Annotated in this window: 45 protein-coding genes and 2 tRNA genes (1 of these 47 cut by a window edge); 26 read left to right on the top strand and 21 right to left on the bottom strand. The window is 41.5% G+C overall.

What is annotated here, in order from left to right; all coding sequences use genetic code 11:
* Positions 1-87 precede the first annotated feature (87 nt).
* The 3 genes from NH153_RS16970 (at position 88) to NH153_RS16960 (ending at position 1,300) form a co-directional block, all read left to right on the top strand.
* Positions 88-164, top strand: a tRNA-Asp gene (locus NH153_RS16970).
* Between the two features lie 50 nt (positions 165-214).
* Positions 215-291, top strand: a tRNA-Asp gene (locus NH153_RS16965).
* Between the two features lie 286 nt (positions 292-577).
* Positions 578-1,300 (top strand): helix-turn-helix domain-containing protein, encoded by a 723-nt coding sequence (locus NH153_RS16960; RefSeq protein WP_063706036.1) that lies wholly within the window; start codon positions 578-580, stop codon positions 1,298-1,300.
* 23 nt (positions 1,301-1,323) lie between these two features.
* On the opposite strand, the gene NH153_RS16955 is transcribed toward NH153_RS16960, so the two are convergent.
* Positions 1,324-1,788, bottom strand: a complete 465-nt coding sequence (locus tag NH153_RS16955; protein WP_063706033.1) for an SEL1-like repeat protein — start codon at positions 1,786-1,788, stop codon at positions 1,324-1,326.
* Between the two features lie 121 nt (positions 1,789-1,909).
* On the opposite strand from NH153_RS16955, the gene NH153_RS16950 reads away from it, so the two are divergent.
* Positions 1,910-3,202, top strand: coding sequence for an NCS2 family permease (locus NH153_RS16950; RefSeq protein WP_063706031.1), 1,293 nt, complete (start codon positions 1,910-1,912; stop codon positions 3,200-3,202).
* 26 nt (positions 3,203-3,228) lie between these two features.
* Here the strand turns inward: NH153_RS16950 and NH153_RS16945 are convergent, their stop codons facing one another.
* On the bottom strand, positions 3,229-3,987 hold the full coding sequence (locus tag NH153_RS16945; RefSeq protein WP_063706029.1) for a hypothetical protein: 759 nt from the start codon (positions 3,985-3,987) through the stop codon (positions 3,229-3,231).
* Between the two features lie 298 nt (positions 3,988-4,285).
* Here NH153_RS16945 and cysB point away from each other — a divergent pair, with 298 nt between their 5' ends.
* Positions 4,286-5,263: an HTH-type transcriptional regulator CysB gene (gene cysB, locus NH153_RS16940; RefSeq protein ID WP_063706027.1), complete on the top strand. Its 978-nt coding sequence runs from the start codon at positions 4,286-4,288 to the stop codon at positions 5,261-5,263.
* Positions 5,264-5,310: 47 nt separating this feature from the next.
* Here the strand turns inward: cysB and NH153_RS16935 are convergent, their stop codons facing one another.
* From NH153_RS16935 to pabB, 3 genes are all read right to left on the bottom strand, one after another.
* Positions 5,311-6,687, bottom strand: coding sequence for an L-serine ammonia-lyase (locus NH153_RS16935; RefSeq protein WP_063706025.1), 1,377 nt, complete (start codon positions 6,685-6,687; stop codon positions 5,311-5,313).
* A gap of 100 nt (positions 6,688-6,787) precedes the next feature.
* On the bottom strand, positions 6,788-7,366 hold the full coding sequence (locus NH153_RS16930) for an NUDIX hydrolase (RefSeq protein ID WP_063706023.1): 579 nt from the start codon (positions 7,364-7,366) through the stop codon (positions 6,788-6,790).
* Positions 7,367-7,384: 18 nt separating this feature from the next.
* Entirely contained in the window at positions 7,385-8,728 is a 1,344-nt protein-coding gene (gene pabB, locus NH153_RS16925) for an aminodeoxychorismate synthase component I (RefSeq protein WP_063706021.1), read from the bottom strand.
* Between the two features lie 181 nt (positions 8,729-8,909).
* Here pabB and NH153_RS16920 point away from each other — a divergent pair, with 181 nt between their 5' ends.
* The 6 genes from NH153_RS16920 to NH153_RS16895 all read left to right on the top strand — a co-directional run bounded on the left by NH153_RS16920 (position 8,910) and on the right by NH153_RS16895 (position 19,913).
* Positions 8,910-10,436 carry a fumarate hydratase gene (locus NH153_RS16920; RefSeq protein WP_063706019.1) on the top strand — a complete coding sequence of 509 codons (1,527 nt, stop codon included), beginning with the start codon at positions 8,910-8,912 and terminating at the stop codon, positions 10,434-10,436.
* Positions 10,437-10,839: 403 nt separating this feature from the next.
* Positions 10,840-11,880: a Leu/Phe/Val dehydrogenase gene (locus NH153_RS16915; RefSeq protein WP_063706017.1), complete on the top strand. Its 1,041-nt coding sequence runs from the start codon at positions 10,840-10,842 to the stop codon at positions 11,878-11,880.
* Positions 11,881-12,015: 135 nt separating this feature from the next.
* Entirely contained in the window at positions 12,016-12,672 is a 657-nt protein-coding gene (locus NH153_RS16910; RefSeq protein WP_063706015.1) for a CatA-like O-acetyltransferase, read from the top strand.
* Positions 12,673-12,803: 131 nt separating this feature from the next.
* A complete protein-coding gene (locus NH153_RS16905) occupies positions 12,804-15,710 on the top strand; it encodes a ligand-binding sensor domain-containing diguanylate cyclase (RefSeq protein WP_063706013.1) in 2,907 nt (968 codons plus the stop codon).
* Positions 15,711-15,799: 89 nt separating this feature from the next.
* Entirely contained in the window at positions 15,800-16,624 is an 825-nt protein-coding gene (locus NH153_RS16900; protein ID WP_063706011.1) for a M90 family metallopeptidase, read from the top strand.
* Between the two features lie 106 nt (positions 16,625-16,730).
* The gene (locus NH153_RS16895) at positions 16,731-19,913 is read left to right on the top strand and encodes an amidohydrolase family protein (protein WP_063706008.1); all 3,183 of its coding nucleotides are present in this window, start codon (positions 16,731-16,733) and stop codon (positions 19,911-19,913) included.
* Positions 19,914-19,968: 55 nt separating this feature from the next.
* Here NH153_RS16895 and NH153_RS16890 read toward each other — a convergent pair whose 3' ends face one another.
* Complete coding sequence (locus tag NH153_RS16890; protein WP_063706006.1) at positions 19,969-20,511, bottom strand: TetR/AcrR family transcriptional regulator; 543 nt, start codon at positions 20,509-20,511, stop codon at positions 19,969-19,971.
* Between the two features lie 99 nt (positions 20,512-20,610).
* On the opposite strand from NH153_RS16890, the gene NH153_RS16885 reads away from it, so the two are divergent.
* Positions 20,611-21,087, top strand: a complete 477-nt coding sequence (locus NH153_RS16885; RefSeq protein ID WP_063706003.1) for an HPP family protein — start codon at positions 20,611-20,613, stop codon at positions 21,085-21,087.
* A gap of 31 nt (positions 21,088-21,118) precedes the next feature.
* Here NH153_RS16885 and NH153_RS16880 read toward each other — a convergent pair whose 3' ends face one another.
* Positions 21,119-21,496 carry a hypothetical protein gene (locus NH153_RS16880; RefSeq protein ID WP_063706001.1) on the bottom strand — a complete coding sequence of 126 codons (378 nt, stop codon included), beginning with the start codon at positions 21,494-21,496 and terminating at the stop codon, positions 21,119-21,121.
* A 150-nt stretch (positions 21,497-21,646) separates the two neighbouring features.
* Between NH153_RS16880 and NH153_RS16875 the strand changes: the two genes are divergently transcribed.
* On the top strand, positions 21,647-22,399 hold the full coding sequence (locus tag NH153_RS16875) for a Nif3-like dinuclear metal center hexameric protein (protein WP_063705999.1): 753 nt from the start codon (positions 21,647-21,649) through the stop codon (positions 22,397-22,399).
* 6 nt (positions 22,400-22,405) lie between these two features.
* Here NH153_RS16875 and NH153_RS16870 read toward each other — a convergent pair whose 3' ends face one another.
* Both NH153_RS16870 and NH153_RS16865 read right to left on the bottom strand, forming a co-directional pair.
* Complete coding sequence (locus tag NH153_RS16870; RefSeq protein ID WP_063705997.1) at positions 22,406-23,170, bottom strand: YdcF family protein; 765 nt, start codon at positions 23,168-23,170, stop codon at positions 22,406-22,408.
* Positions 23,171-23,225: 55 nt separating this feature from the next.
* Positions 23,226-24,113 carry a LysR substrate-binding domain-containing protein gene (locus NH153_RS16865; RefSeq protein ID WP_054551603.1) on the bottom strand — a complete coding sequence of 296 codons (888 nt, stop codon included), beginning with the start codon at positions 24,111-24,113 and terminating at the stop codon, positions 23,226-23,228.
* A 362-nt stretch (positions 24,114-24,475) separates the two neighbouring features.
* Here NH153_RS16865 and NH153_RS16860 point away from each other — a divergent pair, with 362 nt between their 5' ends.
* Positions 24,476-25,120, top strand: a complete 645-nt coding sequence (locus tag NH153_RS16860; RefSeq protein WP_234003520.1) for a dienelactone hydrolase family protein — start codon at positions 24,476-24,478, stop codon at positions 25,118-25,120.
* 2 nt (positions 25,121-25,122) lie between these two features.
* Positions 25,123-25,953, top strand: a complete 831-nt coding sequence (locus NH153_RS16855; protein WP_063705992.1) for an alpha/beta hydrolase — start codon at positions 25,123-25,125, stop codon at positions 25,951-25,953.
* 153 nt (positions 25,954-26,106) lie between these two features.
* Here NH153_RS16855 and NH153_RS16850 read toward each other — a convergent pair whose 3' ends face one another.
* The 4 genes from NH153_RS16850 to fadE all read right to left on the bottom strand — a co-directional run bounded on the left by NH153_RS16850 (position 26,107) and on the right by fadE (position 31,949).
* Complete coding sequence (locus NH153_RS16850) at positions 26,107-26,586, bottom strand: YchJ family protein (RefSeq protein WP_062564233.1); 480 nt, start codon at positions 26,584-26,586, stop codon at positions 26,107-26,109.
* A gap of 40 nt (positions 26,587-26,626) precedes the next feature.
* The gene (locus NH153_RS16845; protein WP_063706205.1) at positions 26,627-27,064 is read right to left on the bottom strand and encodes a SulA-like leucine-rich domain-containing protein; all 438 of its coding nucleotides are present in this window, start codon (positions 27,062-27,064) and stop codon (positions 26,627-26,629) included.
* 303 nt (positions 27,065-27,367) lie between these two features.
* Entirely contained in the window at positions 27,368-29,293 is a 1,926-nt protein-coding gene (locus NH153_RS16840; protein ID WP_063705990.1) for a S9 family peptidase, read from the bottom strand.
* A 199-nt stretch (positions 29,294-29,492) separates the two neighbouring features.
* Positions 29,493-31,949 carry an acyl-CoA dehydrogenase FadE gene (gene fadE / locus NH153_RS16835; protein WP_063705988.1) on the bottom strand — a complete coding sequence of 819 codons (2,457 nt, stop codon included), beginning with the start codon at positions 31,947-31,949 and terminating at the stop codon, positions 29,493-29,495.
* Between the two features lie 336 nt (positions 31,950-32,285).
* Here fadE and NH153_RS16830 point away from each other — a divergent pair, with 336 nt between their 5' ends.
* Positions 32,286-33,050 (top strand): class II glutamine amidotransferase, encoded by a 765-nt coding sequence (locus tag NH153_RS16830; protein ID WP_054551596.1) that lies wholly within the window; start codon positions 32,286-32,288, stop codon positions 33,048-33,050.
* Between the two features lie 18 nt (positions 33,051-33,068).
* On the opposite strand, the gene NH153_RS16825 is transcribed toward NH153_RS16830, so the two are convergent.
* The 5 genes from NH153_RS16825 to cmoA form a co-directional block, all read right to left on the bottom strand.
* The gene (locus NH153_RS16825) at positions 33,069-33,869 is read right to left on the bottom strand and encodes a DUF3108 domain-containing protein (protein WP_082874091.1); all 801 of its coding nucleotides are present in this window, start codon (positions 33,867-33,869) and stop codon (positions 33,069-33,071) included.
* A complete protein-coding gene (gene purN, locus NH153_RS16820; RefSeq protein WP_063705983.1) occupies positions 33,814-34,461 on the bottom strand; it encodes a phosphoribosylglycinamide formyltransferase in 648 nt (215 codons plus the stop codon). The genes NH153_RS16825 and purN overlap by 56 nt, the downstream gene beginning before the upstream one ends.
* Positions 34,461-35,513: a phosphoribosylformylglycinamidine cyclo-ligase gene (gene purM / locus NH153_RS16815; protein ID WP_063705981.1), complete on the bottom strand. Its 1,053-nt coding sequence runs from the start codon at positions 35,511-35,513 to the stop codon at positions 34,461-34,463. The genes purN and purM overlap by 1 nt, the downstream gene beginning before the upstream one ends.
* Positions 35,514-35,714: 201 nt before the next feature.
* The gene (cmoB, locus tag NH153_RS16810) at positions 35,715-36,683 is read right to left on the bottom strand and encodes a tRNA 5-methoxyuridine(34)/uridine 5-oxyacetic acid(34) synthase CmoB (protein WP_063705979.1); all 969 of its coding nucleotides are present in this window, start codon (positions 36,681-36,683) and stop codon (positions 35,715-35,717) included.
* Between the two features lie 27 nt (positions 36,684-36,710).
* Positions 36,711-37,436, bottom strand: coding sequence for a carboxy-S-adenosyl-L-methionine synthase CmoA (gene cmoA / locus NH153_RS16805; protein ID WP_063706202.1), 726 nt, complete (start codon positions 37,434-37,436; stop codon positions 36,711-36,713).
* Positions 37,437-37,554: 118 nt separating this feature from the next.
* Here cmoA and NH153_RS16800 point away from each other — a divergent pair, with 118 nt between their 5' ends.
* The 3 genes from NH153_RS16800 to NH153_RS16790 all read left to right on the top strand — a co-directional run bounded on the left by NH153_RS16800 (position 37,555) and on the right by NH153_RS16790 (position 41,464).
* A complete protein-coding gene (locus NH153_RS16800; protein ID WP_063705977.1) occupies positions 37,555-38,235 on the top strand; it encodes a DUF3334 family protein in 681 nt (226 codons plus the stop codon).
* A gap of 219 nt (positions 38,236-38,454) precedes the next feature.
* Positions 38,455-40,341, top strand: coding sequence for a GGDEF domain-containing protein (locus NH153_RS16795; RefSeq protein WP_063705975.1), 1,887 nt, complete (start codon positions 38,455-38,457; stop codon positions 40,339-40,341).
* A gap of 106 nt (positions 40,342-40,447) precedes the next feature.
* The gene (locus tag NH153_RS16790) at positions 40,448-41,464 is read left to right on the top strand and encodes a DUF5924 family protein (protein WP_063705973.1); all 1,017 of its coding nucleotides are present in this window, start codon (positions 40,448-40,450) and stop codon (positions 41,462-41,464) included.
* Between the two features lie 79 nt (positions 41,465-41,543).
* Here NH153_RS16790 and NH153_RS16785 read toward each other — a convergent pair whose 3' ends face one another.
* Together NH153_RS16785 and NH153_RS16780 are read right to left on the bottom strand one after the other, a co-directional pair.
* Complete coding sequence (locus NH153_RS16785; protein ID WP_062564226.1) at positions 41,544-42,038, bottom strand: M48 metallopeptidase family protein; 495 nt, start codon at positions 42,036-42,038, stop codon at positions 41,544-41,546.
* 22 nt (positions 42,039-42,060) lie between these two features.
* Positions 42,061-42,909, bottom strand: a complete 849-nt coding sequence (locus tag NH153_RS16780; protein ID WP_063705971.1) for a DUF72 domain-containing protein — start codon at positions 42,907-42,909, stop codon at positions 42,061-42,063.
* Between the two features lie 227 nt (positions 42,910-43,136).
* On the opposite strand from NH153_RS16780, the gene aspS reads away from it, so the two are divergent.
* The 5 genes from aspS (at position 43,137) to NH153_RS16755 (ending at position 47,161) form a co-directional block, all read left to right on the top strand.
* Positions 43,137-44,906 (top strand): aspartate--tRNA ligase, encoded by a 1,770-nt coding sequence (aspS, locus tag NH153_RS16775; protein ID WP_063705968.1) that lies wholly within the window; start codon positions 43,137-43,139, stop codon positions 44,904-44,906.
* Positions 44,907-45,015: 109 nt separating this feature from the next.
* Entirely contained in the window at positions 45,016-45,222 is a 207-nt protein-coding gene (locus NH153_RS16770) for a hypothetical protein (RefSeq protein ID WP_063705966.1), read from the top strand.
* Positions 45,219-45,809 carry a pentapeptide repeat-containing protein gene (locus NH153_RS16765; protein ID WP_240494383.1) on the top strand — a complete coding sequence of 197 codons (591 nt, stop codon included), beginning with the start codon at positions 45,219-45,221 and terminating at the stop codon, positions 45,807-45,809. The genes NH153_RS16770 and NH153_RS16765 overlap by 4 nt, the downstream gene beginning before the upstream one ends.
* A 31-nt stretch (positions 45,810-45,840) precedes the next feature.
* Positions 45,841-46,428 carry a GNAT family N-acetyltransferase gene (locus tag NH153_RS16760; protein WP_063705963.1) on the top strand — a complete coding sequence of 196 codons (588 nt, stop codon included), beginning with the start codon at positions 45,841-45,843 and terminating at the stop codon, positions 46,426-46,428.
* Between the two features lies 1 nt (position 46,429).
* Positions 46,430-47,161 carry an alpha/beta fold hydrolase gene (locus NH153_RS16755; RefSeq protein ID WP_063705961.1) on the top strand — a complete coding sequence of 244 codons (732 nt, stop codon included), beginning with the start codon at positions 46,430-46,432 and terminating at the stop codon, positions 47,159-47,161.
* Positions 47,162-47,168: 7 nt separating this feature from the next.
* Here the strand turns inward: NH153_RS16755 and NH153_RS16750 are convergent, their stop codons facing one another.
* Positions 47,169-48,056 carry an MBL fold metallo-hydrolase gene (locus tag NH153_RS16750; RefSeq protein ID WP_138624848.1) on the bottom strand — a complete coding sequence of 296 codons (888 nt, stop codon included), beginning with the start codon at positions 48,054-48,056 and terminating at the stop codon, positions 47,169-47,171.
* Positions 48,057-48,294: 238 nt separating this feature from the next.
* Between NH153_RS16750 and NH153_RS16745 the strand changes: the two genes are divergently transcribed.
* Entirely contained in the window at positions 48,295-49,137 is an 843-nt protein-coding gene (locus tag NH153_RS16745) for an isopenicillin N synthase family dioxygenase (RefSeq protein WP_054551580.1), read from the top strand.
* Between the two features lie 172 nt (positions 49,138-49,309).
* Positions 49,310-50,720, top strand: partial view of a DEAD/DEAH box helicase gene (locus tag NH153_RS16740; RefSeq protein ID WP_063705959.1) — the 5' portion only. It continues 38 nt past the right edge of the window; only the first 1,411 of its 1,449 coding nucleotides appear in the window; it begins with the start codon at positions 49,310-49,312; its stop codon lies off the right edge, out of view.

Here is a 50,720-nt window from a genome sequence, read left to right as displayed (position 1 = left end):
AGAATACCGGCCTGTCACGCCGGGGGTCGCGGGTTCGAGTCCCGTCCACTCCGCCAACAAATTAAGTAATAACAATGATATCTCTGCGGAGTGGTAGTTCAGTTGGTTAGAATACCGGCCTGTCACGCCGGGGGTCGCGGGTTCGAGTCCCGTCCACTCCGCCATTTGATATCATAAACAAATTAAGTGCATTACCCCATGCACATACCACTGCGGAGTGGTAGTTCAGTTGGTTAGAATACCGGCCTGTCACGCCGGGGGTCGCGGGTTCGAGTCCCGTCCACTCCGCCATTTGTTTTCCTCAAGCAAATGATTAGATAATTCTTTACTTTACACCTTACTATTTCCTTATACTGACAACGTATCTCGTATCTCGTATCTCGTATCTCGTATCTCGTATCTCGTATCTCGTATCTCGTATCTCGTATCTCGTATCTCGTATCTCGTATCTCGTATCTCGTATCTCGTATCTTTCATCCTATCTTGCTAATATTCTTCATTATTCCTATTTATTCAGCTTTTTATATCTGCATGAATAGCAAAGAATGGCGGCTCCACAACAAAAAGGAAATGCGTTATGAGTACATTCGGAACACAACTAAGACACTATCGCAGTGAGCTGAAATTAAGCCAACCAGAATTTGCAGAGCAAGTTGGAATAGAGCAAAGTTACCTTTCAAAACTTGAGAACGATAAATCAGTGCCTTCTAATGACACATTTCGTTCAATATTAACGGCGCTCAATCTAACAATTTGCGACTTTATGGAGCCATTAAAACATTCTGTAGATAAAGCTCGGTTGATTAATGTGCCTGATATTGAAGCTTGGTATAAGCAACAAAGTAATAAGCAATTCATTAAACAGCGCTCATTGATCTATATTGCCATACTATTAAGTGCGCTAGGCTGTGCCATGTTTTATTTAGGGCATCAAGAAAAGCTATTCAACACAAAGTTCTATGAGTACAAATCATATGGTGTAGTGAAAGATAATGAACCAGATGGCATTTTTCATGATTGGCGAACGCTACTCGTAGAACAAAGCAGCGAGAAAATAGATGCAAAACGTCGAGAAATGATTAGCAGGCATGATTTTAAATTTATTATCTCAGCGGATTATAAAGGTTTTTCGTTTGTAGAATCTGGCGAGCAAGGTAGGCGTTTGTATAGCCTGACTTCAAAAACACCCGTTATCAAGCCTCATAAAGGCCATGTATGGCTTGAGTTTATTGGTATCTTATTGCTTGTAGTTGGTGCAGGTCTCATCACATTTGAGAGTAAACTGACAAGACAGCAATAATGAGTTGTAGAACCTGACGCGTGTTAGCTGGCGTCAGGATCGCGAGGAATTAAATGCGCAAACTGTTGCTGGTGGATTTGTTCGTATAAGGTCGCTGCATAGCTTTGCGCATCATGTAATCTGCGCGTACTGATGTGTTTTCTCAGGTCATCAAGTGCAGCGGTTGCAGGTTCATAACCTTGGCTACTTGCCAGACTTAGCCACACCGCGCCATGAAAAACACTGTGTGGAACACCTTGCCCTTTGATGAAAAACAGTCCCATATAAAATTGTGCTCTATGGTTACCTGCCATAGCAGCTAGGCGCATCCATTTCGCAGCAAGGGGAGGCTGTTCATTTTTTAAATAATATAAAGCTTTGTTTAGTACGTTTTCAACAGATTGAGTACTTTTATCTGGCGCCGACCCTTTATCGGGTTGGGTAATAAAGGCAAGTATATTATCAAGCTGTTGCTCTAAATCTAAGCCTACTGGCGAATTATCAGACATAGTTTAGTTATTTTCTTGAAATAAAAGACCTTATTAGTTTAGAACATTGCAAGGTAAAATGTCCTCTTATTGAGATAAAATATGATAAAATTAGCCAATTAATCTCAACTTAAAGTTCAACATGTTCGAAAGACTTTTCAAAATCACTGAAAACAACACCTCTGTGCGCCGCGAGACTATTGCTGGTATAACAACATTCATTACCATGGTTTACATTGTATTTGTTAACCCAGCCATGTTAGCCGAAGCAGGAATGGACCAAGGTGCGGCATTTGTTGCAACCTGTATTGCAGCTGCAATCGGCTGTTTTATCATGGGTTTATGGGCTAACTACCCATTAGCATTGGCGCCAGGTATGGGCTTAAACGCTTTCTTTACCTATGGTGTAGTGCTTGGCATGGGCCACACTTGGCAAGCTGCCCTTGGCGCAGTATTTATGTCTGGCTGTATCTTTTTGTGTTTAAGCCTATTTAAGGTGCGAGAGTGGATCATTGATGCCATTCCACTGGTATTAAAGCGTGCCATTGCCACAGGTATCGGTGCTTTCTTAGCGCTTATTGCATTGAAGAACGCCGGTATTATCGTAGCAAGCCCTGCAACGCTAGTGCAGTTAGGCGACATCACAGCGCCGGGTCCTTTACTCGCCATTTTTAGCTTTTTTGTGATTGCGGCTCTTTTATATCGCGACATGAAAAGTGGCGTGCTAATTAGTATTTTATTAGTAACGGCTATCGCCCTTGGTTTAGATCTTGTGCAATACCAAGGTATTGTGTCAATGCCACCTTCAATTGCGCCAACCTTTATGCAATTAGATTTTGCATCAGCATTAGAAATCTCAATGCTAACAGTGATTTTTGCTTTCTTATTTGTTGATTTGTTTGATACCTCAGGCACTTTAGTTGCTGTTACGCAAAAAGCAGGGCTTGCTGATGAGCAAGGTAAAATGCCTCGTTTAGGTCGTGCATTAAGTGCAGACAGCACAGCAACCATTGCCGGTTCAATGCTTGGTACGTCAACAACGACGTCGTACATTGAATCAGTAGCAGGCGTATCTGTGGGCGGCCGTACTGGTCTTACCGCGGTGGTTGTAGGCATTTGTTTCTTGTTAATGATGTTCTTTGCACCACTAGCCGGTATGATCCCAGCTTATGCAACGGCAGGTGCGATTTTGTATGTTGCTGTTTTAATGATGCAAAACTTAAAGCTGGTCAATTGGGATGATATGACAGATGCCATTCCAGTGAGCGTGGTATTATTGATGACACCGTTAACGTTCTCGATTGCGCACGGTATTGCACTGGGTTTTATTTCGTATACTGCGGTGAAGTTGGTATGTGGTAAAAAAGATGAAATCAGTATCAGTGTGTGGGTATTAACAGCATTATTTATCGTTAAGTTTGCGTTTTTATCTTAATCAGCTCAAAGCAAAGAAAAAGTGGTTTACCACTTTTTCTTTGGTGCGAATAACACGTCTAAATCGTCTTGCTCTTGTTCTGCTTTTTTCTTTCTTGATGTTGCATTTGATGCTTTCAATTCAGAGCTAATCGCTTCTAAGTAATTTTCAACTTCTTGTCGTTTTGCACTCACATATTCATCGCTGTAGCTCACTCCCGATAGGGTAGCAAGTGCCTTTTCAAAATATTGTCTGGCTGATCCCACCATGTTTGCTGAGCGAGCAGATAAACCACGTTTGATTTGGCTTTCTACATTGATCCTTAACTGCAATTTTTCAAGGCGTTTATCTTCTGCAACAAATACTTGGCTATCAACTTTACCTTTACCATGCTCTGAGCGCAGTACCGCACGTAATTTTTTAATACCTTGGATTAATGCGATTAGTTGTTTGTCGTTATCAGGTAACACCAGTGCGTCACTGTTATTTGCTTCTATTGGCGAGCTTAAACGCTCTTTAGATTCTTTTAAGCGATTTTTTAACTCTTTTGAGCTTGGAGACAGTTCGACCATACCTGCTAGAGCATCATAAATACGACGCTGGAGAATACGCAGGATGTTTTCAGACATGGGAATATTAGCACTGTTAAGCAAAACATCTTCTGCTTCTTCAATGATTTTCTTTAACTTTGTTAACTCTTTACGGCGCTCTGCTTCTTGCTTTTCTTTATGTTGTTGCACCGCACTTACCCACAGTGCAATGACGATTAATGCAACAATGAGCATGATGATGATAGAAACAATCATTACTAAATCTCAGTTTTAACTATCTAATTTTTTTATATTACATTAAAAAGATCAGATCTGAACAGCTTTGCGGTTAGTTATCTAGAATAAACTTCCGATGATTACTACTTTATAATGAGTATAGCGCTAAACTAGCACCTTTATTGAATATTTTGCGTGTAAACACGGCTACCGAGCTGTAATTTAATGTGTTAGCCTTAGAAACAATCGATATAAATGTATAGCGCGATGAAATATCACTTGGCATTGTGCTTTGCAGCCTTTATAAATAAACAATAACAACGTTTACAATGCAGCCATGAAACTACAACAACTCAGATATATAGTCGAAGTCCAAAATCATAAACTGAATGTCTCTGCAACAGCAGAAAGTTTATTTACCTCGCAACCGGGGATCTCGAAACAAGTTCGTATGCTTGAAGATGAACTTGGTGTGCAGATCTTTGGTCGTAGTGGCAAACACTTAACGCATGTAACTAGTGCCGGTAACGAAATCATTAATATTTCACGTGAGATACTATCAAAGGTTGAGGGTATCAAAGCGGTTGCCAATGAACATACCTTACCGGATCAAGGTAAACTAAATATCGCGACCACGCACACACAAGCACGCTATGCATTACCTAATGTTATTCAAGGCTTTATGAAAAAGTACCCGGCAGTGTCTTTGCATATGCACCAAGGTACGCCACAGCAGATTTCTGATGCAGCAGCACGAGGCGACGCTGATTTTGCCATTGCGACTGAGGCACTGCATTTATACTCTGATTTAGTTATGTTGCCGTGCTATCACTGGAATCGCAGTATCGTCGTGGCAAAAACACACCCACTTGCGCAAAAGGCTGATAACTTAACGGTTGCCGATGTGGCTAAATACCCGCTGATAACATATGTGTTTGGTTTTACTGGTCGCTCTGAATTAGATAAAGCTTTCAATGCTCATGGACTTGAGCCACATATCGTATTTACTGCAACGGATGCTGATGTAATCAAAACCTATGTGCGTTTAGGGCTAGGTGTGGGCGTTGTCGCATCGATGGCAATAGACCAAGTAACAGACACTGATTTAGTGTGTATTGATGCAAGCCATTTATTTGAAGCGAGTACTACTAAGATTGGCTTTAGAAAAGGCAGCTTTTTACGCAGCTATATGTATGATTTTATTGAACGATTTGCACCACACTTAACCAAAGAATTGGTTGAGCGAGCAAGCTTATTACGTAACCAAGAAGATGTTGATAAGCTCTTCGAAAATATAGAGTTACCAGTAAAATAGAAATAAAAAAAGCCGCTTTAAAGCGGCTTTTTTTATTGTGCTGAAAATTAACACTCGATGATATTAACTGCTAAGCCACCGCGAGCGGTTTCTTTGTATTTTGTTTTCATATCATTACCTGTGTCGAGCATGGTTTTAATTACCTTATCAAGGGTCACTTTTTGCTCGCCAGAACCACGCATTGCAAGGCGTGATGCATTGATTGCTTTGATAGCGCCCATCGCATTACGTTCAATACATGGTACTTGCACAAGGCCTCCTACTGGGTCACAGGTTAGACCTAGATTGTGCTCCATACCAATCTCAGCGGCGTTTTCAACCTGCACAACATTACCACCCATGATTTCGGTTAGGGCGCCCGCTGCCATTGAGCAAGCAACGCCCACTTCACCTTGGCAACCTACTTCAGCACCAGAAATTGACGCATTCTTTTTATATAAAATACCAATGGCTGCTGCTGTTAATAAGTAACGGGTCGCAATATCACGGTCTACTTCTTTAATGAAAGTGTGATAATACATTAATACCGCAGGTAAAATGCCCGCAGCACCATTGGTTGGTGCGGTAACTACACGGCCACCGGCCGCGTTCTCTTCGTTTACTGCAAGTGCAAACAAATCAACCCAGTCCATCGCACGCAGTGGGTCATTGTTTACCTCAATATTTAATTTAAGGTGGAGGCTAGGTGCACGGCGTTTTACTTTTAAACCACCAGGTAAAATCCCTTCTGTGCGCATGCCACGTTCAATACAGGCTTTCATAACTTGCCAAATATTAAACAACTCATCTTTGATATCTTTTTCGCTGCGTAAGGTTTTTTCGTTATGCATCATAAGTGTTGATACACTAAACCCTGATTCACGGCATAGCTCTAACAACTCTTTAGCCGTGTTAAACGGATAAGGTGCAGGGTTTTCCTCGCGGATTTCGAGTGCTTTTTGTTTTTCGTTCTCGAATTCTTCGTCAGTTACGATAAATCCGCCGCCGATTGAGTAATACACTTTACTGAATAGCTTTTCGCCATTTTGACTCGCAATGATTTCCATCGCATTTGAGTGCTTTGGTAGTGTTTTACGACGATGGAATACAATCGCACCTTGCTTAGGGAAATTGGCTTTATGGCTTTGGTTTAAGTAAATAACCTGTTCTTTTTCGATTTTTGCCAGAATATCGTCAACTAAATCAGCATCAATGGTTTCGGGATCATAGCCAGCAAGGCCTAAGATCACGGCTTTACCTGAGCCGTGGCCAATACCTGTTTGACCTAGTGAGCCAAACAGCTCAACTTTAATATCGGTGACGTTTGCAAGTAAGTTTTTTTCTTCTAATTCGTTTACAAATAAACGCGAAGCGCGCATTGGGCCAACAGTGTGAGATGACGATGGGCCAATACCAATACTAAACATATCGAATGCACTGATCATAATTTGCTACTCATTTTCCTTTAACGGCATACTACCTGCCTTTGAACGGTGCCACATAATAACGTTTAAAAGTGTCTGTGTAACCCTAAAAGCAGGATAATTAAACTGGTAGGGCGAGCTGTTTGATAAAGTTATTAATAATGCTCGCTGTTGCTCCCCAAAGCAGGCCATGGGGGGTCATCAAACCTTGCAAAGTAATGGTTTTACCATTTCGCTCAAAGGGGAGGGGCTGCCAATTTTGTTGGTTACTCAAATAAGATAAAGGCAGTAAAAAGCTGGCAGCAACTTCGTTGGGATCTGCTTGCCATGTTGTCCCTTCGCTGAGGGTACACACAAAAGGCTCAATAGTGAAACCAGTCAGGGTCGCGTACTGGTGTAATTTACCGTGGACAGTCACTTGATGTGTGCCAATATTAAGCTCTTCATTGAGCTCTCGAAGGGCTGTGTGCATTAACGTGTCATCTTGCTCTTCATACTTTCCACCTGGTAAGCAAATCTCCCCCGGGTGATGAAGTAAATAACTTGGTCGTTTGCACAGCAACAAATGCGCTTCGTCATTAATATCTAGCAAAGGTAACATCACGGCACTGGCACGCTTTTCGGCATTAAAGCGAATGGTAGCTGGACGCTCTGTGGTTTGACTTAAACTAAAACGGGCAATTATTTGCTGACTATTCAAGGTTTGTTACTTCAACGTTTACTTTAATAAAGGCAGTATTTTATTTACTTTATCGTAAGTTTCTTGGTACTCCAAGTCGACCTTTGAATCAGCCACAATGCCACCGCCAGCCCAGCAATAAATTGCACCTTGATGACACACTAAAGTGCGAATTGTGATACTGGTATCCATGTTGCCACAGGCACTCAAATAGCCAATTGAGCCACAGTACACACTACGGCGATGTGGTTCGAGCTCTTCAATAATTTCCATAGCACGAATTTTCGGTGCTCCGGTAATTGAACCACCCGGGAAAGCGGCATGAATTTGGTCAACGGCATCTTTGCCATCCGCTAATTCTGCGCGCACAGTACTTACTAAATGATGTACAGCTGGAAAGCTTTCAATGGCAAATAGCGAGGGTACGGTGACACTACCTGGACGAGCCACTTTGCCTAAATCGTTGCGCAGCAGATCAACAATCATGACATTTTCTGCGCGGTCTTTTTCAGATTGTTGTAAACGGGTTGCTTGTGCTTGGTCTTGTTCAGGGTCAGCCAAACGAGGGAGCGTTCCTTTAATGGGCTTGGTTTCTATTTGACCTTGATTTATGGAGATGAAGCGCTCAGGGGAGATAGATAAAATAGCGCCATCTGGGTGATTTATATAGCTTGAAAATGGGGCTTTATTCGCTTCTCGAAGTTGTTTATAGGCTTGCCATGTTGAACCTGAAAATTCAGCTTTAAAACGCTGCGCAAGGTTGATCTGGTAACAGTCACCACTTTTTAAATAAGCTTGAATTTTCTCGAATTTTTCGCTGTAGCTGGCTTTGCTCATATTTGACTGCCAGTCGCTTTGTAGCGCGAACTCTGCACTTGCTGGCGTTTCGTTTAGGTGCTGCTGGTATAGCGCTAAGCGATTTTGATTTGGCTGACAAACGTAAAACCAGCTTTGCTGTTGCTTATCAAAAATAAGAGCATCAGGATAAAGTCCAACAGCTATTTGCGGCATGTTAATGTCGTTTTCGGCATGATTTGGCATAGTTTCAATCACACGACCTAAGTCATAACCAAAATAGCCAAGCCAACCACCTGTAAAAGGCAGATTGTTAGGGTTTGCTGTGTGATTAAATTCCTGAAGACCTGCTTTCATCAAGCTAAAACAATCACTTGATTGCGCCTTGCCGTCGACAAAGCATGTATTTTCACGCACTTCTAATCGCTTTAATGGCGCAATGGCAATGATATCGAAGCGGCTATTTACATGCTCGCTATTGGCTGAATCGAGCAACACAGCATGGGGCAAATGAGCAAAATGACTAAATAGCGCGATACAATCACCGCTTAAATCTAATTTAATGCACAAATTTTCATCGTTTATCATCTACATTGCCCTGAATAACTAGCCCGAAACGGGCGAGGAGGGTATCATAAGTTAAATTTGATTGGCAGCGTTATGATTTCCTTTATAGTGATGCCATGACTAACCCGTAGAGTAAATCTTCGTCACCGGTTTACTCAGGATCACGTACAGCGCTACGCGATAAAAACTTAAGGAACCCGTAATGAGTACAATTCGTCAGCAAGACTTCATTGATAGCATTGAAGATGCATTGCAATACATTTCTTTTTATCACCCTCTCGATTTCGTACAAGCCTTAGAAAAAGCTTACAACAAAGAGCAAAGCAAAGCGGCAAAAGATGCCATTGCGCAAATTTTAATTAACTCTCGTATGTCTGCTGAAGGTAAACGTCCGCTATGTCAAGATACAGGTATCATTACCTGTTTCGTAAAAGTAGGTATGGATGTTAAGTGGGATAAAACAGACATGACTGTACAGCAAATGGTTGATGAAGGTACACGTCGCGCATACTTAAACCCAGATAACCCGTTACGCGCATCAATTGTTGCAGACCCAGCTGGTACGCGTAAAAACACTAAAGACAATACACCTTCAGTTGTTCATATCGACTTAGTGCCAGGTGGCGAAGTTGAGGTAATGGTTGCAGCGAAGGGCGGCGGCTCAGAAAATAAAACGAAAATGGTTATGCTTAACCCATCTGATGATGTGGCTGCATGGGTTGAGAAAACATTACCAACGATGGGTGCGGGCTGGTGTCCACCTGGCATGCTAGGTATAGGTATTGGTGGTACTGCAGAAAAAGCCGCGGTACTAGCGAAAGAATCATTAATGGATCCGGTTGATATTCACGAGCTGATTGAGCGCGGCGCTGAAACAACTGAAGAAAAAATGCGTATCGATATCTTCGAACGTGCTAATAAGTTAGGTATTGGTGCTCAAGGTCTTGGTGGTTTAACAACCGTAGTTGATGTGAAAATCAAAACGGCACCAACTCACGCAGCATCAAAACCAGTGGTAATGATCCCGAACTGTGCAGCAACTCGTCACGTACACTTCACGTTAGATGGTTCAGGCCCAGCTGATCTTAAAGCGCCTAAACTAGAAGATTGGCCAGAAGTTACATTTGAAGTAGGCGAAGGTACACGTCGCGTTGATTTAAACACTCTGACAAAAGAAGACACACAAGAGTGGAAGATGGGTGAAACGGTTCTTCTGTCTGGTACTATTTTAACGGGTCGTGATGCAGCGCATAAACGTTTACAAGATATGATCCAATCAGGTGAAGGTTTACCTGAAGGCGTAGATTTTGATAACAAGTTTATCTACTACGTTGGCCCTGTAGATGCAGTGGGTGATGAAGCGGTAGGTCCTGCAGGACCTACAACTGCAACGCGTATGGATAAATTCACTGATATGATGTTAGAAAAAACAGGCATCATCGGTATGATTGGTAAGGCTGAGCGTGGGCCTGCTACAGTAGAATCAATCAAGAACAATAAGTCTATTTACTTAATGGCGGTAGGTGGTGCAGCTTACCTTGTATCTAAAGCAATCAAGAAAGCACGCGTTGTTGCATTCGAAGATTTAGGTATGGAAGCAATCTACGAGTTTGAAGTAGAAGATATGCCAGTAACGGTTGCTGTTGATAGTGAAGGTGCAAATGCACATACGCAAGGCCCAGCTATTTGGAAAGCAAAAATTGAAGAACTTGATGGCAAATTAAAATAACCATCTTGTAAGTCTTTTATTAAAAAACGGCGCAACTGCGCCGTTTTTTTCTGATCTGACCAGTCTCAATTATTTTCTTAGCATACCTTCATAAAGCAGATACTACTTGGCTTTATTGGCATATTTTTCTTGTCACTTTTTCTTTACGCTATACTTTACCTTTACGTTCACGTAATAAAGTTTGTTATGTTAATATTTTGTTTTGAATTAACAATGCTTAATGCGTACTTTGGTTGGTATAATTTTTCTATAAAGTGTTAGTTTTTGAGTTGATATTTCGGCTTGGGAACTTTGCTTAGTTTTATCATCTCATTTAGTAGCAAGCGAGCATGCGAAGTGATAAAGTCTCGGCACTTTCAGCGCTCACACCCCTTAGGGTAAGAAAATTTCGGAGTATTTAACTGTGGCTGTATTTAATAAAGTCGACTTTGATAACCACGAGCAAGTGGTGTTTTGTTCAGATAAAGAATCAGGCCTAAAAGCTATTATCGCGGTTCACAATACCAAGTTAGGTCCAGCGGTTGGTGGTTGCAGAATGTGGGACTACACAACTGATGAAGACGCGGTTACTGACGCACTTCGTTTATCAAAAGGTATGACCTACAAAAATGCTGTGGCACGTTTACCATTTGGTGGTGGTAAGTCAGTGATCATCGGTAATGCAAAAGAAATTAAATCAGAGCAACTTTTCCGTGCATTTGGTCGTCAATTAGAGCGTTTAAGCGGTAGCTACTATTCAGCTGAAGACGTAAACATCACCTGTGATGATGTTGCTATTATGAATAAAGAAACGAACTATGTGCTAGGTCTTGAAGGTAAAAGTGGTAACCCTTCACCATTTACAGCGTATGGTACATTTTTAGGTATTAAAGCAGCTTTACAACATCAACGTGGTCATCAAGACCTTGCTGGTATCAAAGTAGCTGTGCAAGGTTTAGGTGCAGTGGCATACGGCCTTTGTAAACACCTACATGAAGCGGGCGCAACATTATTTGTAACAGATATCAACGAGCAAGCTGTTGAGCGCGTTGTAAATGATTTCAATGCAACGGCTGTGGGTATTGATGAAATTTACGACTTAGACGTTGATGTGTATGCACCTTGTGCACTTGGCGCAACGGTAAACGACACGACTATCCCGCGTTTAAAAGCAACAATTATCGCTGGTTGTGCGAATAACCAATTAGCAGAGTCTCGTCACGGTGAGATCATCCGCGAAAAAGGTATCTTATACGCACCAGATTACGTAATTAACGCAGGTGGTATCATCAATGTTTACTACGAAACAGCACCAGAAGGTTATAGTGCAGAAGCATCAACTAAGCACGTTGAAGGTATCTACGATACGTTAACTGAAATCTTCGCACGTTCTGAAAAAGAACAAAAATCGACGCATTTAATTGCCGATGAACTCGCGTTAGAAATCATCGAAAACGGCTTATAATTTAGTAAACCCACTAAATTTACAGTTAAAAAAGGTGCGCAGGTCGCACCTTTTTTGTCGCTGTTATTTATCGCAACAAAATGACGAAGCCTCACTATCTCGGTACACTCGGTTTTTAAATCTCGAGGACGCCTAATGAAAACTCAGCCTTGTGAAATAACCCCAATCAATCTTGATACTTGGCCTCGTAAACAGCATTTCGCTTTTTTCAACGAATTTTCTCTGCCATATTTTAATGTGTGTGTTTCCCTCGACATGGCAGCTCTTTACAACAAGTGCAAAGCAGAACCTTATTCGTTCTTTCACAGTTATGTTTATCTAACGCTTGAAGCATGTCATGAATATGCACCAATGCGCCAACGAATTATTGATTCTTTACCCGTACAACTGTCATCTGTGCGTGGCAGTGTGGTTGAGCTGGCAGAAGATGAAACATTCCGCTTTAGTTATTTTGAAAAACAAGCGTCGATGGCAGACTTTTCAAAATATGCCACTGAAGTGGGAAATGCGAGTAAAGCAAAACCATTTTTTTCTGATGCATTTGCTGCAACAGAAGGGCAGCCTGATCTTATTCATATCTCAGTGCTTCCATGGTTAAACTTTACTGGGTTTGCCCATGCGGTGAGTGAGGGGCATGGCCTTGGTATTCCTAAGTTTGTGTTTGGTCAGTATGACTCACAAACTGGCAAAATGCCGCTTTCAATTGATGTGCATCATGCCTTAATGGATGGTTTGCATGTAGCGAGATTTGTGAAAATATTGCAAGAAAAAATTGCGAATTTTTGTAATTGATTGTTGCTAAATGTCATTAAAATGAGTAAAAATTGCAACTAATGTAGTATTATCTGAAGTTAGGGATGACTTTGGCTTCACAGAGCTACATCACTGAATAGAACGATAATAAATATCAGGGTTTTAGTTTTATGGTGCGGGTAGTTAGTTGTATTTTTCTTTTCTTTTGTTTCAGCGCTTTTGCAGAATCTGCACGCCTCTCTCTGAGTGATTATTTTACCGAGACTTGGAGTACACGCGCTGGCCTTCCTCACAATAGTATTAATGGTGTCACGCAAACCAAAGATGGATATATCTGGATAGCGACTTGGGAAGGACTTGCTCGTTTTAATGGTCGCGAGTTTAAACTCTTTACTCGAACCGAAATTCCTGGCTTACCTGATTCTGGCCTACGCAGCCTTATTGCAATGGAAAATGGCGATTTATATATCGTGGGTGCTCGTGGTGGCATTGCGCTTCGCTCACAAGGGGGGTGGCGAGCATTACCAAGTTCATCAGCCATGGTTAATCATGCACTTGTTACTGAACAAGGTGAGCTTTGGCTGGCACTTGAAGGGCAAGGTATTGTTTACCGCGCTTCTGAAACTGCCACTGAGCAAAAACTGCTTGATAAGCTAAGCGCGTACCGTCTTTTACAAGACAAAACAGGCGTGATTTGGGCTGCCACTAGTGATGGTCTTTATCAAATAAATGATATGCAAGTCAGTAAGGTCAGTGAAGACTCTGGGCTCCCTAATGCCTCTGTGTTTACCTTATTACTTACTCAGTCGGGCACTTTAATTGTCGGCACTGAAAAAGGAGCATGGCAAAAACAAAACGAAAAGTTTGTTGCTATTAACCCTGTGCTTAATAATGAATCAATTGCTAGCTTACTGGAAGATGCGCAGGGCGATTTGTGGTTTGGCACCATTAATAAAGGGGTCTTCAGACTCAGCAGTTTAGGCCTTGAAAACTTAGCCGCAGATGATGGCTTACCCAACAACCGTATTTTATCGTTATTGCAAGACCGCGAAAAAAGCATTTGGGTTGGTACAAATGCGGGATTATTTCGCTTGCGTGAAGCGCCATTTACAAACTGGAGTCAAAGCCGTGGGCTTGCATCTGACTATGTGCGTACCGTGTTATCACATTCTGATGGCAGCTTATGGGTGGGCAGTAGTAACGGCTTAAATCGTATTGAAAATGGCAAGCTCACCACCCTTATTCAAGCCTATGAAAAAGATCCACTATCCGTATTAAGTTTAACTGAAGATAAGCAGGGCGGAGTATGGGTAGGTACTTACACTGCGGGTTTAATGAAAGTGGTTAATGGACAAATTTACCCAGTAAAAAACCGCAGTAATGGCCTGATCAGCAACGAAGTTCGCGCTGTGTTTTTTGATAAAGCGGATAACTTATGGATTGGCACCGCCGGTGGTTTAACCAAAATTGACCCTGCTGGGCACACTGAATTATTCACCACAGAAGATGGCCTAATTGGTGATTTTATTATGGCCCTTGTCGAGGATGATCATAGGAGGTTATGGGTCGGCACGGGAGTGGGTGTGTCCATTTATGACCCAGCTACTAAGCAATTTAAAACTCTTGAGTTTCCAAAGCAGTTCAGCACTGAGTATGCATTCGGCTTTTACTTAGATGGCGATAAAATGTGGCTTGCAACCGATAGAGGCCTTGTTCGTTACAATCTCAGTACAGATAAAATGAGCTTGTTTGGTCGAGACCAAGGTTTACCGGTTGATAAGCTGTTCCAAGTCATTGAGCAAGGTGATTCACTGTGGCTAACCAGTAACCGTGGTGTAATTCAAGTGAACAAAGCTCAGCTTGTTGCACTATTAGATAACCCTGAAAAAATTAAGCCGATGAGCGTTTCGATGCAGCTTTATGATGAAGGCGATGGCATGCTAAGCGCGCAAGCGAATGGCGGTTCAAACCCTGCTGCTGTGCTCCATTCAGATGGACAAGTATGGGTTGCTTCTGCCAAAGGCGTTGCTATTGCAACACCAGAGCGCTTAAAAGAAGCCAGTAAACGCCGTTTATCGACCGTTATTGAAAGCTTTGAAGTCGATGGCAAACCCATTACTTTACCAGTTGGCAATGAGGTACTGAGCTTACCTGCTGGGGTTTCTCGTGTTTCATTTAATTACGCAGGGCTTAGTTTTATCATGCCGGGGCGGTTAAACTACCAAACTCAATTAAGTGGATACAATCAACAATGGGTAGACAGGGGACGTTTGGCCATTACCGAATACACCAATTTACCGCCAGGTGACTATACCTTTAAAGTGCGCGCTGGGTATCCAAATAGTGATTGGCAAAATAATGAGCAAGTACTGCGATTTAAAATTGCCCCTTATTTTTGGCAAAAAACCAGCTTTAAGTTATTTATCTTAGTTGCCGTGCTCTTTACTGCTTATGTGATTTATAAGTATCGTCTATATCATTACAAGCGCATTGAAATTGAGTTAACTGAAAAAGTTGAACAGCAAATGCATGATTTGCAAACGCAAGCCGATGCCTTTGCTCATTTAGCGAATCATGACCAATTAACGCAATTACCGAACAGACGTGCCTTTGATATGTGGTTGTCTGAAAACTTTAATCAGTTTCAACGTGATAATAAAACACTCAGTATTGCGATTATGGATATTGATCACTTCAAACTGATTAATGACAATTTCTCGCACTTGATTGGTGATAAAGTAATTTGTGAAATTGCTCGTTTGCTGCGTATGAATTTCCCTGATGAAGGCTATGCGGCGCGTTGGGGCGGTGAAGAATTTACCCTGTTGTTCCCTTACAAAAACGCTGAAGAAGCCGCCAGACTGTGCGAAATTATCCGTTTAGAGATAGCGGGTTACGATTTCTCAGAATTAGCGCAAGGACTCTCTGTGACGGTGAGTTTTGGTGTGGCGGATAATACGCAAGTTGCTGATTATGACCGCTTGCTATCACATGCTGACAACGCTTTATACAATGCAAAGAATAACGGTCGAAACCAAATTTTTATTTATAATCAAGGCTGTATTGCGCTTGATTAATCAGCGTTAAAATAAAAATGTGTGTAAACAATTGATCTTTTTTTGTTTGCACACATTAAAGTATCAAGATTGTTTTTTAGGCGATAGTAATGCTTAACCTAGTTTTGATACTTTTTTTAATAATTTTTGTTGTGTGTTACTGGCGCTGGGACGACATTCGTAATCACTTTTGGCAGAAAAAATACCTCAATAATACCCTCAATGCTCAGCAAAAAAATTTGCTGTTAAACTATATGCCCATCTATCGAAAGATGACGGATGCCGACCGCGAAAAACTAGAGCGTCATATCGTTTGGTTTTTAAATGAAAAACGTTTTATAGGCTGTGATGGCCTTGAGCTTAATGATGCAATGAAGTTGATTGTAGCAGCCGATGCCTGTGTTTTGGTGCTCAATAAACCCTGGCCATTGTATCGTAATGTAAAAGAGATCCTTTTATACCCAAGTGCGTATTATGCTCCGCAAACCTCCCGCGATAATGCCGGGCTGGTCAGTTATCACAATACCGTTCGCCAAGGTGAATCATGGCCGGGTGGAACCTTGGTATTGAGCTGGCATGATGTACTTGAGGGGAACCGCTTGCCAAGCGATGGTCATAATTTAGTGTTTCATGAATTCGCCCATCAGCTCGACCAAGAAACAGGCAAAACCACAGGCACGCCAATGCTTGCGAGTAATGAAGATTATCAAAAGTGGGCAAAAGTATTTAGCCGCGCCTTTAATCAACTCAAAACCCATTTAGCTTATGGCATGCCGCATGTTATTCATAGTTATGGCGCGACCAACGAGGCAGAATTTTTTGCCGTTATTACAGAAACCTTTTTAGAAAAACCCGCCGAACTCAGGCAGTTTGACCCTGAAATTTATCATTTACTGGTTGGCTTTTATCAGTTTGATCCGATTGCGTGGCATTAGTCGACTATTTACGTTTGTTTAACACGAATTGCTGGAATCTTGCTATGCTATTTGGTGCAATCCTAAAAGTGTGCATATAAGCAAAACAATAATAAGTGAGATTTCAATGAAGAAAATGCTTCATACAGTGCTGGCTGTATCGATTTCACTTGCTCTTACAGGGCAAGTAGCAGCAGAGCAAGCAAATGATGACAAATGGCAGGTGGACGCACCTAAAGGGCAATTCCTAGACGCTAAAATTAGTGTTGAGCAGGGCACGTGGATGAACGTAGATATTAGCCCTGATGGTAAAACAGTGGTGTTTGACCTACTCGGCGATATTTATACAATGCCAATGTCAGGTGGCACTGCAACGCAATTAACCAGTGATATTGCATGGCAAATGCAACCACGCTTTAGCCCCGATGGTAAGCACATTGCATTCACTTCAGACCAAGGTGGCGGCGACAACATTTGGGTTATGGATTTAAATGGCGAAAACCAAAAAGCAGTCACGAACGAAACATTTCGTTTGTTAAATAGTCCTGCTTGGAGTCCTGATGGCGACTACTTAGTAGCACGTAAGCACTTTACGGCAAGCCGCTCTTTAGGCGCTGGTGAAGTATGGCTTTACCACAAAGCGGGTGGTAAAGGTGTACAGCTAACTGCACGTGAAAACGACCAAAAAGACTTAGGCGAGCCGATGTTCTCACCTGATGGTCGTTATGTTTATTTTTCGCATGATGCAACGCCGGGTAAAACATTCCATTACTCCAAAGATTCTGTAGCGGGCATTTATAAAATTAAACGCTACGACCGTGAAACCGGCGAGATTGAAACTATCATTGATGGCATGGGTGGGGCTATTCGACCGACACCTTCACCAGATGGTAAAAAACTTGCGTATATCAAGCGCGATGATTTCCAAACAAGCTTGTACTTATATGATCTTCATACTGGTGAGCATACCAAGCTGTATGGCGAGCTTGAGCGCGACATGCAAGAGACATGGGCTATCCATGGTGTATACCCAACAATTGCTTGGACACCAGATAACGAACAACTGGTCTTTTGGGCGGGTGGGTCAATTCATAAGCTAGACGTGGATGATAAGTCTGTCTCGACTATTCCATTTAAAGTTGAAACTAATAAGCAAATTCAAAAAGCCGTGCGTTTTACACAAAACATTGATAGCGATAATTTTGATGTGAAAATGCTGCGTAATGTACAAATTTCACCAGATGGTGAAACGGCTATTTTTGAAGCGCTTGGTCATATCTATAAGCGTGATTTAGAGTCTGGCAAAGTAAAGCGTCTGACTAAGCAAGACGACCACTTTGAATTATTCCCGCAATTCTCTCGTGATGGTAAGAAGATTGTTTACACCACATGGGATGATAACGAGCAGGGCTCGGTACGTGTTGTGTCTGCACGCGGTGGCCGTGGCGATACCCTTACCAAAGAGCCAGGTAAATACGTAGAGCCAACATTTAGCCCAGATGGTAAAACAGTTGTTTACCGTAAAGCATCCGGCGGCAGTATTCTTAACCCAACATGGTCACTAGAGCCGGGTATTTACTCTGTAAGTGCCAAAGGCGGTGATTCAACACTTATCACTAAATCAGGTTATCAGCCGCAGTTTGGTGCAGCAAACGACCGTATTTATGTGATGAGCCCTTGGCCAAAACCAACATTGAGCGTTGTTGAGCTTGAATCAAAACAAGTTCGCAAACTTTATGAATCAGAACATGCAACAGAGTTTAGAGTATCACCAGATGGTGAGTACTTAGCGTTTGCAGAGCGTTTTAAGGTATTTGTTACGCCATTTGTTGAGCGTGGCAAAACCATTAATATTGGCCCGAAAGATAGCCAATTCCCAATTGAGCAGCTTTCTGTTCGCGCAGGTGAAAACATCAGCTGGAGTGGCACAAGCGATAAACTTTATTGGAGCTTAGGTCCTGAGTTATATCATGCAAGCCTAGCGGGTTTATTTGATATTAACCAAAATGCAGAGACTGATTTTAAAGTTAAAAGTGGCGATAACATTGGTTTTACAAAAACCATGGCGGAGCCTAAATCAGTATTTGCATTAACTGGCGCACGCATTATCACCATGAACGGTGAGCAGGTCATTGAAAACGGCGTTATTGTTACTGATGGTAAGCATATTAAAGCGGTTGGTAGTAAAGACAGTGTTGCTATTCCTAAAGGCGCAGAAGTAATTGATGTAACTGGTAAGACGATTATGCCGGGTATTGTTGATGCGCATGCTCACGGCTCGCAAGGTAGCGATGAGATCATTCCACAGCAAAATTGGAAGAACTTAGCGGGCTTAGCGTTAGGCGTGACAACGATTCACGATCCATCAAACGACACCACTGAGATTTTTGCTGCAAGCGAAATGCAAAAAGCGGGCATGATTGTCGCTCCTCGTATTTTCTCAACGGGTACCATTTTATATGGTGCGAATATGCCAGGTTATACATCACATATTGATTCGTTAGAAGATGCTAAGTTCCATCTTGAGCGCTTAAAGAAAGTGGGCGCGTTTAGCGTTAAATCCTATAACCAACCACGCCGTGAACAGCGCCAGCAAGTTATTGAAGCAGGTCGTGAACTTGAAATGATGGTTGTGCCAGAAGGCGGTTCATTACTGCAGCACAACTTAACTATGGTCGTTGATGGTCATACGGGTATTGAACACTCAATTCCTGTTGCCAATATTTACGATGATATTCGCCAGCTTTGGTCTCAAAGTGACGTAGGTTACACGCCAACTCTGGGTGTTGCATACGGTGGTATTTGGGGTGAAAATTATTGGTACGACAAGACGGATGTGTGGAATCACCCACGCTTAAGTAAGTTTGTACCAAAGAATCAGCTTTTACCTCGTTCAATGCGTCGTGTTAAGGCTCCCGATCATCACTATAACCACTTTAACAATGCGCGTGTTGCCAAAGAGCTGCAAGACTTAGGTGTTTTAGTAAACCTAGGTGCTCATGGTCAACGTGAGGGTTTAGCGGCACATTGGGAAATTTGGATGTTTGCGCAAGGTGGTATGACACCACTTCAAGCAATTCGTGCAGCAACGTTAGATCCTGCTAAATACATTGGTCTTGATAACAACATAGGTTCTCTTGAGCCGGGTAAACTTGCCGATTTAATCGTTATTGACGGTAACCCGCTAACTAACATTCGTGATACAGATAAAATAGATTACACCATGATCAATGGTCGTTTATTTGATGCTGCCACCATGAACGAAGTGGGTGAGAAAAAACGCGAAAAGTTATTTTTTGAAGAAATTTAACAAAGCGGAAATCTAAACTGAAAGCGGCCATAGTGCCGCTTTTTTTATAATTTATTTATTGCTTTAAATGAGGAAACTGTTTAATTCCTACTAGTTTTGCTTGGCAGATCATGCCTTCTACAAGCGTCATCAAATAGTGGCTCTGTGAGTCGAGCTGCGAGCTTTCCATGTTTTCACACGCTGATAAGCGCCGTATTATTAACTGCTGGACTGCCAATTTATGCTCTTTGCAGGCTTGATTAATCGAGCTGGCAGGATCAGCAAACTCAGCGGCAGTATTGATAAATAAACAGCCATTGAAATCACCTAATTCAGTTACTTCAGAGTTAAACCAAGCTTCATGGCAGCTGATCAACGCTACTTTTAACTCTTCAAGCCTTGTTACCTTGCTGGTGGCATGCGTTAACCAATTTAAAAATCGGGTATGACGCTCACTAAGGCACGCGAGTATCAATTCATCCTTACTTGCGAAATGGTGGTACATGGTTTTTTTGGCGACACCGGCCACACTAATAATTTCGTTTATTCCCACACTATGAATGCCTTTATGATAAAAAAGTGACAGGGCGGTCAAAATAATATGTGTTCGTTTATCCATAACAAGATCTCAATTGGCGATTAATGATAGCTTGACAGAAGTAGACCGAGTTGTCTACCATTTGCGAGGTAGACAATTCGGTCTACTTTGGGAGGTGTAATGGATAATAAAGTAACTAAAGCGGCAATCGCGGGTGTGTTTGCTTGTATGGCAATTTTTGTGTTGGCCTATTTACAGCAACTAGGACATTACGGTGTGTGGTTGATGGCACCGTTTGGTGCAACTGCCGTGTTGGTATTTGGTGTGCCACACAGTCCGCTTGCGCAAGCGAAAAATGTTATTGGTGGGCATCTTTTGACTGCATTAATCGGTGTTGTATTTGTAAATTATGTCGGTGTAGGGCCTGTTGAAATTTCTATAGCAACAGGACTGGCAATTAGCTTAATGATGTTGACAGATACCGTACATCCAGCGGCAGGCGCAAACCCAATTTTGATAATGCAATCTATGCAAAGCTGGGATTTTTTAGTGATGCCCGTATTAATCGGTACGGTATTTATTGTGTTGTTTGGCTGCTTTAGTCAATGGATTATAACGAGCCAAGTGAATACCCATAAAAAAACCGCTAACGAGTAGCGGTTTTTTAAAATGAATGAGTGCAATTAAATTACACAACACCACGCGGTAAACGACAATCGTGGTCTTTTTCAGCTAGGTTAACAATCCAAAGCTCTTCAGCTTTGTAACCATCATCGTTTGCTGTAACAACAGTAAACGGTGCTTTCTTAGCTGTTTTAGCTGGTGCAGCGGTTTTAGTTTTGGTTTTTTTCGCTGGTGCTTTTGGTGCTTCTTCTGCTTTAGGCTCAGCTGTTTTACCAGAAGTGAGCTCTTCAGTCAGCGCTGCAACATCAGCAAGGCGCAAGTTTTTGCCACCATCGATGCTATACCAACCAGGTTTTGTAGTGATTTCAGGTTTCTTACCATTCGCTGCTTCGTATGCTGCTTCGAAGGCATTTAACACTTCTGTTTTGTCTAGTTTGCTCATCAGAGACCCTATACGTTGTAAACACAGATTAAGAATATATATTTATACCTATTTTCAGCTTACTTTTCAATTTTTTGCGATTTTCCTTCCATTTTTCACCCATAAACGCCAAAATTTGCACAAAATAAAGGGTTGAAGGACGATTTCCATATGCAACGCAAACAATTTACTCAATTATTAAACGACATTCTTAAACCTGATTCAATCGCTGATTTTTGTCCAAATGGCTTACAAGTTGAAGGGGCGAGTGAAGTAAAAAAAATAGTGACAGGTGTCACAGCAAGCCAAGCATTGATTGATGCTGCGATTGCAGAAAATGCAGATACGATTCTGGTGCATCATGGCTATTTCTGGAAAGGCGAGTCGCAGCCAATCACGGGGATGAAAAAGCGCCGTATTGCTGCGCTTTTAAATAATGATATTAACTTATATGGCTATCATTTACCGTTAGATATACACCCTGAAATTGGTAATAACGCGCAACTGGCAAAGTTACTTGATATTGAATTCACTGCTGGGCTTGAATCTGGTCCAAATAGTGTGCCGGTAAAAGGGCGCTTAAAAACCCCATTAAGTGGTGAAGAGTTTGCCGACAAAATTACCCAAGTACTTAATCGTGCACCATTAACAAGCTTGGTAAGAAAAGAGAAAATCGACACCATCGCTTGGTGCACCGGTGGCGGACAAGGGTATATTGATTTAGCGGCAGCCCAAGGGATTGATGCTTATCTCACTGGTGAGGCTTCTGAACAAACAATTCATAGTTCACGCGAGCAAGGTATCGATTTTTTTGCAGCAGGGCACCATGCGACTGAGCGGTATGGCATTAAAGCCTTAGGCGAGCTTTTAGCTGAGCAGCATGGTTTTGATGTAACGTTTATCGATATCGACAATCCAGTCTGATTAAGTCTACAGCGCCTCTGGATCAATCCAGCGGCGCACACTCACCCAAGCACTGCCAATTTTCTCATGCGCTACTCTGGTCACTGCAACAAGTACATCGTCATCAGGTATAAACTGCTTATATGTTGGATACTGACTAAAATCTTGAAAGTCGGTTGCCGCTGGGATCACGTCAACACCTTGTGCATTAAATAAGTCTTTCGCTCGCGGCATGTGGCTCGCTGAGGTGACAAGCGCTGTTTTTCTATCGACTAAATAAATGGCAAGTCGCTGCGCCTCTTCTGCGGTGTCCATGGCGAGAGGATTTTGTTTAATTCTCGATGCTGAGATACCAAGCGCTTTTGCTGTCTCAAACATGAGCTGGCTATTGGTAGCATTAGCAAAGCCGCCTCCTGATACATAGAGGGTGGCATTTGGGTAGTGGTGGGCAAGTTTAACACCTTCAAGTAATCGAGCAAGCGCACAATCGCCTAACTGGTGGTTTGCTTGAAGGCGCGAGTTGGGCATTATAGAGCAGCCAAGTACCACTATATTATCAAGTTTAGGGTGTTTTGCTTGGTTAAATTGCCATGCAGGGTTATTGCTTGCAGCTATCAGTGACTGGCCAATATATGGTGTGCTTATCAGCATTAAAGTTAAAATGCTAACAAAGCCAAAATAGAGTGCTTTGCGTTTATGGGCAATGGCTAAAAATACCATCACTAAAGTAAGCAGCCCGAGCAACGGCAGGGGCATTAATAAAGAGCCAATGATCTTTTTAATTTCAAACATGTATCAACATTATTGTCTGTAACAGATGCAGCTATGTTAGTTATTTTGCCTTGTTTTAGCGACCGTTATTTTGCTTACACGTATTTAAAAAGTGGCGATAAACTGGGTTATCTTTCATATTCTTTTTCATCGCTAAATACATAGGGCGAGTAAGGCCTAGTGCACCTAACGGAATAGACTTAATGAGCCCCTGGCTTTCATAAGGGGTGACTAGCCAGTCTGGTAATGCTGCAACACCCATACCTGCACTCACTAATTGAAATATCAATAAGCCTTGGTCAACCGTTTTAAGCGTGCCATCAAAGCGTGCATTTTGAATAAAATGTTTAAAGATATCTTGGCGCTCACGCGGAATAGGGTACGAAATAATTGTTTCGTTTTTTAAATCAAGGGCGGTGACATAGGCTTTTTTTGCCAACTCATGATCCGGTGCGACTATCAGCTTTAATTTAAAATCAAATAGGTGAGCATACTCAAGCTGATCGGGTTCACGAATATCAGAAGTCAGCACTAGATCTAATTCATCATTAATTAAATCTGGAATGGCGTCGTAACTAAAGCCGCGCTCGTAATCAATTTTAATATCTGGCCAAAAGTTATTAAATTCTTTGATGGTTGGGAGCAACCAATGAAAGCAGGCATGACACTCAACACTTAAACGTAAATTTGAAATTGGCTGATTAAGGCTTTCTTTTAAACGACACTTTGTCGCTTCAACTCGTGGCAACACCTCATTGGCGAGCTCAAGAAGTAGCATACCTTGCGGAGTAAAACGCACAGGCTGTGTCTTACGCTCGAATAGTTGGCAATCTAACTTATTCTCAAGATCTTTAATTTGATGCGATAAAGCCGATTGAGTTAAAAATAACTCACGGGCGGTATTGACCAAAGAGCCTGTTTCTTTGAGGGTCGCTATGGTTTTTAGGTGCTTTATATCAATCATCTTTAAAAAATCTCATGAAAAATGTGAGTCCAACTCAGATTACGAACATACTACGCCTTAGAATTTGTTTTTTCAACGTCTAGACGTCTAAAAGTGATGGTTATTTTATCTTCTTTTTTACAATACGCCCTTTTATAATTAATTGACAGCGTTGTCATAAAATTATTTGCAGGTTGATTCTGAAATTCCATGAATTTACCTCAAGTTGAAACTTGCTGTTTTAAATGTTTTTAAGCATCTGGTCATTAATTTAATCCTGGATTCTAATGACTAAAAATAGGGCTGACTTTTCACTAAGGTATTATTTTTTAACATGTTAGTATCTTCTAATGAGTGTATTGTGATTTTTTAAAGGGATGCTTGTGTTACGAACTGTACTTTTACTCTGGGCTTGTTGGGTTTTGCCTGCTTTTGCGGGCACTATTTACAGTCAGTTTCCGACAGAAATTGACCCACATGGTCACTATGTTTTTTATTCACATGGTTTTATTGTCGAAGGGACAAACCCTAAGCCTGTTCACAAAACCTTTGGGGTGTATGATTTTATTGCTGTAAAAGAAGCATTGGCAGATGAGAGCTATCATTTAATTGCCTATCACAGGCCAAAAGACACTGAACCTTTTGTGTTTGCGAAAAAGCTCGCTGCAGATGTAGAAGCATTGATCAGTGCCGGTGTTGCTGAGTCGAACATTAGTTTAGTTGGTTTTTCACGGGGCGGGGCATTATCGATACTGGCAGCCAATGAACTTAAACGCACACATATCAACTTAATTATATTGGCAGGGTGTGCAGGCCTTATAAAAAATCACACATCAGTTAAGGCCTACGGCAAGGTGTATTCTATCTTTGAGCGCTCAGATCAGGTTGGCTCTTGCCAATTTTTAGTTGATAGAAGTGACGTAACTAAGTTCGAAGAAATAAGCATCAACACAGGCCTCTCCCATGGTGCATTTTATAGGCCAAAAGATGAGTGGCTGCTACCAATTAAGAAGTGGTTAAAGGATTAACTATGCCTTATATATTGCTCGTTTTTGTGACCAGTGTTTTGGGCGTGAGCTCTGTAAGCCATGCTGAGCCATTTACTCTGCCGCGCACTAATACTGTGTTGCTTAAAGATAAACAAACCGAAAACGAATACCCCATTACTATTAAATTGCCACGTAGCTACCAAAAACAAAACCAGAAGCGCTACCCAGTTGTTTATCTGCTAGATGCAAACTACAGTTTACCGATTGCCTCTGGTGCTAGTCGCTTTATGATGAATTCGGGGGCTATAGAAGAGGTAATTATCGTTGCAGTAGGATACCAAAATGGTGTGTCAGGGCTTAATAGTCGTATTTATGACTACACGCCGTTTGAAGATAGCAGTTGGCAGCGTAAAACGGGCGGAGCAAGCCAGTATCTAAACTATCTAAAACATACCGTAGTGCCATACATTAAGGCTCACTACAGAACAAATCAAAAAAGTACACTAGTTGGTAACTCGCTTGGTGGTTTATTTGCAGCCTTCACCTTATTTACTGAGCCTTCGCTTTTTTCAAGTTACATTATCGGCAGTCCTTCAGTGTGGTTTAAAGAAAACTCAATATTAGCTATGGCTGTAAAACCAGCTGTCAACACAACAAAAGTTTACATCGCAGTGGGTGAACTTGAAGAAAGTGAAGGTGAAAAAATGGTGTCGGGTGCGAGGCAATTAGCAGATAAAGTTAATAAACAAAGCGGCGCGCTGGTCACAACAAATTTATTTGTTATCCCTCAGGCACGCCATGCAACTGCATTCCCAACAACGATTACCCAAGCCTTAGACTGGATTTACCAGGTTAATACCAACCCGCAATAATACTTAATCATTTTGAGGGATCAAACCTGTCGCTAACTGCGTTAAAAATTTCTCATTTAGAACAACTAAATAACGAAATTTTTGCCTTGCTATCAACGAGGTTTTATTGCCTCAAAATAGACTACTTAATTAAGCGGATTGGTATAAGAGCAATTAAAGAGCGTGACACTTTTTATATTTTTTGCCGCTACCACAAGGGCATTCATCATTACGGCCAATTTTAATATCTGCAACTGGCGTTATATCACCATCAAGGTAACGCCATAAGCCATCTTCTTTAATAAAACGCGACTTTTCGTGTAACTCACAATACAAGTTTTGGTAAAAGTAATTTGCTTTAAATTCTACAAAGCCTTCTTGCTCGTTATGTTCAGTCTCTAAAACACTGAGTTTGGTAAAACGGCAGCTATTAGCAAAATCTTTAATTTCGCGAACCGGGTTCGCGGCTTGCTGGCTTTGTGCATAAGTACTAAATACATATTTTGCATCTTTTAGCGCGTATGCACTAAAACGAGAACGCATAAGTTGCTCTGGGGTATCAGCTTGGCTTGCACCGGTATGAAAAGGCTGGCAGCAAAGCTCGTAAGTCGATTCGCTGCCACAAGGACAAAGGGAGTGTGTGAGTGATGTCATAACAACTTACCTAAAAATGTAAATTGTTATTTTAACAAGCCTATTGTGGCTGCGGTACTAAATTGTTTAATTGAGCGCTTTTTGTAAAGCAATAAAACTTAGCTGATGCCTGATCTAGGTTTAAGTTCATCGAATCAAGTTGATGATTGTTTACAATATCTGTCCATGTGATCACAGCAGCAAAGTTACCGTTATGTAATGCTGAGCTAAGTACGTATTCAAGGTTTACTAAATGCTTTTGTCTGATCACAAGTAGTTTGCTGGTATCAATTGAACACGAATCTAATAATGCTTTGCTAGGAACATGATCAGGTGCAATTAATAGTGTCCATGCATTTTGGCTATTGTAATGATGTAATACTTTTAATAGCTCAAAGGTTGCTGATATTTCGTCTTCAATTTGAATTAAATTAACAGACGCTTTGTCGTTATCTTGTTGGTAGCTTTTAACTGTTCTTAAGGTAATTGGCTGTAACATAACTTTCACTCACTGGTTGTTTATACAGTATGTGTATACAGTAGTTTATACAGTGTTTTTGCGCAAGTACTTTTTTGCTATTTTTTAACCAATGATTCAGTTTTATGTTAATTAAAATGATTTAGTTCTTATTAAACATGTAGTTATAATTTTGGTTTGCAGAGTTAAAAAGCTAAAAAATTTAGCATTTAACTCATACAGTGTTTTGTACAGTACTGTGTAAGACGTAACATTTTTCTTTTATACAGGTGTTTTGCATAAAAAAGCCGGTATAAATACCGGCTCTTTATCTTTGCAATCTTGCTACTTATCTAAATAAGTATTCAAAAACTCAAGATATGCGTTTGAGGCTTTTATGCGGTTTTCCTTTTTAGTAAAACCATGGCCTTCATCATCAAATAATACATATTCGACAGGCACACCATTTGCCTTAACAGCGGCAACGAGTTCATCGCTTTCAACTTGTAAAACGCGAGGGTCGTTAGCACCTTGGATCACCATTAATGGCTTGGTGATGTTTTTAGCATGAAATAGTGGCGAAATTGCACGGTGACGTTCACCGTCTGTAGCTGGGTCGCCCATTTCGTCATACAGCGCCTTTTTAAAGCTTTCCCACCATGGTGGAATCGAGTTTAAGGTTCTAACCCAGTTTGTTACACCAAAGATGTTGATACCTACTTTGAACTCTTCAGGTTCAAAGGCAAGTGCGGCGGCGGTCATAAAGCCACCGTAACTTCCTCCTATGATGCCAATTTTGTCAGCATCGACCCAATCGAGGCTTTGTAGATGCTTTTTGCCGTATACGATATCTTGTAAATCATCAGTGCCATGCTTTTTGTCATCTAAATGGAAGAAGGTTTTACCATAGCCTGAGCTGCCACGGTTATTGACCGCAAAAATGGCATAACCGTGATTGACTAGATGCTGCTGCATTGCACTATAGCCTGTGCGGCTTTGGCCGCCAGGGCCGCCGTGCACCCACACTAAAGCTGGTACTTTGTTGTTGCTGTTAGCTTGCTTAGGCTTATATAAAACCCCAGGGATTTCTAAACCATCAAAACTTTTAAAGCGCACAATTGTGCTTTCAACCAAGTCATTTTGATTAATTGCATCACTTAATGTGTTGGTTAACTGTTTTGCTTTCGATTCACCGAGTTGCCACACAAATAGGTTACTTGGTGAGGTATCTGAATTTAAATAAAACGCCATGGTCTTTTCATCAGCTGAAAAATTAACACCACGTAAGTTACCAGCAGGCAGCGATGGCATGGCTATGCTTTTACCTGTGGTGGTATCGGTTATCGACACCTTAGTGCTTGCGTCGGCATTAACACCGCTTACTTGATAACGACCAGATTCAGAGAAGTAAATAAAGCTCACATCCCACTCATCTTTGAGGGCAGGGCTGTGCTTGCCGGTCGTTAAGTCATAGCGCCAAATTTCTGCAAACTCACCTTTAGCATCGGTTGAGTAATACAGTGATTTATTGTCTGTTGAGAAGGTTTCAGGGCCGTATTTGGCGTCGTCGTCATGGCGGGTAATGAGCTCTGGCTTCAGTGTTTTTTTACGCGTATCGAGAATGAACACATCGCTGTCTTTGTTCGAATTATTTTTAGATAAAGCAATAAAACGGCCATCAGGGCTGATCGCACCGACATCCAGTCCCATGGTGTTTTGATAAACAAGGGTTACTTCATAACTGCTAGCATCGACGCGATAAAGGTCCATAAACTTAGCATCACGTTGATTGCTGGTTATAAAAAATTGTTTCGCATCTTCAGTGAAGCCTGCAAAACCCGCGCGGGTTTCTTCACCTGGCGTAAGATCTTTAACTGTGCCGTCTGTTTCGCGAACATAGATGTGATAACGCTCGTTACCGCCAGAGTCTTTGGTAAATAATACGCGCTCATCATTAGGGAAATAAGCTACTGCATAAGTACTGTCTTCAAAGTCTGTTAAGCGGGTTTTTTTGGCTGTTTTTATATCTACTTCGTACAGGCTATAAATGCCGCTTTCGTCACTGCTAACGAGTATTTTGTCGCCTTTTGGTGAAAAGCTGCTGCCCATAATTGACGTTGTGTCAAAAAAGGTTTCAGCGTCATACTGTTTTACAGTTTGGTTTTGTTGCACGGTTTCGGTGCTGCTTGTTGATTGGGTTGATTGTGAACATCCTGCAAGTGCAAGGCTAAGTGCGCATGCAACAGCTGCTAGTTGAAAACTCGGTTTCATTGTAATTATTCCTTATCTATTTTTCGCTATAGAGTCTTGCCTGTTCATTATATAAACGCAAGTTTTACCAGTCCGATATTTGTTACAAATCATGTAACTAATTAGGGACAAGGAATGCGCTAGAGGGTTTATAAACAAAAAAACCAGCGCAATTTGCGCTGGTTTGGTTTTTCATAACAATTGGAATTGTTTTGCTAGCTTAAGCAGCGTCAGCTTTTTTATCGCTCTCGCCGCGGGCTACTTTACCTGCAACTAAGTCTGCTGGGTCAAAGTCGTCAACGTTAATAACGTCAAGACGGGCTTTTTCAACAGCAGCTAATTTGTCGGCTTCAGCTTGGCTTAAAATACCTGCTTCTAGGCCCATTTGCGCTACTTTATCAAGTTGGAAGAAAGGCAGTTTCACGCCTTTTTCACGGCATACCTTATCAAACAGAGGCTCAACTTCTAGTACGTCTTTAAGCGTTTGCTCTTGACGACCAACAAGGTTAAGTGGCTCGTTTTTAAGGTAAATGTAGTTAGCTAAACGGTTACGAGTTTCGCTTGGTACTTGTAATAAGTGTGCAAGTTTGTGCTCAAGCTTATCAGTAGGTTTACGAACTGGACGACCGAATGGGAATAACATGATTTTTAGCATTGCACGTAGTGGTGCAGATGGCATGTTATTGATTAAGTCAGCAAGTGCACGTTGGCAGTGGTAAAGGTGATCTTGGCAGCTCCATTGAACAAGCGCAAAATCTTCTTTTTTACGGCCTTCGTCGTTGTAACGTTTAAGTGTTGCAGATACAAGGTATAAGTAGCTTAGTAAGTCACCTAAACGTGCAGAGATACGCTCTTTACGTTTTAATGACCCACCAAATACCGCCATGCTAATATCTGACATTAATGCTAATGATGCACTGAAACGCGACGCAACACGATAAAACTCAGCGGTTTCGTCTTTGTACGGCGTACTTGTAAAACGTGCATTTGTGAATGCTAACCACTTAGTGCGAACAAGGTTCGAAATAGTAAAGCCAATGTGGCCCATTAACGCTTTATCGAATACTGCAAGCGCTTCTTCACGGTCTTCAATTGCACAAGCGCCTAGTTCAGTTAACACGAATGGATGACAACGAATTGCACCTTGACCATAGATGATCATGTTACGTGTTAAGATATTTGCACCTTCAACGGTAATCGCAATTGGTGCACCTTGGTAACCGCGACCTAGGTAGTTGTTTGGACCAAGCATAATGCCTTTACCACCATGAACATCCATGCCGTGAATTGTTGCTTCACGCATTTGCTCAGTTAAGTGGTATTTAATTATTGCAGATACAACCGATGGTTTTTCGCCAAGATCAACAGCACCTGTAGACATGCTAACTGCAGCATCAGAGCTATATGCGTAACCTGCAAGTTTAGCGAGTGATTCTTCAACACCTTCCATTTGACCAATTGGCAAACGGAATTGACGACGAATACGGCTGTATGAACCTGTTGCAAGCGCAATTGTTTTAATGCCACCTGTAGAGTTAGACGGCAAGGTGATTGCACGACCAACAGATAAACATTCAACAAGCATACGCCAACCTTGACCAGCCATTTTCGGGCCACCAATGATGTAATCAAGTGGTACGAAGATGTCTTTACCGCGAGTAGGACCATTTTGGAATGGTACATTTAGCGGGAAGTGACGACGGCCAATTTCGACCCCTGGGGTATCTGTTGGGATCAGCGCACAGGTAATACCAGGTTCTTTATCATCACCTAATAAACCGTCAGGATCTTGTAGTTTGAATGCAAGACCAAGTACAGTCGCAACTGGAGCTAGAGTAATGTAACGCTTGTTCCATGTTAGGCTAATACCGACAACTTCTTCACCATTCCACTGACCTTTACAAACAACACCGTAATCAGGAATTGCGCTTGCGTCAGAACCGGCTTCTGGTGATGTTAAAGCAAAACATGGAATTTCTTGACCACTTGCTAAGCGCGGTAAGTAATGATCTTTTTGCTCTTTAGTACCATAGTGCTGAAGTAATTCGCCCGGACCTAATGAGTTAGGTACACCTACGATAGATGAAAGTAACGTTGATTTACTTGTTAGTTTTTGTAGTACACACGATTGTGCATAAGCAGAAAACTCTAAACCGCCGTATTCTTTTTTGATGATCATGGCAAAGAATTTATTATCTTTTAGATATTGCCAAACATCTTGCGGTAAATCAGTTAGTTCGTGAGTTGCGTGCCAGTCATCTAGCATGCTACACACTTCTTCAACTGGACCATCAATAAACGCTTGCTCTTCGATAGTCAGTTTAGGTGCTGGGTATTGGTGTAATTTGTTCCAGTCAGGACGACCGCAAAATAGATCCGCTTCCCACCACGTAGTACCGGCATCGATTGCTGATTTTTCAGTTTCCGACATCGTCGGGGTTACTTTTTTGAAAGCAGCGAAGATAGGTTTGATGATGTATTGTTGACGAACGCCAGTCACAGAAAGTGGCACAGCGATAAGTAAGAATAGTAGCCAACTAATTGCGCCAAACGCGCCAGCAAATGTGCCAACAAGTAAAGTCGCAACGGCAATACCTAAGCAGGTATTCCAGCTTGCTCTGTGGTAACTCGCAATACTAAGCAGCACGAGTAAACCAAGTAAAAATATGAGAGTCATTGATTATTCCTTAATAGAGGTCAGACCACCTCTTTTAGAGTAGCGCTTGAAAAGCGAATTATCAAGAGGGGAACAGGGATTAAAACAGTCTGTGCAACGAGTTTTATTCATTTAAAAATGGCTATCAGTGCAAAAACATTTACAGCCAGTGAGGGATTGTTGAGTAATTACTTATAATCAGCGCCGTTATACTGGCAATTAGTTGTGAATTGCTCAGATAGTTCTGAAAATCTGAGCATAGCAGTTGCCATCTTTAACGCTATGTTTAACAATGAGCGCAGGCAGGGATCAGCCCATCATGCCTTCCTTCGATTAGTTTTATAGGTTAAGAGTTCTATGTGTGAGTTGCTTGGCATGTCGGCCAATGTACCAACGGATATTTGTTTCAGTTTTTCAGGATTATTAGAACGCGGTGGTAATACTGGCCCGCATAAAGATGGCTGGGGCATCACTTTTTACGAAGGTAAAGGCTGTCGTACATTTAAAGATCCAGAGCCAAGTTGCCAATCAGAAATTGCCAAGTTGGTTAAAGCGTATCCAATAAAAAGTATTTCAGTGATAAGCCATATTCGCCAAGGAAACCGTGGTCGAGTGTGCCTTGAAAATACCCACCCATTTACTCGCGAGTTATGGGGCCGTGAAATTACGTATGCTCACAACGGGCAACTATCGAATTATCATGATTTAAAACCAGATTACTATCGACCTGTCGGTAATACCGACAGTGAGCTGGCGTTTTGTTGGCTGCTCGATAAAATTCGCGAAAAATACCCTAAACGCCCATCAAATATGGCGTCTGTATTTCGTTATGCTGCCAAGCTTGCCCACACACTGCGTGAAAAAGGCGTATTTAATATGCTGCTTACTGATGGAGTTTATGTTTTAGCTTATTGCACCAATAACTTACATTGGATCACACGCCGTGCACCGTTTGGCAAAGCGACATTAATTGATGCAGATATGGTGATTGATTTTCAAAAAGAAACCACACCAAACGATGTGGTTACTGTGATTGCAACACGGCCACTCACCAATGATGAACGCTGGCAGAAAATGGAACCCGGTGAGTTTGCCCTGTTTAAAATGGGCGAAAAAATCTAAATAAAAGATGAAGCGCTATTAAGGCGCTTCATTACTCACTTCATTTGTTACGGCCACTGGCGTGGTCACGGTGAATGAATTAAGCTGCACTTCAAATTGCTCTACGCCTTTTTCACCTTTCCACATACGAACTAGCATGTAGTCCATTTCTGGGGCAAACCAAGCAAGCGCTTGACGTTTATCATTATCGTACAAACGTTTTACTTTTATCGCTTCTACATTACCAACAGGTAGCGAAATCATTTCTGTGCCGATAACTTCAAAGTCGTAATTGCGAAGGTTGCCTTTTTTATCAATCAATGGATACGATAATTGTGTTTTACCTTGCTTTAACTCTTCGCGTACTTGTACTTGGTAAGACAGAGAGTCTTGAAAATCGTCTGACCAATCCAGCTTCAATGGGTATTTACTTTCGCTGCTTTGAACTTGCTTTTGCGCCGCATCAAATTTTAAGCTGTATTCTTTATCAGGCCCGGTGCCCGAACGTTCCATGGTGTAACTTAGCGGAGAAATTTTTTGATCATGGTACGTAAATTTAGATGTTTCTTTTCGTGAGTCTGAAAAAATCATCCATTCGATTTCACTGTGATAAGTGATCACGTAGTTACCGTCTGCGGCTTTTTTCAGCTCGCGTACTGCTTTACCATGGGTTTCGCCTTTACGAAGTACATCGTATTTGGCTTCATATTGAGTGAGGTCGCCAGCTAAAACACTGGTAGGAAGTAATAAAGTGCCCACACAAGCGAGTAGGGCACTTAGATTTTTATTCTGGGTAGTGCGCGCCGTGTGCAGGAAGTTTCTTTTCGTCAAAAACTGCATAATCTGCTTCCATCTTGAGTCGTTGTTCACTGAACCACTTGACCACCAATGGATAGATTATATGTTCTTGCTGATGAACACGTTGTGCGAGTGTCTCTGCGGTATCGTTTTCGAGTACCGGCACTTTGGCTTGAAGAACAACGGGACCGCCGTCTAGTTCTTCTGTGACAAAGTGAACACTAACACCATGAACGTCATCTTTTGCATCTATCGCTCGCTGGTGGGTATTCAGCCCTTGGTACTTAGGCAACAAAGAAGGGTGAATGTTCAACATTTTTCCCTTAAATTTTTGCACTAAGCTAGGTGTAAGAATACGCATAAAACCAGCTAATACAACTAGATTTGGTTCAAAATTGTCAATAATGTCCATTAACTCAGCATCATAGGCCTCGCGCGAGTCAAAATCTTTATGGCTAAGTACATGTGTTTGTATACCTGCATTTTTTGCTCGCTCAAGGCCATAGGCGTCGGCTTTATTACTAATTACAGCGGCGATTTCGGCCTTTATTTCACCACGCGCACACGCGTCGATGATGGCTTGAAGGTTAGAACCGCTACCAGAAATTAATACAACAAGACGACAAGGGGTCATTAGTCACGACCACCTAAAATTTCTACTTGCTCTTCGCCTGCTTTCGCATCTTGGATCTCACCGATATGCCATGCATTTTCGCCAAGATCTTTAAGAATTGTTAAGCTTTGCTCAAGTTTGTCTGCTGGAACAACTAAAATCATACCAACACCACAGTTGAATGTACGGTACATTTCGTGTGTTGTGATGTTGCCGTTTTCTTGTAACCAGTTGAAAACTACAGGCCATTCCCAGCTGTCACCTTTGATAACTGCTTTTGCAGACTCAGGAAGTACGCGCGGGATGTTTTCCCAGAAACCACCACCCGTGATGTGAGATAAGGCGTGTACATCAACCTGCTTGAATAGCTCAAGTAGTTGTTTAACGTAGATACGAGTTGGCTCTAATAGGTGATCGCCAAGTGTTTTGCCTTCAAGCTCAGCGCTCGTGTCTGCGCCAGATACTTCAAGAACTTTACGAATTAATGAGAAGCCGTTTGAATGAGGACCACTTGATGCAAGGGCGATTAATTGGTCGCCTGCAGCAACTTTAGTACCGTCGATAATTTTTGATTTTTCTACAACACCAGTACAGAAACCAGCCATGTCGTAGTCTTCGCCGTCGTACATACCTGGCATTTCAGCAGTTTCACCACCGATTAATGCACAGCCAGAAAGCTCACAGCCTTTACCAATACCTGTTACAACATCAGCCGCAGTATCTACGTCTAATTTACCCGTTGCATAGTAATCAAGGAAAAATAGTGGCTCTGCACCTTGTACAATAAGGTCGTTTACACACATAGCAACAAGGTCGATACCCACTGTGTCGTGCTTTTTAAGATCGATTGCTAAACGTAGTTTTGTACCAACACCGTCTGTGCCAGCAACCAGTACAGGCTCTTTATAGCCAGTTGGTAGTTCGCAAAGTGCGCCAAAACCACCGATACCGCCCATTACTTCAGGACGTCTGGTTTTTTTAACTACGCCTTTAATACGCTCAACAAGTGCATTACCGGCATCGATATCTACGCCCGCGTCTTTATAGCTAAGAGACTGTTTTTGTTCGCTCACAGGTTTTCCTCAAAAAAGTTGCATGTGGGTTGCTTAGAAACGCGCGTATTTTACAACAATTGCACTGGCGCGGCTAGTTGAAAAATCACTTTAACCGACTTGACAAGGACAGTTGTCCGGTTTTTTTGCTTTCAAGTTACAAGGCAAAAGTATCAAGCAAATGACCCTTCTACCTTGAAACTAGAAACTTCTTACTATTTGTTAAGCTTTCGCGGTTAAAATAGCGCGAAGAGGGGCAGGGTAACCTTCAATGGTTTTGCTGGTGTCATTTGGATCTAAAAAGTCGACCAGTGATTCGTTTTCCATCCACTGGGTTTTACGTTGTTCTTCAAGCGTTGTGATTGCACAGTCTTTAACTTGTACATCTTTAAAGCCAACACGTTCCATCCATAGTTTTAATGCCGCGGTGCTTGGGATAAACCACACATTACGCATTTTTGCATAGCGGTCGGTTGGCACTAAAACTGTGTGTTCATCACCTTCAACAACCAGTGTTTCAAGGACTAACTCACCCCCTGGGCGAAGCTGTGCTTTTAATTGCGCTAAAAAGTCGATAGGTGAACGACGATGATATAAAACACCCATTGAAAATACCGTATCGAATGCTTTTAGCTCAGGCAGAGCTTCAACACCTAACGGCAATAAATGCACGTTTTCATCTTGGTGATAATGCTTTATCGCTTGGAATTGGCATAAGAATAAATCAGATGGATCGATACCCACCACAAAATTTGCGCCTTCGCCGCGCATGCGCCACAAGTGATAACCCGAGCCACAGCCAATATCAAGCACTGTGCGGCCTTTTAACGGTTCGATATGAGGCAGTAAACGATCCCATTTCCAATCACTGCGCCACTCAGTATCAATCTCGATACCGTGTAAGCTAAAGGGTCCTTTACGCCATGGCATCATGCGCTTTAGTAAATGCGTTAACTGTTTTTGCTGACCTTCAGATAGTTCATCACCGGTGCCAATTTGTACTTTATCCTGAAGATTCACAAGGTTTGTGCTTACCTCAGGTAAGTTTTTCAGCACTTTTTGCCATTTCGGTAAATCGCCGTGGCTGGCTTCGAGTTCCCAGTGCTTTAATTGACCTGGCAAAGTTTCGAGCCAGTGACTTAGCGGGCTTTGTGCAATCGCAGCGTAAAATTGGTTAAACCATTGAGACATGAAATACTCTTTATATCGTTGTGATGATTACTTGATTGCAATCATCGAGCAGAAGTTAAAACATTGATACCACACTTGCGTTTGGCTAAAACCAATTTCACTTAATCGGTTTAAGTGGGTAGATAAATGATCAGGGCGCATGACATTTTCGATAGCCGTACGCTTTTGGCTGATCTCAAGCTCTGAATAGCCGTTGTGACGTTTGAAATCATGGTGTAAATCAATGAGCAAATTATCGCATTGCTCATTTTCACCTCTAATTTTTTCGCTCAGCAGCAAAACGCCGCCAGGTTTTAAATTTGCGTAAATCTTTTCAAGCACCGCTTGGCGCTTTTCAGGTGGAATAAACTGAAGTGTAAAGTTCATCGCTACCACAGAAGCATTCTCGATGGCTAAATCGTTGATATCACCTAGCGTAACTGTGACCGGCACGTCAGAGCGAAAACCCTGTAAATGTAATTTACAGCGCTCAACCATCGCTTCTGAGTTATCGACGGCAATAATATTACAGTTATCGGTGCGAATATTACGGCGCATACTTAACGTTACAGCACCAAGTGAACAACCTAAGTCGTATAGGTTTGAATTACTTTGCGCATACTCGCCAGCCAGTTTACCTATGGTGCTAACAATGGTTGCGTAACCCGGCACCGAGCGCTGGATCATATCAGGGAAAACTTCTACTACATGTTGGTCAAAGCTAAAGTCTTTAACCGCTTGCTCAGTGGCATAAATACTGTCTTTTTGCGTCACGTGAACAGTCTCTTTAAAAAATAATACCGCTATTTTAGCATTTTTAACTGGATAGTCAGTGATAAATTCAGTAGCTTGGCTAGAATTATCAATAACAAGTACAAAAAAGAGAAGTTTAATGACAAAAAGCAAAGTGATCAGTACAGAAGATATCTTATCAACTCTGTGTCATTCAGTGACTGGAGTTCTGTCTTCAGCAAGCGGTAACGGTATTAGTTATTCTGCCATGGTTCAAAAAATCACCCGCACCTGTATGCGTCCAGACATTGGCTGTTTTGTATTGTTCGATGGTGGCTTTACCGGTCTTGTGGTAACAAACTTCACAGCGCAAGCAGCCATGGAAATTTATCATGACTATATGCGTAACATGGGTATGCCAGAAGACGAAATTGCACAAAGCCATTTATCAGATGATGTGGCAAACGTACTGGGCGAGCTGATGAACCAAATCGTTGGTGACTTTACGTCAAAAGTACGCGACCAACTGCATACTTCTATTACGCAAAACCAACCTAAGATGATGGCGATTAACAAACAGGTACAAATTTCTGTTGATACCACCATGGATAGACCACAAGCACGCCGTGTGACATTCACTACTGCGAAGCAAAATATCTTCTATCTAGAGCTTGCGATGGATAAAACTGAATTTATCAAACTACATGATTTTGATATTTCAGAAGCCGTTGACCCAGATGACATCATCGAAAACGAAGCCAAACAAAAAGCTGAAAAGCAAAAAGCATCATCACAAGCAGACGATGCAGATGATGATTTTATGGCAGAACTTGGTTTGTAACCCAACGACTTGAGCTGTCAGCTATCAGCTTTCAGCCATCAGATAAAATATAAGCGCGGTTTAGTCCGCGCTTTTTTAATGACATTTTGCAAAGATGAATTCTCATTTAACAGTATTATTTTTATTGTACTTCAATGTTTTAGTGCATTGTTACATTTCTGGTGATAGCATCAAATAGTTAAATTTTATTAACTTGCTTTACTGGAGTTAGGCAAAGGAATGGTACTTAAACTTATAAAAAATGGCATTTTAATTTATTTCTTGGTTTTTAGTTCAATTACAATTGCGAGCTCAGAGCATAATAGGTTTAACAATTTTATAGAATTAACAATGCAGTATTCGATTAACCAGCTAGATGAAGAAGGTTTTTTAAAGTCTGCTAAGAATTTGAAAATTGCAAACATAGACTCTATCCAAGCAAAAGTATTTTATTTTATGGTGTTCAATCACCGTAGAGCGCTTGCTGATAAGTTAGGCATTAAAGTCGCCGTACATTTAACCGACCAAGATTGGCAAGAGTTAAAAAAGATTGATGCAGTAATGTATGGTGCTCAAAAGGCAACTTTTGTACAACTACATAACTCTGATGATTTATCGATAGTAGATGCTTTGAAAGACTTAAAAGCTGAATTAATCGCTTTAGACAACAAGCAAGCAATAGCTCAAGTTGCAGCTGATCTAGCACAATACTATTCATTATATAAAGAAGATCATCTGTCTGCTTTGATTGAGTATTTATATGCTATTGATAGTTTACCAACCTACGAAAATTCCCTGGCTGGGTATTTATATTCGAAAGAGTTTGCCCTACAAAGAATTATTTCAAGTTTTTATACTATGGGGGCTTACGAAACCGCCTTAGATTATGTATTGCAGCTTTACGCTTTATCTAATAAATATTTTGAAGTGTTAGACTATTCGACCCCATACTATGAAATGACATTTGTGTTAGCTCACGCAAAGCAATTCAGCAAAGCTTTAAATATCGCAGATTTCTACTTACAGAAAGTACAAAAAGAACGTTTAGAACAGTCATCTCAACTTTACGCAGTAATTGCCAAAAGTGCTGTTTTAATTAAAAGACAACAAGAGGGAGACCTTAAAACTGCTCAATCCTTACTTCTAAATGCTGAAACGGATCTGAATTCAGATAATTATGCTGTAAAAGCACGCAGCTTAGTAGTTAAAATTTTACTCGATTCCATCAATGGAAAGCTTCCAGAAGCTGAGAAGTCTGTTGATATTCTTAAGGAGTTTATTCAATCTAACCGTTCTATTTTTAGTCAGTCTGATTTAAGAGATCTCAACGAATTACAAAAGCTGGTTTTTGAATTTCTGGGTAAACCTGAACTGGCGAACAAAGCTATGATGGATAAATTTGAGTTTGAAAAAGATTTTATGCTTTCTGCTTTTAATAACTCTTTGAATAACGTGGGGAATTACTTACAAAGAGACATAGAAATACTGGCCCTCAAGGGATATAAAGCAGAAACTGAAAAACAAGCACTTAAAATTGAAACACAAAACCTGCGATTTCTTGTAATGGCTCTCATAATCACAATGTTAATCTTCTTAATTTCATGGTTAATTTGGCGACAGCTTTCTATTAAAAAGATCGCTGAAACAGATTCTCTGACTGGAGTTATGAATCGGAGAGCTATGTATACTTGGTTAGAAAAAAGAAAGCCTCGAAACTCGTTAAAATGCATCTGCTTATTAGACTTAGATCACTTTAAACAAATTAACGACAACTACGGGCATTTAACTGGCGATGAAGTGCTTACATCTTTTAGTCATTTTGTACAAACTCGTATTCGTAAGACAGATAAATTAAGTCGTTTTGGCGGTGAGGAGTTTTTACTTGTTTTAGACTCAATAGATAAAGAAAAAGCGCAAATTTTGATAGATAACATACGTGAGTCATTTCAAAACTATATAAATTGGCATACAACAACTTCTAACTTTTCTACTAGCTTCTCAGCAGGAATCATTGAGGTAAGTGGTGACTTTGAGTTGAAACAAGTGTTAGCTCAATGCGATGTGCTTTTATACAAGGCAAAAGAAAATGGCCGTGCTAGAAGTGAATCAGCTTGCTTCGAGGTTTAAATGGTCTAGTCCACAGCTTATAGCTTTGAACTTAAAGCTCGTTTAAAGCTTACATTCATCCAATTTATGCTTTACTCATAAAGCCTTAAATGGATTTGATGATTGCATGAATTACTTAAAAAACTTTATAACTAAATTTGTTTTCATGATGCAGAAGCGGCCGGGGTTGATGGCGGTGTTGGCTTTTTGTAGTGGTGTAACGAGCTATGTCTTTGTTGAGCGAAAAGAATCGTTTTCGCAACTTATCTCTATTTTGCTATTAGTCACTTGGTTGTGGTTGTTAATAGATAACTGGCTAAGAGATAAAGTAGAGGAGCGTTTTGGTGTGGCTGTGTCGCCCAACGTGATGCGCTTTGCGCTGCAAGTTGTGCAGCAAGAAAGTTTGTTTTTTGCTTTACCATTTTTCTTGGCGGTGACTACTTGGGACCATGGTCAGGCCGCGTTCACCGCTTTAATTATTCTTTGTGCGTTCGTTTCTGTTGTTGACCCCCTCTATTACAAAAAGCTTGCAAGGCACAGTGTCTGGTTTAGTGTGTTTCATAGCTTTTCTTTGTTTGTTGTGCTGTCGGTTACCTTACCCATTTTATTAAAGTTAACGACCAGCCAAAGTTTTGAAATTGCGCTGATCACGGCTGTTATTTTAACTGTCCCTAGTCTTGGCAATTTGATGCCCAATGCTAAATGGTGGCGTTTCCCGTTATTGGTGTTATTGCTTTGTGCTTTAAGTGCAGGGCTTTGGCAATTACGTAGCTTTGTGCCACCTGCGGCACTGCGTTTAACCGATATGAGTATGTCATATCAGTTAGATGCACAAGCACGTAAACCGCTTTCGCCAATATCAGAACTCACTGAGCAGAGCTTACATGAAAAAGGTCTATATAGTTTTAGTGCGGTAAAAGCACCGCGAGGGTTAAATGAAAAAATCTTCCATGTTTGGGTGCATAATCGAAAAGAAGTTGACCGCATAGCCTTGGATATTTCTGGTGGTCGTAAAGAGGGTTATCGAGCGTGGAGCCATAAAACGAATTTCCCTGCTAATGCTGCAGGGAAATGGGTCGTTAAAGTGGTTACCGAGTCTGGGCAGCTGATAGGGCAAAGAAGATTTGAGGTTACAGAAATATAGCGCTAAGTTACAAGCTGAAAGCTTCAAGTTTAAGAAGTGCGAGCTTAATGCTTAAGACTTACAGCTTTAAGCTTTGCGCTTAGTACGGGTTCTTCCCTTCACCTACCAGCACACTGAATATTCTTAAATCCAGTTCTAGTTGATGGTATTGCGGCTCCATGTGGCAGCAAAGTTGATAGAAGGCTTTGTTGTGGTCTTTTTCTTTAAAATGAGCCAGCTCGTGTACGACGAGTGCTTTGAGAAGTGGTTCAGGTGCGCGAAGCAGGTCGCTATTAATGGCAAGATCGTGTTTTCGGGTTTTACCTTGCATACGAAAAGTATGGGTGCCTAAGGCATTTGTGACCATATCGCCTTGTTTTTTGAATGCAGCACGGCCAAAAGGCAGGGCATTTTTAAGGTAGCGCTTTTTCAGCTCAGTGGCGTAACTGTATAAAGCTTTATCGCTGGTAATGCTATGCGCATCAGGGTATTTGCCCTTTAGGTATTTTGCGGCCCTGTCGCCATTAAATAGCTGTAACACTTGCTCAATGATGTGCGGCGGGTAACCTTGAAAATAACGGCTGTAATCTTTCATGTTTTCTCTGATAAATCGGGCGCTAAAATAAACTGCTTTGGCTTGCTTCGCGTTCACCTATAAACGGCGCAAGCACGGGGTGATTGTAACCTAAATCTTGGCAGAACTGTCTTGCTAAAAGTGGCGACTGGCGATTATCTGCGGTATGAAAAAACAAATAGGGTGATTTTCCTTCATCAAGCCATTGTTTTACTTTTTGTAGCCATGGCTGGTAATACGACTTGTATTCATGTTCAAGACTGGCAATCACAAAGCGTAACATTGGCTGATTTCCTGTTGCAATGGCATGCACAGGTAAATAAGGCTTTTTCTTTTGCGCATCAATGAGTGCATCGGTATTGGCGGGTACAGCAAATAAAGCGCGGGTATCCATACTGATACGGTCTATATTATTTTCAATTAATAGCTGATTTAAACGAATTTCTGCATCATCTTTTTGAAAGAAACCGGGGTGACGTACTTCTATACCGTAACTAAGTTGTTTGGGGAGTTGTGCAATAAAATTAGCAAGCAGTGGCAGTGCATCTGGGCCAAAGGCACGGGGTAGCTGCAACATAATTTGCCCCGTTTTAGCAAAAATTGGCTCAAATAAGTTTAGCCACGCATTAAGCTCACTAGTTATATTCGTCAGCTGTAATTCGTGACTAAAACGCCGATGAAACTTAAAAGTAAATTTAAAGTCTTCGGGTACCGCATCATGCCAGCGTAATAATGACTCGTGACTCGGATCAGCATAAAAACTGGTGTTGCCTTCGACTGAGTTAAAGCATTGCGCATACTCACTGAGCATGTCGGCGCTTTTACAGTGACTAGAGAGCAAATTTCCTTTCCATGCGGTGCTAGACCACTGCGGACAACCTAAATACAGCATTAAATCAACCAATAAATTTAAACTTTAGCTAGTGTATCAAAAGAAATGTTTGCTCAGAAGTCGAGGTATATATTTAGCCCCCGACAGGCACTGCTGGCACTCGCATTTTGCGATGGTTTGGGTATAATGCTCTGCCTTAAATGATTACTTTGTATAGTGGCTTTTGCTCTCAAAATAGCGAACTCTTAAGAGCAGGCGGCTATAAGTCTTTAACTGACAGGAATACTATGCGCTCTATATATTGCGGACAGCTAAATAAATCTCACGTAGATCAAGAAGTTGAACTATGTGGTTGGATCAACAAACGCCGTGACCTTGGTGGCCTTATCTTCGTCGATTTACGTGACAGAGAAGGTTTAGTACAAGTTGTTTTTGATCCTGAAGTAGAAGGATTAATGGATACTGCGAATAAACTACGTCAAGAGTTTTGTGTGCAGTTAAAAGGTGTTGTTCGCGCACGCCCTGATAGCCAAGTAAATAAAGACATGGCAACAGGTGAAGTTGAAATTTTAGGCACAAGCTTAACTATCATCAACCGTTCAGAGCCATTACCACTTGACTTTAATCAGCAAAACTCTGAAGAGCGCCGCTTAAAATACCGTTACCTTGATTTACGTCGTCTTGAAATGAGCGACCGTATCAAACTTCGTGCAAAAGCGAGCAGCTTTGTGCGTCGTTTCTTAGATGACAATGGTTTCTTAGATATCGAAACACCGGTACTAACAAAAGCAACACCTGAAGGTGCGCGTGACTACTTAGTACCTAGCCGTGTTCACAAGGGTAGCTTCTACGCTTTACCTCAGTCACCACAGTTATTTAAACAATTATTAATGATGTCGGGCTTTGACCGTTACTATCAAATTGTTAAATGTTTCCGTGACGAAGATTTACGTGCTGACCGTCAGCCAGAATTCACACAAATCGATTTAGAGACGTCATTCATGAGCTCTGATGAAGTGCGTGCAATGACTGAGAAAATGATCCGTGAAATGTGGCAATCATTATTAGACGTTGACTTAGGCGACTTCCCAGTAATGCCATACAGCGAAGCAATGAGTTTATATGGTTCTGATAAACCAGACCTACGTAACCCAATGCAGCTTGTTGACGTTGCTGATTTAGTAAAAGACGTTGAGTTTAAAGTATTCTCTGGTCCTGCTAATGACGAAAAAGGCCGTGTTGCTGTATTAACTGTACCAGGCGGTGCTGAGCTTTCTCGTAAACAAATCGACGATTACACTAAATTCATCGGTATCTATGGCGCGAAAGGCCTAGCATGGATGAAAGTTAACGACCGTGCTGCGGGCGTTGAAGGTGTACAATCACCAATCGCTAAGTTCTTAAACGAAGAGGTGATCAACCAGTTACTTGAGCGTACTAACGCACAATCTGGCGATATCATTTTATTTGGTGCTGATAAGCGTAGCGTTGTAAACGAAGCGATGGGTGCACTACGTCTTAAGATTGGTGTTGATTTAGGCATTACTAATCTTGATAGCTGGAAACCTTTATGGGTTGTTGACTTCCCGATGTTCGAAGAAGACGACGAAGGTACATTGCATGCGGTTCACCACCCATTCACTGCACCAAAAGGTATTTCTGCTCAAGAGCTTGAAGCAAACCCAGCTGGTGCATTATCAGATGCATACGACATGGTATTAAACGGCTACGAAGTTGGTGGTGGTTCGGTACGTATTCACAATGCTGACATGCAAGAAACTGCATTCAGAATCTTAGGCATTGACGCACAAGAGCAACAAGACAAGTTTGGTTTCTTACTTGACGCACTTAAATACGGTACACCACCGCATGCGGGTCTTGCGTTTGGTCTTGACCGTTTAGTTATGTTGCTATGTGGTACTGATAACATTCGTGACGTTATTGCTTTCCCTAAAACAACACAAGCATCATGTTTATTAACAGATGCACCAAGCAAAGCTAATGCAGATGCATTAACTGAGCTTGCAATTAATGTTGTAGCGAAAGACGCTGAATAATTCATAATAACTTGAATTATAAGACTTAATGAATAATAACCCTAAGGTGTATGCCTTAGGGTTTTTTTGTGTTTAAATGAATTTTTAGTATGTTCTTCAAGGAAAGAGTATGAATGTCAATCTAACTTTAATGGGCCAAATAATTTTTATTTTGATCCCTGTGTTTGCTGTTATCAGTTATTTCTTGGGTAAGCGCAAAACCTCCACACCTATCAGAATGGCCATTATTGGTGGGTTACTTGCGTTAGTTCCCTTATTTGGTCTTATTTTTATTGCAGTACTTGCATTTAAACAAGATATTGAGACCACCGCGTGATCGCAAGCCATTCCCTCTATTTTGAACACACTTTTGAAGTAAACCTAGCAGGGCAAACATTTTCACATTGCGAATTTGAGCAATGTGAATTTGTCGACTGTGACTTTAGCAATAGCCAGTTTGAAAACTGCCGGTTTATAGAATGTGAGTTTAAAAACTGTAATTTAGCTGCCCTTGGTCTTAGATACACCTCACTTGAAGAAGTGAGCTTTAAAGAGTGTAAATTAACCAGTGTACGCTTTACTGATGTTGATTGGCCGCTACTCGCCAGCCGTGCCCCAGTGAGTTTTGTTGGCTGTGAACTTAGCCACAGCAGCTTTTTTGAGCTTAGTTTAAAGGCTTTAAAAATGCGCAGCTGCTTTGCCAAAGATGTTGATTTTAGACATGCAGATTTAACATCTGCTGATTTTACTGATACGGATTTTCGTGACAGCTTGTTTCAACAAACTAATCTCAGTAAAGCTAATTTTATAGGTGCTAGTCACTTTGCCATTGATATAACTGCTAACAATATCAGTAAAGCCAAATTTGAACGTTATGCCGCTTTGGACTTGCTCGCAGGGCTCGATATAGAGCTGGTGGATTAAATATTTTTGCTAATTAAGGTTAAGGAAAGTTATGGATTTAAGTCCCATCACCTTGGAAGGTCAATTTGTTAAATTAGTGCCGTTAACGCTTGAGCATCGCGATGCTTTAGTAAACGCCGCTACGGATGGAAAGCTTTGGGAATTGTGGTTTACCTCGGTGCCCAATGAAGCACGTGTTGACGATTATTTAAACATGGCGTTTGAACAACAGTCACTTGGTCGCGCATTACCATTTGCTGTTATCGATAAACACACCGATGAGGTGATAGGCTCAACTCGCTTTTGTAATATCGACAGTAAAAACCGCCGTTTAGAAATTGGTTACACCTGGTATGCCAAGCGCTTTCAGCGAACTGGGGTTAATACTGAATGTAAAAAACTGCTACTGAGTTATGCATTTGAAACACTTAATGTGATTGCTGTTGAGTTTCGTACCCATTGGCATAATCAAGCTTCGCGCAATGCCATTGCTCGCTTAGGGGCGAAACAAGATGGGGTTCTTCGTAATCATCAAATCATGGCCGATGGATGCGTCCGCGATACTGTGGTGTTTTCAATTATTGATGGTGAGTGGCCGATGGTTAAACGTAGCCTAGAATTCAAATTAGCGCAGTCATAAAATGTTAGATATTAAAAAGGCGGCGCTATTGCTCGCTTTAACTCTTAGCGGGCAAACAGCCTTTGCAAACCAAACAGAGACACTGTTTGATACTAAGCGAGCCCGCCATATTCCGGTGACCATTACAGCAGCCGATAGCGAATGCACGGTAAAGAAAAAGTGCCCCGTGGCATTTATTGGAGCAGGCTATGGTATGGCGCATACAGAGTATCAATTTGCCCAGCAGGCCTTTCATCAGCATGGTTATTTAACGGTTGAAGTGGCTCATGAGTTAAAAGGCGATCCGAGTTTAAACCCTGAGCCACCCTACATGACCACACGCATGGAAAACTGGCACCGCGGTGTACAAACCCTTGAGTTTTTAGCCGTAGAACTTGCAAAGCGTTATCCTGCGTATGACTTTAATCAGCTCACTTTATTTGGGCACTCAAATGGGGGGGATATTGCAGCATTATATGCGGCTATTTATCCCGCTAAGGTAGCTAAGCTGATCACCCTTGATCATCGCCGTATGCTGATCCCGCGAAACAAAAATATTGCTGTACTGACACTACGCGGTAGCGATTACCCAGCAGATGACAACGTATTGCTAACGCCGCAAGAGCTCGCAGTATACCCAGTGACGCAAATTAAGCTTAAAGATTCGCGCCATAACGACATGTATGATGGTGGCCCAAAAGCGCTTGTAGCACGTATGAGTAAAGAACTTAACGCGTTTTTATCTCGCTTTTAATGCTCAGCTAAAACTGAGCATTAATATCGCTGCGAAAATTAAAATAGCCCATCTCGACAAGGTTGTTATACACACCCTCAATATTCAGTGGTAGCCATTGCTGGTACATTTTTAAATGGCTGTATTGAGGCAAGCTTATTTCTTTTTGTAAGGTCGCAAGGTTCTTACCTTTTAACATGCCATCGCGCACTGTAGTGTGTAAGTCTTGAATATAGTGTAAATAAGAGACAACATCATCGCGGTTGCCAGTATCTGCATGGCCACCTATAAATGCAGCAAATGTGGGTTCATTTAACACTGCTTTAGTTGAATGCAGCATGCCGTTAATATCGTAACCAATCAAATTTTTATATGGCATGCGGCCAAGTACAATCCAATCAACAACATAAAGTACATTGGCAGGCATAAAACGCATACTGACATTACCACGGCCATTATTGGGCCCATAGTATTTCAGTTGCACGTAGCTATCACCTAAATTGACTTTGAGTGTATCGGTAAATGTAAGATCAGGCAGGGCAGTAGGCACTTTATTTAATTTAAGGTCCTCAGCTGCAAATTGATGAGCGACGACCGTTGTGTTGTTATCGATTAGCTCATGACCGCCCATTGCATGGTCAACATGGCTATGGCTGTACAACATGTACTTGATATCGGCGTTAAAGGTTTTTTTGATATAGCTTTTTAAATATTTTGCGGCATCGCTATTAATAGGATCAGTCACCAAGGCAAGGTTATCAACAATCATAAAAGCGCTGTGGTAATGGCCAGCACTAAAGCGATATACATTGTCTTTAATGTTTTCGACTTTATAGTTTGCTGGTTCTGCACAGATGGCCTGATTAGTAACGAATATGAGCGCACAGAAAAGTAAGATTTGCAGACTTTTGAACATTAGCGATCCTTTTGCGTTGAAATGTGTCTAACTAACCATATCAAAGTTTAGCTAATAGTACATATTATACTACTTAAAGGCTTAGTTGATCTGCATCAAAGTTAAGGAGCTAAGCAAGGTGGGGCGGACATAAGTCCTTATGTTTTTGCCTGTGTTTCTCTATCCTCGCGAAGCGCTATAATGAAGAAATGCTATGCTTAGCACAGACTTCTAGAACCTTATTCACTGGAAAAGACAAATGCAACATTTACCTACCGTTGATTATAAAGCGAGCGATGCGGCCGCTCAATTTGTTGAGTCACTAAGAAACACAGGTTTCGGTGTATTAAAAAATCACCCAATTCCTCAGTCATTAGTTGAGTCTATTTACAAAAATTGGCAAGAATTCTTTAATTCTGAGCAAAAGCACGAGTTTTTATTTTCAAAAGAAACACAAGATGGTTACTTCCCACCATCAGTGTCAGAAGTTGCAAAAGGCTTTACCGTTAAAGATATTAAAGAGTACTACCACGTTTATCCAAAAGGCCGTGTTCCAGCACAGCTAGAAGAAGAAATTCGTGAGTACTACCGTTTAGCAAATGAGTTTGCAGCGACATTATTAAGTTGGGTTCAAGCTGAAGCACCAGAAGAAGTGCGTGCTAAGTTCTCTATTGACCTTAAAGATATGATTGCTAACTCTGAGCAAACACTCCTGCGTATTCTTCATTACCCACCAATGACAGGTGATGAAGAGCCAGGTGCAATCCGTGCAGCAGCGCATGGCGACATCAACTTATTAACTGTATTACCTGCGGCAAATGAGCCAGGTTTACAAGTACAAAAAACAGATGGCGGTTGGTTAGACGTACCATGTGATTTTGGTAACCTGATCATCAATATTGGTGACATGCTACAAGAAGCGTCAGGTGGTTACTTCCCATCAACGATTCACCGTGTGATCAACCCAACGGGTAAAGCGTCAACTAAATCACGTATTTCGTTACCATTATTCTTACACCCGCGTCCTGATGTTGTGCTTTCTGAGCGCTACACAGCAGACAGCTACTTACAAGAGCGTTTACGCGAGCTTGGTGTTAAGTAAAAATTGGTTATAAAGAGAAAGCGGCATTAAAGCCGCTTTTTTTATGCCTTAAATTTGTCTGCTAAGTTCAGCATTAAGTGTTAGTTTGCAAATAATTCCATGCATTATTGACTATCCTAGGTATAATGCGCGCACTTCGCCGAATCGGCTGAATTTTTTAAAGAGAGATAGTATGAGTTTTGATGGGTTAGGTTTATCACCAGCTTTAGTAAATGCAGTTTTAGAAAAGGGCTATGAAGCACCTACGCCTATTCAATCACAAGCTATCCCTGCGATCATTGAAGGCCGTGATGTTATGGCCGCAGCGCAAACTGGTACAGGTAAAACAGCAGGTTTTACACTGCCGTTAATTGAGCGTTTGTCAAAGGGCCCTAAAGCGGGTGGCAATAAAGTACGCGCATTAGTATTGGCTCCAACTCGCGAGTTGGCTCTACAAGTAAGCGAAAATGTTGAGCAATATGCTAAGCATTCAAATGTTAGCTCATTTGTTGTTTATGGTGGCGTTAAAATTAACCCACAAATGATGCGCCTTCGTAAAGGTGTTGATATTTTAGTGGCCACACCTGGTCGTTTATTAGATCTACACAATCAAAATGCTGTTAAGTTTGATGATTTAGAAGTGCTGATCCTTGATGAAGCAGACCGTATGCTTGATATGGGCTTTATTCATGACATCAAACGTATCATTGCTAAATTGCCTGCTAAACGTCAGAACCTGATGTTCTCAGCGACGTTCTCTGATGAAATTCGTGAACTTGCAAAAGGGCTCATTAACGATCCCGTTGAGATTTCAGTCGCGGCAAAAAACACCACAGCTAAAACTGTTACTCAATCTGTTTATGCGCTAGATAAATCACGTAAAACAGCATTGCTTAGCCACCTGATCCGTACTAACGATTGGCAGCAAGTATTGGTATTTTGCCGTACTAAGCATGGTGCTAACCGTTTAGTTAAGCAGCTTGAACGCGATGATATTGTCGGCGCTGCCATTCACGGGAATAAATCGCAAGGCGCTCGCGTTAAAGCACTCGAAGGCTTTAAATCGGGTGAAGTGCGCGTATTAGTGGCAACCGATATTGTTGCCCGTGGTCTTGATATTGTTGAGCTACCTCACGTTGTTAACTACGATCTACCGAATATTTATGAAGATTACGTACATCGTATTGGCCGTACAGGCCGAGCGGGTGCATCAGGTCATGCTATTTCGTTTGTAACAGTAGATGATGCCGACGATTTATATGGTATTGAGCGCTTTATTGGTGAGCTTATTCCGCGTGCAACCGAAGCAGGTTTTGAGCCAAACAAACCGGTTGCTGAAAAGCCGCTAGATACGCGTCCAATCAAGCCGAAAAAGCCAAAGAAACCGAAAAAGCCAAAAGCACCAGCTCAAGATGGTCAAGGTGTAGCAAAACCTGCACAAAAGCCAAAACCTAAATCGCAAAAGCGTCCTTCACAAGGTAAGTGGCAGGGTAAGGGTAAAGAGCAAGGCCAAAACCAAAAAGGTGCAAACAACGGGAATAAATCAAATAACACTAAACCAGCAGGTAATAAACCTGCGGGTAATCGTCAGCGTGTATCGGGGC

The organism is Pseudoalteromonas gelatinilytica (genome assembly GCF_001641615.1).
In the GTDB taxonomy this organism is placed as follows: Bacteria; Pseudomonadota; Gammaproteobacteria; order Enterobacterales; family Alteromonadaceae; genus Pseudoalteromonas; species Pseudoalteromonas gelatinilytica.
Note: the sequence above shows the minus strand (reverse complement) of the source record. Positions and strands in the feature narration are given on the sequence as shown.

What these genes read in the sequence shown, in the direction of transcription:
- NH153_RS16960 (WP_063706036.1), top strand. Translation starts at nt 578, where the DNA reads ATGAGTACATTCGGAACACAACTAAGACACTATCGCAGTGAGCTGAAA.
- NH153_RS16955 (WP_063706033.1), bottom strand. Translation starts at nt 1,788, where the DNA reads ATGTCTGATAATTCGCCAGTAGGCTTAGATTTAGAGCAACAGCTTGAT.
- NH153_RS16950 (WP_063706031.1), top strand. Translation starts at nt 1,910, where the DNA reads ATGTTCGAAAGACTTTTCAAAATCACTGAAAACAACACCTCTGTGCGC.
- NH153_RS16945 (WP_063706029.1), bottom strand. Translation starts at nt 3,987, where the DNA reads ATGATTGTTTCTATCATCATCATGCTCATTGTTGCATTAATCGTCATT.
- cysB (WP_063706027.1), top strand. Translation starts at nt 4,286, where the DNA reads ATGAAACTACAACAACTCAGATATATAGTCGAAGTCCAAAATCATAAA.
- NH153_RS16935 (WP_063706025.1), bottom strand. Translation starts at nt 6,687, where the DNA reads ATGATCAGTGCATTCGATATGTTTAGTATTGGTATTGGCCCATCGTCA.
- pabB (WP_063706021.1), bottom strand. Translation starts at nt 8,728, where the DNA reads ATGATAAACGATGAAAATTTGTGCATTAAATTAGATTTAAGCGGTGAT.
- NH153_RS16920 (WP_063706019.1), top strand. Translation starts at nt 8,910, where the DNA reads ATGAGTACAATTCGTCAGCAAGACTTCATTGATAGCATTGAAGATGCA.
- NH153_RS16910 (WP_063706015.1), top strand. Translation starts at nt 12,016, where the DNA reads ATGAAAACTCAGCCTTGTGAAATAACCCCAATCAATCTTGATACTTGG.
- NH153_RS16905 (WP_063706013.1), top strand. Translation starts at nt 12,804, where the DNA reads ATGGTGCGGGTAGTTAGTTGTATTTTTCTTTTCTTTTGTTTCAGCGCT.
- NH153_RS16900 (WP_063706011.1), top strand. Translation starts at nt 15,800, where the DNA reads ATGCTTAACCTAGTTTTGATACTTTTTTTAATAATTTTTGTTGTGTGT.
- NH153_RS16895 (WP_063706008.1), top strand. Translation starts at nt 16,731, where the DNA reads ATGAAGAAAATGCTTCATACAGTGCTGGCTGTATCGATTTCACTTGCT.
- NH153_RS16890 (WP_063706006.1), bottom strand. Translation starts at nt 20,511, where the DNA reads ATGGATAAACGAACACATATTATTTTGACCGCCCTGTCACTTTTTTAT.
- NH153_RS16885 (WP_063706003.1), top strand. Translation starts at nt 20,611, where the DNA reads ATGGATAATAAAGTAACTAAAGCGGCAATCGCGGGTGTGTTTGCTTGT.
- NH153_RS16880 (WP_063706001.1), bottom strand. Translation starts at nt 21,496, where the DNA reads ATGAGCAAACTAGACAAAACAGAAGTGTTAAATGCCTTCGAAGCAGCA.
- NH153_RS16875 (WP_063705999.1), top strand. Translation starts at nt 21,647, where the DNA reads ATGCAACGCAAACAATTTACTCAATTATTAAACGACATTCTTAAACCT.
- NH153_RS16870 (WP_063705997.1), bottom strand. Translation starts at nt 23,170, where the DNA reads ATGTTTGAAATTAAAAAGATCATTGGCTCTTTATTAATGCCCCTGCCG.
- NH153_RS16865 (WP_054551603.1), bottom strand. Translation starts at nt 24,113, where the DNA reads ATGATTGATATAAAGCACCTAAAAACCATAGCGACCCTCAAAGAAACA.
- NH153_RS16855 (WP_063705992.1), top strand. Translation starts at nt 25,123, where the DNA reads ATGCCTTATATATTGCTCGTTTTTGTGACCAGTGTTTTGGGCGTGAGC.
- NH153_RS16850 (WP_062564233.1), bottom strand. Translation starts at nt 26,586, where the DNA reads ATGACATCACTCACACACTCCCTTTGTCCTTGTGGCAGCGAATCGACT.
- NH153_RS16845 (WP_063706205.1), bottom strand. Translation starts at nt 27,064, where the DNA reads ATGTTACAGCCAATTACCTTAAGAACAGTTAAAAGCTACCAACAAGAT.
- NH153_RS16840 (WP_063705990.1), bottom strand. Translation starts at nt 29,293, where the DNA reads ATGAAACCGAGTTTTCAACTAGCAGCTGTTGCATGCGCACTTAGCCTT.
- fadE (WP_063705988.1), bottom strand. Translation starts at nt 31,949, where the DNA reads ATGACTCTCATATTTTTACTTGGTTTACTCGTGCTGCTTAGTATTGCG.
- NH153_RS16830 (WP_054551596.1), top strand. Translation starts at nt 32,286, where the DNA reads ATGTGTGAGTTGCTTGGCATGTCGGCCAATGTACCAACGGATATTTGT.
- NH153_RS16825 (WP_082874091.1), bottom strand. Translation starts at nt 33,869, where the DNA reads ATGCAGTTTTTGACGAAAAGAAACTTCCTGCACACGGCGCGCACTACC.
- purN (WP_063705983.1), bottom strand. Translation starts at nt 34,461, where the DNA reads ATGACCCCTTGTCGTCTTGTTGTATTAATTTCTGGTAGCGGTTCTAAC.
- cmoB (WP_063705979.1), bottom strand. Translation starts at nt 36,683, where the DNA reads ATGTCTCAATGGTTTAACCAATTTTACGCTGCGATTGCACAAAGCCCG.
- NH153_RS16800 (WP_063705977.1), top strand. Translation starts at nt 37,555, where the DNA reads ATGACAAAAAGCAAAGTGATCAGTACAGAAGATATCTTATCAACTCTG.
- NH153_RS16795 (WP_063705975.1), top strand. Translation starts at nt 38,455, where the DNA reads ATGGTACTTAAACTTATAAAAAATGGCATTTTAATTTATTTCTTGGTT.
- NH153_RS16790 (WP_063705973.1), top strand. Translation starts at nt 40,448, where the DNA reads ATGAATTACTTAAAAAACTTTATAACTAAATTTGTTTTCATGATGCAG.
- NH153_RS16785 (WP_062564226.1), bottom strand. Translation starts at nt 42,038, where the DNA reads ATGAAAGATTACAGCCGTTATTTTCAAGGTTACCCGCCGCACATCATT.
- NH153_RS16780 (WP_063705971.1), bottom strand. Translation starts at nt 42,909, where the DNA reads ATGCTGTATTTAGGTTGTCCGCAGTGGTCTAGCACCGCATGGAAAGGA.
- aspS (WP_063705968.1), top strand. Translation starts at nt 43,137, where the DNA reads ATGCGCTCTATATATTGCGGACAGCTAAATAAATCTCACGTAGATCAA.
- NH153_RS16770 (WP_063705966.1), top strand. Translation starts at nt 45,016, where the DNA reads ATGAATGTCAATCTAACTTTAATGGGCCAAATAATTTTTATTTTGATC.
- NH153_RS16760 (WP_063705963.1), top strand. Translation starts at nt 45,841, where the DNA reads ATGGATTTAAGTCCCATCACCTTGGAAGGTCAATTTGTTAAATTAGTG.
- NH153_RS16755 (WP_063705961.1), top strand. Translation starts at nt 46,430, where the DNA reads ATGTTAGATATTAAAAAGGCGGCGCTATTGCTCGCTTTAACTCTTAGC.
- NH153_RS16750 (WP_138624848.1), bottom strand. Translation starts at nt 48,056, where the DNA reads ATGTTCAAAAGTCTGCAAATCTTACTTTTCTGTGCGCTCATATTCGTT.
- NH153_RS16745 (WP_054551580.1), top strand. Translation starts at nt 48,295, where the DNA reads ATGCAACATTTACCTACCGTTGATTATAAAGCGAGCGATGCGGCCGCT.